Origin of the sequence: Nocardioides anomalus, assembly GCF_011046535.1 — a bacterium.
Classification (GTDB): domain Bacteria; phylum Actinomycetota; class Actinomycetes; order Propionibacteriales; family Nocardioidaceae; genus Nocardioides; species Nocardioides anomalus.
Genome location: NZ_CP049257.1, coordinates 4,408,249 through 4,464,215, shown reverse-complemented (window position 1 = coordinate 4,464,215; position 55,967 = coordinate 4,408,249). Strand labels below are relative to the sequence as shown.

Here is a 55,967-nt window from a genome sequence, read left to right as displayed (position 1 = left end):
AGCCCCTCGGCGTCCTGCCCCCGCTCGCGGCCGAGCCCGCGGTGGTCGAGGTGCGGCCGGGTGCGCTGTCGATGATTTCCGGCTGAGCCAAGGGTCGGATCAGGCATGGGACACGTACTGGCCACCATCACCACCTCCGTCGACGGCTACGTCACCGCGCCGGACGACGGCCCCGAGGCCGGGCTCGGCGTCGGGGGCGAGCGGCTGCACAACTGGGTCTTCGGCGGACCGTGGAGCCAGGACAGCGCGCCCGAGCCCGGCACGGGCATGGACCCGGCGTCGGAGGCGTACATGGCGCAGATCACCGCCGACCTCGGCGCCGGGATCTGCGGCCGCGGGATGTACGAGTCGTCCGGTCACTGGGGCGGGCGCAACCCGTTCGGCGGGCCGCTGTTCGTCCTCACCCACCGGCCCGACGACGAGCGGCCTGACCCGTCCACCGGCTTCTTCTTCGTCGACGGCTTCGACGAGGCGCTGGTCCTGGCGCGCGAGGCGGCCGGCGACCGCGGCGTCTCGGTCAACGGCGGGGCCGACGTGATCCGCCAGGCGTTGCGCGCCGGCGTGGTCGACACCCTCGCGATCTCCACCGCCCCGGTCGTGCTCGGCGCCGGCAAGCGGCTCTTCGACGGCTTCGACGACGACCTGGACCTCACCATCGAGGCCGTGCACACGTCGCCCTGGGCGACCCACGTGATCTACCGGGTGCCGCGCTGACCCGCTAGGAGAACTGCCAGACCAGCAGCTCGCTCGGCACCCCGGCGGTGACCTCGTGCGCGGGCTCGTCGGTGAACAGGAACGCGTCGCCGTCGTGCAGCGGCTCGGCCAGGCTCGAGCGGAGCAGGGCGCCGCGGGCCACGAACGCGTGCACCCGGGGCGCGACCGGCAGCACGACGGTCTCGAGGTCGCCGAGGCGCAGCTCGGTGAAGACCGCGCCCGGCAGCACCTCGGTCTCGACGCCGCCCCCGGCCAGCGACGTGTACGACGACGCGGCCGGCGGCTCCGGGTCGGTCAGCCAGACCTGCACGAAGCGGGTCTGCGGCGCGGCCGCCACCTCGGCGTGGCGCGCCCCCGGCCCGGTCCGGAAGACCGCGCCCTGCCCGGCCGTCAGGGTGGCCTCGCCGTCCGGGCCGGTGTGGGACACGGCGCCGGAGACGACCCAGGTCACGATGGCCAGGTCGGCGTGCTCGTGCTCGGGGAAGCCCTCACCCTGACGGAGGAGGTGGTCGTCGTGGCAGACCATCGGTCCGAACCGGACGTGCGCCTCGTCGTACTGCTCGCCGAAGGAGAAGGCGTGCTTCGTGATCCGGCCCGCCTGCCTTTCGCTGAATCGATCGGTTCCCCGGCGGATGTCGACGGCCACGTGACAGATTGTGCCCGTGGGAGGGACCGAGCCCGACAGCGCGCCCTTGCCCCCGCGGTTCCCGCCGGGGTTCCGCTTCGGCACGTCCACTGCGTCGTACCAGATCGAGGGCGCCGTCAGCAGTGACGGCAAGGGCCCGTCGATCTGGGACACGTTCACCGCCAAGCCGGGCGCCGTGGTCGACGGCTCGTCGGGTGCGCAGGCGTGCGACCACTACCACCGCTACGCCGAGGACGTGCGGCTCATGGGCGAGCTCGGCACCAACGGCTACCGGTTCTCGATCTCCTGGCCGCGGATCCAGCCCTCCGGCAAGGGGCGCCCGAGCCCCAAGGGGCTCGCGTTCTACGACCGGCTCATCGACGAGTGCCTCGAGCACGGCGTGCAGCCCATGGCCACGCTGTACCACTGGGACCTGCCGCAGGCGCTCGAGGACGACGGCGGCTGGCTGAACCGCGCGACCATCGAGCACTTCGCGGAGTACGCCGCCATCGTCGGCGACCGCTTCGGCGACCGGGTCGAGCACTGGGTGCCGATCAACGAGCCGAACGTCATCACGATCATGGGCTACGCCATCGGCATGCACGCCCCCGGCCGCGCCCTGATGTTCGAGGCCATGCCGGTCGCCCACCACCTGCTGCTGGCCCACGGCCGCGCCGCCATCGCGCTGCGCGAGTCGGTGCGCGGCCGCATCCCCAGCATCGGCTGCGCCAACAACCACGCCCCCATGTGGCCGGCCAGCGACGACCCCGCCGACGTCGGCGCCACCAAGCTCTTCGACGGGCTGTGGAACGGGCTCTTCATGGAGCCGCTGCTGCTCGGCCGCTACCCCGAGGACACCCTCCCGCTGGTCGAGGACGCCATCCAGGACGGCGACATGACCACCATCCGCCAACCCCTCGACTTCTACGGCGTCAACTACTACAACCCCATGCGCATCGGCGCCACCGAGGACGACTCCGAGCTGCCCTTCGAGTTCCGCCCCATCGTCGGCTACCCCATGACCGACTTCGGCTGGCCCGTCGTCCCCGAGGCCCTGCGCGAGTGGCTCGTGATGACCCGCGCCCGCTTCCGCGCCGCCCTCCCGCCGCTGATGGTCACCGAGTCCGGCTGCGCCTACGACATCGAGCCCGACGAGCACGGCGTCGTCGACGACCAGGCCCGCATCGACTACCTCGAGGGCCACCTCGAGGCCGTGGCCAAGGCCATCCAGCGCGGCGTCGACGTGCGCGGCTACTACTGCTGGTCGCTGATGGACAACTTCGAGTGGGCCGAGGGCTACACCCAGCGCTTCGGCCTGGTCCACGTCGATTTCGAGACCCAGCAGCGCACCCCCAAGCGGTCCTTCGACTGGTACCGCCAGTTCATCGCCGCCCAGAAGCAGTACGCCGAGTAGGCGCCCAGGCTGGAGGCGTGCCCGAGCTGCGCCCCGCACTACGGATCGGCCACGCCGAGCGTGACCGCACCGCCGAGTCGCTGCGCGAGGCGGCCGGCCTCGGCCGGATGGGGCGCCCGTCGCGCCCGGCCACCGCCGCCGTGATCCGCTCGTCCTGGCCGCCGGGGCGAGCAGGGTCACGGTCGTCGATGTGCGGGTGTCCGCGTCGATGGGCTCGGCGACCGTCGTCGTGCCCGAGGGGTGGGCGGCCAACTGCGACCGGCTCAACCCAGGCACCGGCCGACTGCGGAACCAGCTCCCGGCGACAGCCGCGCCGGGCTGCCCCACCCTCGTCCTGCGCGGGCAGCTCGGCGCCGGGACGCTGACGCTGCGGCACGCGAACCGCTGGGACCGTCGCCGGGGCGGGTGAGCGGCCGGCCCGCCACTAGGCTGCCTCGCATGTCCGAGACCGCCCCGAGCGCCAGCGCGTCGAAGCGCCGCGTGGTCTTCGTGGTCGGCTCGGGCCGCAGCGGCACGTCGACCATGGCCGGGGCGCTCCAGGCGCTGGGGATGCACGTGCCCCAGCCGGAGGTGCGGGCCGACGAGACCAACCCGAAGGGGTTCGCCGAGAGCAAGTGGGTGGTCGACCTGCACCACGAGCTGCTCCAGCGCGAGAACGTCCAGGTCAGCGATGCCCGGCCGGGCGCGTGGTACGCCACGGGCAAGGCCAGCGCGTCGGGGATCACGCGGGCACGGGTGACCGAGTGGCTGGGGCCGCACTTCGCGCCGGCGGTCGGCGAGGAGCCGGCGGTCGAGGAGCTGGTGGTCAAGGACCCGCGGCTGGCGTGGTTCCTGGGGCTGTGGAAGTCGGCGGCGCTGCGGTGCGACGCGCAGGCGTCGTACGTCACGATGCTGCGCCACGTCACCGAGGTGGTGGGCAGCAAGCAGAAGTACTACTCGCAGGCCACCAACGACTTCAGCCAGGTCCAGCGCACGGCGGCGTGGGTCAACATGATGCTGCACACCGAGCGGGCCACGCGGGAGGGCCGGCGGGCCTTCGTGCGGTACGACGACCTGCTCAGCGACTGGACGGTGCCGGTGTTCCGGCTCGGGCAGGACCTGGACCTCGAGGCCGTCAAGGGCGCGAGCGCCAACGACATCCGCAAGGTGCACCAGTTCATCGACCCGGGCCTCAAGCGGGTGGCGACGACGTGGGCCGAGGTCGAGGTGCCCGAGCGGCTCAGGGAGCTGGCCGAGGAGACCTGGTCGGGACTGTCGAAGCTGGCCGAGCCGGGCGGGGACACCCCGGACGTGCACGCGACGCTGGACGAGGTGCGCGCGGCGTACGTCGCGTTCTACGACGAGGCCGAGGCCGTCGCGCAGTCGAGCGTGGTGGCGGCCCGGCGCGAGGGCAGGCAGCAGGCGCGCGAGGAGCAGCCCGCCGCGCCGCGGGCGCTCGCCACGCGCGCGAAGGACAAGCTGCGCAGGACCCTGCAGCGGTGACGGTGTGACGGGGCCGACCGCGGCCGACTTCCCGATCCGCTGGGCGTGGGAGGACGGGCCGCTCACCCCCGGGCTCACCTGCGTGTTCCGGGTCAAGGACGAGGCGCGCAACCTGCCGTGGGTGCTGCCGCCGATGTTCGACGCCGTGCAGCACGTGGTGCTGGTGGACAACGGCTCCACCGACGGCACGCCGGAGGTCGCGCAGCGAGTGGCCGAGGAGCACGGCGCGGCCGACCGGTTCACGCTGCGGCACTACCCGGTCCAGGTCGCGCGCGCCGGGAGCGAGCACCTGCTCACGCCGCCGGACGACCCGCGCTCGCTGACGTACTTCTACAACTGGTCGTTCTCGCACGTGCGCACGGCGTACTCCATGAAGTGGGACGGCGACATGGTCCTCACCGCTGAGGGCGTCGAGCTGCTGCGCGACCTGTCCTGGCAGCTCGAGGACTCCAGCGCGGTGGTCGCGATCCCGCGGCACCCCATGTCGGTGGAGAGCGAGTCGGTGGCGTGGCTCGACCTCGGCTACCGCTTCCTGGAGCCGTGGGTCTACCCGATGGGCCCGGAGTTCACCTTCGTGAAGGCCTTCGAGTGGGAGGTGCGCGAGTTCCCGCCGACCAGCGAGCGGATCGTGGCTCCCGAGGGCATGTGCGTCGAGCTCAAGTGGCTCGACCAGGACGAGTTCGCGCACTGGAGCGAGACGACCTTCGACCCCGTCCGCACGCCGCGCAAGCACCGTGAGCTCGAGGTGATGCGCGCGCTGCACGAGGGCCGCGGCCACGAGATCGAGGGCCTCAAGCGCATCGAGGCGCCCGCGGGCGTGCACGTCGTCGACTACGTGACCACGCAGTGGATGCAGCTCGAGCCGCGGCCGCTGACCCTGCGCCTCGAGCTGCAGGAGACGACCTAGTGGGACCCGGCCAGGCGCTCGACGCCTTCCTCCGCGAGGCGCCGCAGTCCTCGCTCGGCATCGGCCCGGACGGCGAGGCCGAGCCCGGGCGCTACGAGCGCGTGGCCGTCGTGGCCCGCGACCGCGCCGAGCTCCGGGCGCTGCAGGTCACCCGCGGGGTGCGTACGGCGGCGCTGGCCGTCTGGCTCGACGAGGGCACCTCGGCGCTCTCCCTGACCCCGCGGCCCGAGTGGCCGCCGCTGCAGCTGATCCGCTCGCGCGCGGTCGACGGAGGCTGGCTGGTCGTGCTGAGGTTCGCCGCGCCCGTGCCGGTGCACCGGGTCGTGGCCGAGCTGGGCCGGCAGTCGGTGTGGCCGGACCACGCCGGCCAGCGCGGGGTCGTCCTCGACTCCGAGGCCACCGACAAGGTCGCGGCCGATCCCGTCGAGGTCACCGACCCCGACCCGGTCCTCGAGCTGGGCCCGCTCGACGAGCGCGTGCTCAACCCGATCGGCTTCCGGCGCGACGTGACGCTGCCGGTGCTCGACCTGTCCGAGCTCGACTGGGGCCGCGGCCCGACCGAGGCCCTGGTCCGCGGGGTCCGCGGCGCCGCCGGGGTGCTCGCCGACCTGCCGCAGGCCTCGCCGCTGCGGGCCGCCCGGCTCGTCGCCGGGCTGGCCATGGCCGGCGTACCCCTCACCGCGACGTCGTTCCGCGACCGGGTCGCCGCCCACCTCGGGCCCGAGGTCACCGCGGCCATCACCGCCCCGGTCGACCTCACCGACGCCCAGGCCCGCGAGGAGCACAGCGTCGTGGTGCGCCGGGCCGCGCTCTCGGCCTACTCCTCGCGCGCCTGGCGCACCCGTCTCGCCGCCGCCACCGGCGTCCGCGTCGCACCACAGCCGTCGGTCTCGGTGGTGATGGCCACCCGCCGCCCCGACCTGCTCGAGCACGCGCTCGGCCAGGTCGCCCGCCAGCGCGGCGTGGAGCGGCTCGAGCTGGTCCTGGCCCCGCACGGCTTCACCCCCGACCCGGCCGTGCTCGAGGCCGTCGACCTCGACGTCGTCGTCTGGCCGATGCCCGAGGACGCGCTGTTCGGCGATGTGCTGCACGTCGCCGCCGCCGTCGCGTCGGGCGACGTGGTGATGAAGATGGACGACGACGACTGGTACGCCCCCGACGCCGTCGCCGACCTGCTCCTCGCCCGCGCCTACAGCGGCGCCGAGCTCGTCGGCATGCCCGACGACCTCTACCACCTCGAGCCCACCGACGAGACCCTGCGGCTCGGCCAGCCGAGCGAGGTCTACCGCCAGTTCGTCGCCGGCGGCACGCTCATGCTCGACCGGGCGCTCCTGCACGACGTCGGAGGCTTCCGCTCCGTGCGCCGCCACGTGGACGCCGAGCTCATCGCCGCCGTCCGCGCCGCCGGCGGCGCGACGTACCGGACCCACGGGCTGGGCTACGTGCTGCGCCGCACCGACGGCGGCCACACCTGGCAGGCCGACCTGGACGACCTCCGCTCGCGGGCGGCCGAGATCCGTCCGGGGTTCGCGCCCGGGCGGCTGCTCGAGCTCTGAGCGCTCTACGCTTTTCCCATGCGTCTGCGCACCGGTCTCGCGGTCCTGCCCCTCGTCCTGGTCCCGCTGGCCTGCGCGCCGGCCGACGACAGCAGCGGCTCGTCCGCCGGCGACGACGAGACGACGGCGGACGCGTCCCCCACGCTGGCCGACAGCGAGACGCTCTCGGTCAGCCCCGCTCCGACCGAGGCGGGCGGCATCTCGCCGGAGTGCGCGCCGGACCAGCTGAACCTCAAGGAGGCCGGCACCCTGACCGTCGGCACCGACAAGCCGGCGTACGAGCCGTGGTTCTCCGACAACGACCCGAGCAACGGCAAGGGCTACGAGTCCGCGGTGGCGTACGCCGTCGCGGACGCGCTCGGCGTCGGCGTGACGTGGACGGTGGTCCCGTTCAACACCTCCTACAAGCCGGGCGACAAGGACTTCGACTTCGACATCAACCAGATCTCGATCACGCCGGAGCGCGAGCAGGTCGTGGACTTCTCCGACGGCTACTACGCCGCGGCGCAGGCGGTCATCGCGCTCAAGGACAGCGATATCGCCTCGGCGACGAGCGTCGCCGACCTGGCGTCGTACAAGCTCGGCGCGCAGACCGGCACCACGTCGCTCACCGCGATCCGCGAGACGATCAAGGCCGACGACGAGCCGCTGGTCTTCGAGGACACCAACGCCGCCAAGCAGGCGCTGGTCAACGGGCAGGTCGACGGGATCGTGGCGGACCTGCCGACGGCGTTCTACATCACCGCCGCCGAGATCAAGAACAGCGTGATCGTCGGGCAGTTCCAGCCGATCAGCGGTGAGCAGGAGGAGTTCGGGATGCTCTTCCAGAAGGGCAACCCGCTCGTCAGCTGCGTCAACGAGGCGCTCGCCCAGCTGAAGGCCGACGGGACCCTCGACCAGCTGCAGCAGGAGTGGCTGTCCAACCAGGTGGACGTGCCCGTCCTCCAGTGAGCGACACCTGGTCACCCAGCCCCCGGGAGCTCGACCGCCGGGCGGTCCGCCGCCGCCTCCGCACCCGGTCGGTGCTCACCGCGACCGGGCTGACGGTCGTGGTCTTCGTGGCCCTCGGTGTCGTCGCGGCGCGGTCGCCGGGCTGGCCGAGCGTGCACGAGCTGTTCTTCAACGGCTACCACGCCCGCGAGTCCTTCGACGAGATCCTGCACGGCTTCTGGATCAACGTGCAGCTGTTCCTCATCTGCGAGCCGGTCATCCTGGCCGCCGGCCTGCTCATCGCCCTGGCCCGCAGCGCCCGCTCGCCGTGGCTGGCGCCGCTGCGGGTGGTGGCGGTGCTCTACACCGACGTCGTCCGGGGCATCCCGACGCTGCTGCTCGTGGTCCTGTTCGGCTTCGGGTTCCCCGCGCTGCAGCTGCAGGGGCTGCCCAACAGCCTGTTCTTCTGGGCGGCCGTCGCGCTGATCGTGAGCTACAGCGCGTACGTCGCCGAGGTCTTCCGCTCCGGCATCGACTCCATCCACCCCTCGCAGGTCAACAGCGCCTCCGCGCTCGGGCTGACCCGCGGCCAGACCATGCGGCACGTCGTGGTCCCGCAGGCCACGCGGCGCGTCGTACCGCCCCTGCTGAACGACTTCGTCTCGCTGCAGAAGGACACCGCGCTGGTCTCCTCTCTCGGGCTCTTCGACGCGCTCTACAGCGCGCGCGACTACGGCAACTACAACTTCAACTACACCCCGCTCTTCGTGGTCGCCTGCTTCTTCATCGTCTGCACCGTCCCGCTCGCGCGGCTGTGCGACTGGCTGCAGCGGCGCTGGCTCGAGCGCGAACGGGCGGGCGCGCTGTGAGCACGACCCCGCTGCTCGAGGTCGAGGGCCTGCGCAAGACCTACGCCGACCGCGTGGTCCTCGACGGCATCGGCCTCACCGTCCAGCGCCACGACGTGGTCTGCCTCATCGGCTCCTCGGGCTCCGGCAAGTCCACGCTGCTGCGCTGCCTCAACCTGCTCGAGGAGATCGACGACGGCGTCATCCGCCTCGACGGCCGCGAGGTCTCCGACCCCCGCGTCGACCCCCGCGAGGTGCGCAAGCGGGTCGGCATGGTCTTCCAGGCCTACAACCTGTTCCCGCACCTCTCGGTCCTCGACAACTGCACGCTCGCGCCGGTCCGCGTGCACGGCGTACGACGGGCCGAGGCCGAGGACCGCGCCCGCTCGCTGCTCGCCCGCTTCGGCCTCGAGGAGCACGTCGAGAAGCACCCCGACCGCCTCTCCGGCGGCCAGCAGCAGCGCGTGGCCCTCGTCCGCGCGCTCTGCACCGAGCCCGAGCTGCTCCTCCTCGACGAGATCACCGCCGCCCTCGACCCCGAGCTCGTCGGCGACGTCCTCACCATCGTCCGCGACCTCGCCGAGGCCGGCACCACGATGATCCTGGCCACCCACGAGATGAGCTTCGCCCGCGACGTGGCCACCACCGTCTGCTTCCTCGACGGCGGCCGGGTGCTCGAGCACGGCCCGCCCGCGCAGCTCCTGGTCGCGCCCCAGGAGGAGCGCACCCGCCAGTTCCTGCGGCGCATCCTCCCCGCCTCTGACTAGACCAGCCCGTATGGTCGTGGAGGTGAGCCCTCGTCTCGGCGCGCTCGCCGCCGTCCTCGTCGTCCCTGTCCTCCCGCTCGTGGTCAGCGCCCCAGCGCACGCCGCCACGGCCGAGATCTGCGTCAACATGCCGGCCGCCACCGGCAACTGCGACGTCCGCTTCGACACCTCGACCGCTACGCCCAACCCGCTCCAGACCGCCCTCGGCGTCGCGAACAGCGACGGTGTCGCCAACCGGATCAGGCTGGGCGCGGGCGACTACCCCGGCGGCCCCTACGTGCTGAACGGCAACGGTCAGGGGCTCGACGTGGTCGGCAACAACAACGGCTCCGGCAACCAGGCCACGATCGTGGTCGGACCCGACGCGGCCGACCCCGCGGTGAGCGTGGACAGCGCGACGATCCGCAACCTGCGGATCGAGATGCACGGCTCTGGAGGCACCGGGCTGCTGCTCCAGAACGGTGCGATCGCGTCCGAGGTCTTCGTCGCCAACACGACCGGCGCCACCGGCTCGACCGGCATCCGCGCCAACGGCTCGAGGGTGTCCGGCAGCACGGTGAACCTGCGCGAGGGCACGGGCAACACCGCCTACGTCCAGGTCGGCACCGCCCCCGGGACGATCACCACGTCGACCTTCCGTGCGGTCGGCACGGCGGTCCTCGCTCAAGCCGGCGCGCTCAGCATCGACAACTCGCTCATCGACCTCGAGGCCGTCGGCCAGCTGGGGCTGAGCGCCACTCCCGCGGGCGGCGCCACGAGCGTCACCGTCAACGCCCGGCACCTCACCGTCGTGGGCGGCGCCGCAGGTGCGGACGGCGTCCAGGCCGAGGCCGCCGGTTCCGGCGTGACCAGCGCCGTGAACCTGTTCAACTCCATCGTGAGGGTCCCCGACCGGTCGCTCGTCGCGAGCGGCAACGGCACCGTTGCCGTGAACCACTCGGACTACCCGGCGGGCTCCACCACCGGCACGATCACCGCCGGCGCGGGCAACATCACCGCCGACCCGCTCTTCCTCAACCCGGCCACCGGCGACTACTCGCTCAAGGCCGGATCGCCGGCCGTCGACGTCGCCGACCCCGCCACGCCGACAGCCACCGACCGCGACGGCAACCCGCGCGTGGTCGACGGCGACCAGAACGGCACGGCGGTCCCCGACATGGGCGCCTACGAGCTCCAGGTCGCCAAGGCCTCCTTCACCACGACCCCGCCGGCGCTGAGCAACAACCGGCAGCCGGTGTTCCAGTTCACCGGCGGCGCCGCGACCGCGCGGCTGGAGTGCAGCCTCGACGGCGGCGGCTGGCAGACGTGCACCAGCCCGGCCACCACGCCGCCCCTGGCCGACGGGGCGCACAGCTTCGCGGTCCGCGCGGTCACCGCGGCCGGCGTCGTGCAGGCGACCCCGGCCTCGACCAGCTTCAGCGTCGACGCCACGGCGCCGGACACGCTCTTCACCAAGAAGCCGCAGAAGCGCTTCTTCAAGCAGAAGGTGAAGTTCAAGTTCGCCTCGACCGAGCCTGGGTCCAAGTTCCAGTGCCAGCTCGACAACAAGGGCTGGAAGAACTGCAGCGCGACCTGGAAGTTCAACACCAAGGTCGGCAAGCACGTGCTGCTCGTCCGGGCCCAGGACAGCGCCGGCAACCTCGACGCGTCGCCCGCGCGCTACAAGTTCAAGCGGATCAAGCGCGGTCGGTGAGCGCCGCACCCATTCGGCGCACGATTTCCGTGAGTCGGTCGGGTGAGGTGGCGATGTTGAGCCGCACGTGGCCGGTGAGCCCGGGCCAGTAGGACTCACCGGGGGAGACGCGGACGCCGCCGCGGCGGATGACGGCGGCGGGGTCGTCGTGGCCGTAGGCGCGCAGGTCCAGCCAGGCCATGTACGTCGCCTCGAGCGGCCGCATCCGGGCGTCGGGGAGGTGCTCGGCCACGAGAGAGGCCAGCAGCGTGCGCTGCTGGTCGAGCCGTTCGATCAGCTCGGCGAGCCAGGCGTCGCCGTGGTCGTACGCCGCGAGGGCGGCGGCGACGCCGAGGGAGCCCCAGGAGTCGTTCTGGGCCCAGGGGATGGTGAGCAGCCGGTCACGGGTGGCGGCGTCGGTGGTGAGGATCTGGGCGCACTTGAGGCCGGGCACGTTGAAGGCCTTGGAGGCGGCGGTGACGGCGACGGCGTGGTCGGCGGTGCCGTCGATCGACAGGTACGGCACGTGCTCGGCGCCGGGGAGCACGAGCGGCCCGTGGATCTCGTCGCTGACCACGCGGGCGCCGTGCCGGGTCACGACGTCGCGGATGCCCTCGAGCTCGCCTCGGGTGAACACGTGGCCGCCGGGGTTGTGGGGCTGGGTGAGCAGCAGGGTGCGGGCGCCGCGGGCGAACAGCGCGTCGAGGGCGTCGAGGTCGAGCGCGTAGCCGTCGCCGTCGGGGTCGACGGGCAGGCCCCACTGCTCGAGGCCGGTGATCGCGCCCAGCCCGTGCTGGGGGTCGTACGCCGGAAGCGGGAGCACGAAGGGCGCGCGCTCGCTGAGCACCTCGAGGGCGATGCGGACGCCGACGGTCACGTCGGCGGTGACCTGGACGTGGTCGGGGTCGACGTCCTGGTTGAAGTGGCGCGCGGCCCAGCGGGAGTACGCCGCGCCGAGCTCGCCACCGGCGCGGTCGTCGCGGGGGTAGCCGAGCTCGCCCCGCTCGACCGCCGCGCGCACGGCGTCGAGGACGGGCGGGGCGACGGCGTAGTCCATCTCGGCCACCCAGGCCGGGATGGTGCCGGGCTCGGTCTGGCCCCACTTGAGCACCAGGGCGGCGCGGGCCTCGTCGTCGGTCAGGTCGCGGAGGAGGGGCACGGCCTCAGGCTACGAGTCAGGCCGCGAGCCCGTGCTGGTGGGCGAAGACCACGATCTGCACCCGGTCGCGCAGCGCCAGCTTGCGCAGGATCGCGCCGACGTGGGTCTTGACCGTCGACTCGCTGGCGAAGACCTGCGCGGCGATCTCGGTGTTGGACAGCCCGCGCGCGACGGCGGCGAACACCTCGCGCTCCTTCTCGCTCAGGGTGAGGTACGCCGCGGGGACGGGCACCGGCTCGCGGAACTGCGCGTCCAGCAGCGTGGACAGGTCGGTGGGAGCCAGCACGGCGTTGCCGGCGTGCACGGTGCGGATCGCGTCGCGCAGCATGGCCGGGGTCGTGTCCTTGAGCAGGAACCCGCTGGCGCCGTACCGGATCGCCGTGGCGGCCCGGTCGTCGAGGTTGAACGTCGTGAGCACGACGACGCGCACCGGCTTCGCGCGCCGGGCGACCCGCTCGGGCAGGAAGATCTGCCGGGTCGCCTCGACGCCGTCCATCTCCGGCATCCGGATGTCCATGAGCACCACGTCGGGCTGCAGCTCCTCGACCAGCTGCACGGCCTCGAGCCCGTCGCCCGCGGCGCCGACCACGGCCATGCCGTCCTGGGCGTCGACGATGACCCGGACGCCCTCGCGGAACAGCTCCTGGTCGTCGACCAGCAGGACCCCGATCGGCTCGGTCACCGCCCGCTCACCGGCACCCACGCGGTGGCGGTGAAGGTCGGCTCGCCGTCCTCGTCGCGGCGACGCACGTCGAGCCGGCCGCCGACCGCCTCGAGCCGGCGGCGCATGCCGTCCAGCCCCTGGCCCGGGGGCACGCTCGCGGCGCGCAGGGGCTGGGTCTCGTCGTCGGCGTGCTGAGCGATGTTGCGCACCTCGATCCGCAGGTCCCGGTCCCAGGACCCCTCGGGCCAGTGTCGCTCCACGTGGACGGGCCGGTCGCGGCGGCCGTGCTTGAGGGCGTTGGTCAGCATCTCCTGCACGACGCGGTGCGCGACCACCTCGAGCTCGGGCGGCAGCGGCTGGGGCCGGCCGACCTCGCTGGCCTCGACCGCGGTGCCGCCCGCGCGCACGCCGTCGAGCAGCTCCTCGTAGGCGTCGGTGCCGGGCTCGGCCTCGGGCGCGCCGGACAGGACCTGCCGCACGTCCTGCAGCGAGGAGCGCGCCGAGGTCGCGATGGTGGCGAGGGTCTTCTTGAGCGCGGCCGGGTCGTCGTCGGGGAGGTACTGACCCGACTCGGCCTGGGCCAGGATCACCGCCAGGGAGTGGCCGACCACGTCGTGCACGTCGCGGGCCAGCGTGGCCTGCTGCTCGCGCAGCCGCGCGATCTCCTGGGCCTGCTCGGTGGCGCGCTCGGCCTCGACCTGGCGGACCTCCGAGCGCTGGGCCCGCGCGGTGGCGCGCAGGACCAGCCCGGCCAGCCACGGGACGGCCAGCAAGAACAGCCCGAGCACGGTCGCGCCGACCAGCAGGGTGTCGCTGAACTTCCGGGAGGTGTCGAGCAGCTCGCGGAAGACCGCGATGTCCCGGAACACCCCGAGCGAGGCTCGGCTGACGATGAGGTAGCCGATCCCGGCCGCCGCCGGGATGGACAGCCCGCTCACCACCACCGTCGCGGTCCGGCCCCAGCGAGCGCACCCGAAGGCCACCACGGCCACCGCGAACTCCACCGTCAGCACCGTGACCCCGGCCATCAGCTGGAGCCCGCACGTGACCCAGACCAGGACCAGCGCGGCGAACGGCTCCTTGCGGGAGAGCGCGCAGGCCAGGGCGAAGCCGAGGACCACCGGGAGGTAGCCCTGGCGGTCGACCTCGTAGGACCGCGACCACACCTCGAGGGCGCCGGCGACCACCACGACGAACCCGACGACCAGCTCCGGCGCCCAGTCGCGCAGCCGATCGGTCACCCGGACATCCTCACGCGGCGAGGGTGTCACGGATGAGCAGGTCGAGCAGGTCGGCGTACGACGTGCCGGCGGCGGCGAACATCTTCGGCACCTGCGACTGCTCGGTGAAGCCCGGCATGGTGTTGACCTCGTTGAGGACGGGGCCCGCGTCGGTGAGGAAGAAGTCGACCCGCGCCACGCCGGCGCAGCCCAGCGCGTCGTAGACCGCGACCGCAGCGGCCTCGAGCGCCTCCCGCTCGGGGTCGGCCAGCGGGGCGGGGACGCGGAACTCCGCGCTGCCGTCGTACTTCGTGCCGGTGTCGAAGATCCCGTCGGCCACGACCTCGAGCGCCGGCGCCACCACGCGGCTGCCGTCGGGCCGGCCCAGCACGGCCAGGTCCACCTCGCGCCCGACGACCACGTCCTCGACCAGCACCCGGTCGTCGAGCGCGAACGCCGCGGCCAGCGCGGCGGGCAAGGCGTCGGCCGAGCCGACGAGCGCGACGCCGTGGCTCGACCCCGAGGCGACCGGCTTGACGACGACGGGGTGCGTCCACGCGTACGCCGTGCCGGGCGTGAGCAGCGCGTCGGGCGCGACGCCGATCCCCAGGCTGCGCGCCACCAGCTTGGTGGCCCACTTGTCCATGGCCAGCGCACCGGCGCCGACCCCCGACCCGACGTAGGGCACCCCAGCCAGCTCGCACAGCGCGGCCACCGTGCCGTCCTCGCCGCGCGGCCCGTGCAGCGCCGGCACCACCACGTCGCAGCCGCGCAGCAGCTCGACCGCGCCGGCCAGCCCGCCCGGCGACCACGTCCCGTCGCGGCCGACGGTCACCCGCACCACGTCGTACGCCGCGGGGTCCAGCGCGTCGGCGATCGCGGCCGCCGAGGCCAGCGAGACCTCGTGCTCGCAGCTCTGACCCCCACCGACGACGGCGACGCGGACCCGGGACGCGCTCACCGGCCCGTCCGCGGCGTGCGCAGCCCGAGCCCGGTGACGACCTCGTGCTCGAGGGTGTCCGACCAGGCGGCCCACTCGGCGGCGGTCGGCTCGCCGTGGCGACCGGGCCCGAGGACCGTGACCTCGTCACCGGCCTCGGCGCCCTCGGCGCCCAGGTCGACGACGGCCATGTCCATCGAGATCCGTCCGACCAGCGGCCGGCGGCGACCGCGCACGAGCACCTCGGCCCGGCCGGACGCGGCGCGGGGCAGCCCGTCGGCGTACCCGAGCGGGACCAGCCCCAGCTCGGTCGGGTGCGGGGCGACCCAGGTGTGGCCGTAGCCGACCGGCGTTCCGGCGTGCACCCGCCGCACGCTGACCAGCGGCGCGGTGAGGGTGAGCGCGGGGTGCAGCCGCGTGGTGCCGGACGGGTCGATGCCCACGAGCCCGGCGCCGACGCGCGACATCGTGTGGTGGCTGAGCGGGTCGGTCAGGGTGGCCGCGGTCGCGGCCAGGTGCCGGTGCACCGGTCGCAGCCCGCAGGCGCGCGCGGTCTCCAGCCCCCACGCGAACCGGGCGCGGCCCATCGCGTTGCCCGGGTCGCCCGGCACGTCGGCGCAGGCCAGGTGGCCCATCAGGCCGACCACGCGGATCCGCCCGCGCCGCTCGGCCAGTCGTGCCGCGCGGCACAGGTCGGCCCACTCGGCGGGCGCGGCCCCGTCGCGGGCCAGCCCGGTGTCCAGGTGCAGGTGCACGGCGGTGCCCGGCGCGAGCGCGTCGAGGTGCGCGCGGCTCGGCACGGCGATCTCGACGTCGTGGACGACGGCCGAGGCCAAGTCCGCGTCCACGGGGTTGAGCCAGCTCAGCACCGGCGCGGTGAGGCCGTCGGCCCGCAGCGCGAGTGCCTCGGCCAGGCTGGTCACGCCGAGCCGGGTGGCGCCGTGGGACAGCGCGGTCCGGGCCACCGCGGCCGCACCGTGACCGAAGCCGTCGGCCTTGACCACGGCCATCAGCTCTCCGGTGGCTCGACGGGCCAGCAGCGCGGTGTTGGCCGCAACCGCGTCGAGGTCGACGTCCAGCCGCGGACCGGTGGCGGCGAGCCGGGGGAGCGCGAGCACGGTCACGCCGCGACCCCCGCCGCCGGGAGGTCGACCGGGCCGTACAGCGCCGTCGAGGCGCCGGTGACCAGCGCCCAGTACCGGTCGCCGTAGGACCAGTGCCACCACTCGGTCGGGTAGTTCACCAGCCCGGACCAGCCGAGCACGGTCCCCATCAGCCGGCGGTGCGAGCGCGCGAACGGGCTCAGGTGCGGCGCGGCGGTCCAGCACTTGCCGTCCGACTGCTCGGGCGTCGCGTCGATCGGCGTCCCCATGTCGACCTCCTCGCCGTGGGCGTCGACCAGGGTGAGGTCGACCGCCGCACCGGCGACGTGCGGCGCCACGGCGACCGGGGAGACGAAGCGCGACACCAGCCGCTCGTGCTCGGCCGGCGAGGCGCCCGGGTGGGCGGCCACCACCTCGGCGGAGTAGCGCTCGATGATCGCCTGCTGGTCGGCCACCGAGCGGTGCCCCTCGACCACGCGCAGTCGCAGGCCGCCGGAGAGCAGGGTCTGGGCCGTGGCCAGCCGGACGGCCACGCTGCGGCGGACCAGCGCCCGGGCTGGGCCGAAGGAGGGGTCGAGCGCCACCAGGGGCTCGCGGCTGTCGAGGACCGGCACCGCGGCCACGCGGGGGTCGGAGAGGAGGATGGTCACACCACCACCGTGCTCCGCCGCGGAGCCCGGCGGATCGGCCTCAGGTGCCGACCGGCTGGCCCGAAGTACCGTCTCGGTCCCGGGGTGCTGAGATGGAGGCGTGGACTCCACGTGGCGCACCGCGATCACCGCCACCCGGCACTGCCTGACCGGCTGCGCGATCGGCGAGGTGCTCGGCATGGTCATCGCGACCCTCGCCGGCTGGGGCACCCTGGCCAGCGTCGTGGTCTCGGTGGTGCTGGCCTTCTTCTTCGGCTACCTGCTGACGTTCTCCGGCGTACGCCGCTCCGGGCTCGGCCTCGGCGCCGCGGTGCGCACGGCCCTGGCCGCCGACACCGTGTCCATCGCGGTGATGGAGATCGTCGACAACGGCACGCTCGTGGTCTGGCCGGCGGCGATGGACGCCGGCCTCGGCGACGCGCTGTTCTGGGGCTCGCTCGTGGTGTCCCTGGCCATCGCGTTCGTCGTCACCGTCCCGGTCAACCGGGCGATGATCGCGCGCGGCCTCGGCCACGCGAAGGTGCACGCACACCACGAGGGGCACGCGGCCGGCTAGCGGGCGAAGGCCTCCAGCGGCTTGCCCACGGACGCGCTGACTGCAGATGGTTTGACCGGCTGCCCCTGAACAGGCCGCAGCGGCCTCTGCCCCCCGAGAATCATGGTCGAAAACTACCCGACCTCCTCGGGGTGAAACCAGCCTCACGAAGACGTGTCTCGTCACTCTGGAAGACTCCCGTCCCGTGAGCCTCGAGCTGGGTCAGGGCACCGGTCCGCTGCGTGGCGTGAAGGTCGTCGAGATCGCCGGCATCGGCCCCGGGCCGCACGCCTGCATGATCCTGGCCGACCTCGGCGCCGACGTGATCCGCGTCGAGCGACCCGGTGGCCAGTTCCTGGCCGGCGGCGCGACCATGGTGCTCAACCGCGGTCGCCCGAGCGTCGCGCTGGACCTCAAGCAGCCCGAGGCCGCGGCCGTGGTCCTCGAGCTGGTCCGCGACGCCGACCTGCTCGTCGAGGGCATGCGACCCGGCGTCACCGAGCGGCTCGGCATCGGCCCCGAGCAGTGCCGGGCGGCCAACCCGCGGCTGGTCTACGGCCGGATGACCGGCTGGGGCCAGGACGGTCCGCTCGCCACCGCGGCCGGGCACGACATCAACTACATCTCCGTGGCCGGCGCGCTGTTCGGCCTCGGCCAGACCGCGGACCGGCCGCAGTTCCCGACCAACCTCGTGGGCGACTTCGGCGGCGGCTCGACGTACCTCGTCATCGGCCTGCTCGCCGCCCTCCTCGAGGCGCGGGTCTCGGGCCAGGGCCAGGTCGTCGACGCCGCCATCGTGGACGGCACCGCCCACCTCAACGCGATGACGTCGGCCTTCGCCGCCGGCGGCGGCTACCAGGAGCGGCGCGGCGCCAACCTGCTCGACGGCGGGGTGCCGTTCTACGACGTCTACGAGACCTCCGACGGGCGGCACGTGTCCGTCGGCGCACTCGAGCCGCAGTTCTACGCCGCGCTCATCCGCACCCTCGGGCTCGAGGGCACCGCGCCCGGCCAGCACGAGACCGAGCGGTACGACGAGCTGCGCGCGCTGCTCACCGAGACCTTCCGCTCCCGCACCCAGGCGGCCTGGGTCGAGCTCTTCGAGGGCACCGACGCCTGCGTGGCCGGCATCATCCCGATCAGCGAGGCGCCGAGCCACCCGCACCTCGTGGCCCGGCAGACCTTCGTCGAGCACGAGGGGATCGTCCAGCCGCAGCCGGCCCCGCGCTTCTCGCGCACCGCGGCCGCGCTCGGCCTCCCGCCGTCCCCGGCGGCCGGCACCCACACCCGGGATGCCCTCACCGCGTGGGGTGTGCCCGACGTCGACGGGCTCATCGAGCGGGGCGTCGCGGTCCAGGTGTGAGCCGGTGAAGCCGTTCCTCTTCCTCGGGATCCGGGCCCAGGACGTCCCCGCCGACGACGAGTACGCCGCCGTGCTGCGCTGCACCGGACTCGGCGAGCGCGACGTGCGCCGCGTCCGGCTCGAGCGCGACGTGCTCGGCCCCCTCGACCTGGACGACTGGTCGGGGATCGTCGTCGGCGGCGGTCCGTGGAACGTCTCGGACCCTCCGGACGCCAAGGCGCCCGAGCAACGGCGCGGTGAGGCGCGCCTGCGGGACCTGGCCCTACAGGTCCTCGACGCGGACTTCCCGTTCCTCGGCGCCTGCTACGGCGTGGGCACTCTCGGCGTCCTGCGCGGTGGCGTGGTCGACCGGCAGTTCCCCGAGCCCATCGGTCCGATGACCATCGAGCTCACCGACGCCGGCCGCGCGGACCCGCTGCTCGGTGTCCTGCCCGCGTCGTTCAGCGCCCTGCTCGGGCACAAGGAGGCGGTCTCGCGCCTGCCCGACGGCGCGGTCCACCTGGCCTCGTCGAGCACCTGCCCGGTGCAGGCCTTCCGCATGGGCGAGCACGTCTACGCCACGCAGTTCCACCCCGAGCTCGACCTCGCCGGGATCATCGCTCGCACCGAGGCCTACAAGCACTTCGGCTACTTCGAGCCCGACCAGGCCGACGCCGTGGTCGAGCGCTCGAGGGCGGTCGCGGTGACGGAGCCGCCCAAGGTGCTGGCCCGCTTCGTCGAGCTGTACGCCCGCAGCTGAGCCGTCCCCACCACCGCCCACGCCGCCACCAGCCCGGCGTACAGCGAGACGGCCAGCGCCGTCAGCCCCAACGCCGACGAGCCGGTCACCAGCGTGCCGAGCGGGAAGGTGAAGGACCACCAGGCCGGTGAGAACGCCGGGCGCCTCACGAGGGTGCGCACCGCCACCAGCGCCAGCCAGGCCAGCCCCAGGGCGAGCACCGGCGGTCCCCAGAGCGGGACCCCGAGGTGGGCCGCGGCGGTGACCGACTGGCCCAGGATCCCCAGCGGGATCCACAGCAGGGGGACCTCGGGCTCGGCCCGCCAGCCCCGGGCCACGGCGAGCAGCACCGGCGCCGCGCGGACCAGAGCCAGCCCGAACAGCCCCAGGCCCACCGGCGCCAGCCGCGGGGACACGACGGTGCCGGTGGCCGCGGCCACCATGGGGGGCACGACCGGCAGCAGCCAGACCGCGCTCAGCCGCTCCGGCCGCGGCACGCTCACCGCGCTGACCACGCCGAGCACCGCACCGGTCAGCCACAGCGCGACGCCGACCGGCCGCAGCGGCACCTCGAGCAGGACCGCGCCGGTCCCGACGGTCATGAGGGCCATGGCCGGGGCGCCGAGGAACGGCGTGCGCTCCCACCGCACCGGACGCACCAGGAGGGCCACGAGCAGGAGGGCGGCCAGGGCCCAGACCACGCGCGCCGCGTCGAGCAGCAGCGGCGGGTGGACCGGCAGGCTCGCCGCGGCGTTCGCGACGATGCCGGTGCCCATGACCATGGTGAAGCGGCGCACGCCTCGAGCCTCGCGCCGGCCGGGCCCAGCCAGTAGTGGTCGCGTGACTGTGCATCCACAAGGCAGACTTGTGACTGTGGCCCTGCCCGACCTCGACGCCCTCGCGCTGCTCGTCGGGGTGGCGCGCACCGGGTCCATCGGCGCGGCCGCCCGAGCCGCCGGCGTGAGCCAGCAGGCCGGGTCGGAGCGGATCCGCGCGGTGGAGGCACAGGTCGGCCTGCAGCTGGTCCGCCGTGGCGCCCGCGGCTCCGAGCTGACCTCGGCCGGGGTCGTGGTGGTCGAGTCCGCGGCGCGGCTGCTGGACGTGGCCGCCGAGCTCGAGCACGCCCTCGGCGGGCTGCGCACCGACCGGGACCGCGACCTCGCCGTGTGGTCGAGCATGACGGTGGCCGAGACCGTCCTGCCGGGGTGGCTCGTCCGCCTGGGCCAGCGCCAGGCGGCCGAGGGACGCACCCCCACCACGGTCAGCCTGACCGCGACCAACACCCACCAGGTCGTGACCGCGGTGCAGGACGGTCGCGCCGACCTCGGCTTCGTCGAGGGGCTGCGCGCGCCGCCCGGCGTCCGCTCGCGGGGCCTGACCACCGACGAGCTGGTCCTCGTCACCGCGCCGGGCTCGGCGCTGGCCCGGCGGCGCACCCCGCTGACGCCGGCCGAGGTCGCGGCGCTGCCGACCGTCGCGCGCGAGCGCGGCTCGGGCACCCGCGAGGTCGTGGAGCAGGCCCTGGCCGCGCACGGGCTGGTCGCCGCGCCACCGGTCGCCGAGCTCACCACCGCCACCGCGGTGCGCCAGGCGGTCCTGGCCGGGGGTGCGCCGGCGTTCGTGAGCCGCCGGCTGGTCGCCCGCGAGCTCGAGGCGCGCGCCCTGGCCGAGGTCCGCACCGGCCTGTCCCTGACCCGGACCTTCCGGGCCGTCTGGAGCGGCGGGCGCGAGCCGGCCGCAGGGCCCGCCCGGGACCTGGTCGCCCTGGCCCGAGCGGCCGGCTGAGGGCATCTCCTCCCAGGGGTGGAGGTCGCGGACACCGCGTCACGGGTACTTTCGTGCCGTGGCGACTCCCGAGCACGTCGACGTCCTCATCGTCGGAGCCGGTCTGTCCGGCATCGGCGCGGCCTGCCAGCTGCGCGAGCACCACCCGACGCGGACGGTGGCGCTGCTCGAGGCCCGCGAGGCCAGCGGCGGCACCTGGGACCTGTTCCGCTACCCCGGGATCCGCTCGGACTCCGACATGTTCACCTTCGGGTTCAGCTGGCGCGCCTGGCCCGGCGACCGCGCGCTGGCCGACGGCGGCTCGATCCTCGACTACCTGCGCACCGTCGCCACGGAGTACGGCGTGGACCAGCTCATCCGCTACCGGCACCGGGTCGTCCGGGCGAGCTGGGACTCCGAGACCGCGCGCTGGACCGTCGAGGCCGATCGCGACGGCGAGCGGGTCACGCTGACCTGCTCGGTGCTGTGGTGCGCGAGCGGCTACTACCACTACGAGGAGCCCTTCGCCCCCGACTTCGCCGGCGCCGAGGAGTTCCAGGGCCGGATCGTGCACCCGCAGCACTGGCCGGCCGACCTCGACTACGAGGGCAAGCGGGTCGTGGTCATCGGCAGCGGCGCCACCGCGGTGACCCTGGTGCCGGCCATGGCGCCGACCGCCGGCCACGTCACGATGCTGCAGCGCTCGCCGTCGTACGTCCTGTCCCGGCCGGGCAACGACCGGCTGGCCACGCTGCTCCAGCCGCTGCCGACCGCGGTGTCGTACCCGGTGGTGCGCTGGGCCAACATCCTCATGACCATCGGCTCCTACCAGGTCTCGCGGCGCTGGCCGGACAAGGTGAAGGCGTTCATCCGCAAGGAGACCGCGGCGCAGCTGCCGGCCGGCGTGGACGTCGACACCCACTTCAAGCCGCGCTACGACCCCTGGGACCAGCGGCTCTGCTTCGTGCCCGACGGCGACCTCTTCAAGGCCCTGCGCCACGGCGAGGCGTCCGTCGTCACCGACACCATCGAGCGCTTCGACGCCACCGGCATCCGGCTGGCCTCGGGCGAGCACCTCGACGCCGACGTGATCATCACCGCGACCGGGCTCCAGGTGCTCGCCTTCGGCGGCATCGAGCTGGTCGTCGACGGCGAGCCCGTCGACCTGGCCGACACCATGGCCTACAAGGCGCTGATGCTGAGCGGCGTGCCCAACTTCGTCTACACGATCGGCTACACCAACGCGTCCTGGACGCTCAAGGCCGACCTGGTCTCGGCGTACGTCGTGCGGCTGCTCGCGCACATGGACCGCGTCGGCGCCCGCGCCGTCGTGCCGGTGCGCGATCCGGACGTCGAGGAGCGGCCGTTCATGGACCTGATGTCGGGCTACGTGCTGCGCGCGCTGGACCGGATGCCGCGCCAGGGCGACCGGGCGCCGTGGCGGCTCAAGCAGAACTACCTCACCGACCTGCGGATGATCCGGCACGGGCGCATCGACGACGGCGTGCTGGCCTTCGACACCGCGGCCGACCGCAGCCGTGACGGCGCTCTCAGCGGAGTTTGAGCGGGGCCCCGTTCGGCAACCGCAGGAGTACGACGACGCACCGGAGGTGCAGCATGGGTACGGACGACAAGATGGAGAACAAGGGCCAGGACCTCAAGGGCCGGGCCAAGGAGGCCGCCGGCTCCGTCACCGGCGACGACGACCTCAAGAACGAGGGCCGCGCCGACCAGGCCGAGTCCTCGGTCAAGCAGGCCGGCGAGAAGGCCAAGGACGCCATCGGCGACATCAAGGACGCGTTCAAGAAGTAAGCAACCTCACCCGCCGTCGATGCGGGTGCGTGCGGGCCGCTCTGCCACACTGGCAGGAGCGGCCCGTTGTCGTCTCGCCCCGGACCGCGCCCCGCTCGACTGAGCGCTGAGGCATCCGCTGGCGAGACACCGCCACCGAGAGTGACTCCTGTGCCTTCCTTCGCCGAGCTCGGCGTCCCCGCCGACCTCGCCGCCGTCCTGCAGACGCGCGGCATCACCACCCCCACCCCGATCCAGGCCGCCACGCTGCCCGACTCGCTCGCCGCGCGCGACGTGCTCGGCCGCGGCCGCACCGGCTCGGGCAAGACCTACGCCTTCCTGCTGCCCCTCGTCGCCCGGCTCGCCGCCTCGCGCTCCCCGCGCCGCCCCGGCCGCCCCCGCGCCCTGGTCCTGGCCCCGACCCGTGAGCTGGTCGGCCAGATCGAGGAGGCGCTCGCGCCCCTCGCCGCGGCGTACGGCCTGACCACGCGCACCGTCTTCGGTGGCGTCGGCCAGGGTCCGCAGGTCAACGCCCTGCGCAAGGGCGTCGACATCGTGCTCGCCTGCCCCGGCCGGCTCGAGGACCTCATCCAGCAGCGCCACTGCGACCTCGGCGCCGTCGAGATCACCGTGCTCGACGAGGCCGACCACATGGCCGACCTCGGGTTCCTGCCCGCCGTGCGCCGGCTGCTCGCGGCCACGCCCAAGGACGGTCAGCGGCTTCTGTTCTCGGCCACGCTCGACAAGGGCGTGGACGTGCTGGTGCGCCAGTTCCTGCGTCAGCCGGTCACCCACGAGGCCGACTCGGCGCAGTCGCCGGTCGCCAAGATGGACCACCACGTGCTGCACCTCTCGCGCGAGCAGCGGGTGCCGGTGCTGGTCGACCTGACCAGCGCGCCGGGCCGCACGGTCGTCTTCACCCGCACCAAGCACGGCGCCAAGGCCTTGGCCCGCCAGCTCAACCGGTCCGGCGTACCGGCCGTCGAGCTGCACGGCAACCTCGGCCAGGGCGCGCGCACCCGCAACATGGAGGCCTTCCACTCCGGGCGCGCCACCACCCTGGTCGCCACCGACATCGCCGCCCGCGGCATCCACGTCGACGACGTCGCGCTGGTCGTGCACGCCGACCCGCCGGCCGAGCACAAGGCCTACCTGCACCGCTCCGGTCGTACGGCGCGCGCCGGCGCGGCCGGCACGGTGATCACGCTGATGACGCCCGAGCAGGTCGGCGACGTCCGCGCGCTGACCCGGGCCGCCGGCATCAAGCCGACCGTCACCCGCATCGACGGCCCGCGCCACCCGGTGCTGGCCACGCTCGCCCCGGGCGAGCGGGTCCTGGTGGCCGGTGGCCTGGCCCCGGCCGAGCCCGCCGCGGCCCCGGCCGAGCCCCGCCGATCCGGCGGTGGCCGTCCGCGCGGACAGGCCCGCCCGGCGGGTACCGCGACCACCGGGCGTCCCCGCCGTCGGGGTCGTCGCCGCCAGCCCGCCGCTCCGAGCACCGGGCGCCACTGACCCCAGCCTGTCGAGGAACGAGCCGATGCCGACCGCCGTGCAGACCTGGTTGCGCCGGGCGCTGTGGGAGCAGGTCCCGCGCGACCACCGCCAGGAGCCGCGCGAGCTGCGCCGCCGCCAGCTGGTGGTGGTCGGCTTCGTCGTGCTCGGCGGGGTGGCCCTCGGACTCTCGCTGCGGCTGGAGCCGGGCAGCAGCTGGTTCTACCCCGCGACGATCCTGCTGGCCTCGATCTGGACGGTGGGCGCGTTCGTCTCCGGGCCCCTGCACCTGGGACGGATCGCCTTCCGCGACCGGCACGCCCGGCCGATCGTCACGCCCCTGCTGCTCGGCTTCGGCCTGGCCGCGGTCTTCGTGGCCGGCGCCCTGCTGGTCCGCTCGATCTCCTGGCTGTCCTTCCTCGAGGACCAGGTCGTCAAGGTCGTCGACTACGCCGACCAGGGCTCGCTGCCGATCCTCGTCGTGATCACCGCGATCAACGGCATCGCCGAGGAGCTGTTCTTCCGCGGGGCGGCCTACGCCGCGATCACCCGCGGCCCGGTCCTGTGGACCACGCTGCTCTACTTCGTGGCCACCCTCGCGACCGGCAACGTGATGCTGGCCTTCGCCGCGGTCCTGCTGGGCGCGGTGGTCGGGCTGGAGCGGCGCGCCAGCGGCGGGATCCTCGGGCCGATCCTCACCCACTGCGCGTGGTCGCTGACCATGCTGGTCGCGCTCCCGCTGGTGTTCTTCTAGGCGCTGGGCCCTAGGCCGAGCGGTCGGCGTTCACCGCGCGCTCCACGGCCTCGCGGTAGGTCAGCGGCTCGCCGGGCACGACGTCCTGGATGGTGTAGTCGGTCTGCAGCACCTCGGTCGACATCGAGTCGATGAGGTTGGACGCGGTCGTGGCGTCGACATTGGTGACCAGGCCGATCCAGTGCGAGGACAGCCGCGGCGTGAGCAGGGGGACGGTGACGATCTTGACCCGCCGGCCGTTGATCACCTCACCGGCCTGCTGGAGCATCTCGATGTAGGTGAGCCGGTCCGCGCCGCCGATCTCGTAGACCCGCCCGAAGGTCTCCTCGTTGCCGATCACGCCGGCGAGGTAGCGGATCACGTCGTCGATGGCGATCGGCTGGGTGCGCGTGTCGGCCCACTTGGGCACGACCATCGCCGGGAGGTTCTTGACCAGCTGTCGGGTCATCTCCCACGAGATGCCACCCGCGCCCACGACGATCGCCGCGCGCAGCACGGTGACCGGCACCCCGGACTCACCGAGCAGCTTCTCCACCTCACGGCGCGAGCGCAGGTGCGGCGACAGGTCGTCGCCGTCCTTGCCCAGCCCGCCCATGTAGACGATCTGGCGCACACCGCTCGCCGCCGCGGCCAGGCCGAAGGCCTGGGCGGCCTCGGCGTCCTTGCGCTCGAAGTCGTTGTCGTCGAGGGAGTGCACGAGGTAGACGGCCACGTCCACGCCGTCCATCGGCTCGGCCAGCGAACCCGGGTCGGACACGTCGCCGCCCACCGGGTGGCCCGGCCCGTCGTACTCCTCGGGCCGGCGGGTCATGGCCTTGACCTCGTGACCCTCGTCGACCAGGGCCTGCACCAGGCGCGCGCCGATGAAGCCGGTGGCACCGGTCACCAGGACGCACAGCGGCTCGTCGCTCATCGGCCAGATCCTAGGGACACACGCTGAGGTACCCGATCAGCGGCTGCGCCGGGCGATGCCCTCCCGCTTGGTCTCGTCCATCGCGGCCTCGTACGCCGAGACCAGACTGGCGATCGACAACGGCTTGATCTTCTCCACCACCTGGCGCACGGTCTCGGCCGACGCGCCCTGGTCGCGGTAGACCGGCCAGACCATGGTGCGGAACAGGTCGTAGAGCTCCCTGGCGATCTCGCGACCGTGCCGCGCGTACATGTCGGCGGCGGCGAGCGCGGCCTCGGTGGGGAAGCCGAGGTCGAGCATGCCCAGGCCGACGGTGAGCTGGGAGACCGCGACCTGGTACTGCCCGCGCTTGAGCGGGAACACCACGCCCAGCGCGGCCAGCGTGCGCAGGTCGTCGTCGGACAGCTCGCGACCGGCGCGGGTGCACAGCTCCGCGCGCGACATCTCGATCGGGCGCTCGACGTCCCACGGCGCCAGCATGGTGCGGGCCAGGGCCAGGTCCTCCGGCGTGGCGTCCGCAGGGATGCCGGCGACGTACTTCTCGATCGCGCTGAGCGTGAAGCCGTGGCTCTGCAGCTCCTGGACCAGCTCGAGCCGGCCGAGGTGGTCGGGCGTGTAGTAGCCCGACCGGCCCTTGCGGATCGGCGGCGGGACCAGCCCGCGCGAGGTGTAGAAGCGGACGTTGCGCACGCTCATGCCGACCCGCTCGCACAGCTCGTCGAGGGTCAGGAGGTCCTCGGGCTCGGCCTCGGGCATGTCGATGACAGTAACGCTGTCACCGTCGTACGGCGACCAGCCGCTTCGTCACGAGCCGCTTGCCGCTCACCTTGACCTTCACCGCCGCCGACTTCTTGGGCTTGGCCGGGAGGCGCACGGTGCCTGTGACCCGGCAGCCCTGGTCCACCGGGCGGGCCTTGAGCTCCTTGCGCACGCTGATGCGGCCGTGCTTGCCCTTCGTCACCACCCGCACGTCGGCGCGCTTCGGGCACGAGCCGCGCGAGCCCTGGCGTGCGAGCACCGTGTCGAGCCGCACCTTCCGCTTGGTGAGCACGGCCTCGGGCGGGGCCGGGCACCCGGTGGGTCCCACGCCCGCGCTGGTCGGGCAGGCGTCGACGGAGTCGCGGACGCCGTCGCCGTCGGCGTCGCGGCCGACCCGCTGACCGCCCAGCTGGACCGGCGGCAGGTTCGCCGGGACCTCGCCCGGCCCGTCGCCGTAGGAGACAGAGGTGCCCTGGCCGAGCTGCCCGCGGTCGTCGTGGCCCCAGCAGCGCAGCTCGCCGCCGGTGGTGACGGCGCAGGTGTGGTCGTGACCGGCCGCGACCGCCAGCACGGTCCGGCCGGGGCCGAGGTCGACCGGGACCGTCGTCTCGCCCGGCTCGTCCCCGACGTACTGGGAGCTGCCCTGGCCCAGCTGACCGCCGCCGCCGAGACCCCAGCACCGGAGCTGACCGGTGTCGAGCACTGCGCACGCGTGGCCGAAGCCGCCACTCAGCGCCACCGCCCTGCGCCCCCCGAGATCGACGGCCGCCGTGGTCTCACCTGGGCTGTCCCCGACCGGGGAGGTGTTGCCCTGGGCGAGCTCGCCGTAGGCGCCGTCGCCCCAGCACCGGACCTGACCCGTGTCGAGGACCACGCAGGTGGCGTTGCCCAGAGCGCTGATGGCGGTCGCGGTGCGCCCGGCGCCGAGGTCGACGCCGACCGTGGTCTCGCCCGGGTCGTCGCCGACGGTGGTGGTGTTGCCCTGGCCGAGCTGCCCGGCGAAGGCGGAGCCCCAGCACCGGACCTGACCGGTGTCGACCACGGCGCACGTGTGGGAGTTCCCGGCCGCGACCGCGACGGCTGTGCGTCCCGGGCCGAGGTCGACGGGCACGGTGGTCTCACCGGGGTCGTCGCCGATGTCCACCGTGTTGCCCTGGCCCAGCTGACCACTGCCGCTGGCGCCCCAGCAGCGCAGCTGCCCGGTGTCGACGATCGCGCACGTGTGCAGGGCGCCGGCGCTGACCGCCACGGCGGTGCGCCCAGGGCCCAGGTCGACGGCGACCGTCGTCTCGCCCGGGCCGTCCCCGACGTCGGCCTTGGTGCCCTGCCCGAGCTGCCCGTGGTCGTTGCGACCCCAGCAGCGCAGCTGCCCGGTGTCGAGCACGGCACAGGTGTGGTCGGCGCCGGCCGCGATCGAGACGGCGCGTCCCGTGCCGACCGCGACCGGGACCGTCGACTCGCCGGGGTCGTCCCCGACGTCCGCGGTGCTGCCCTGGCCGAGCTGACCCCGGTTGCCGGCCCCCCAGCAGCGCACCTCGCCAGTTCCGACGATGGCGCACGAGTGGTCCGCGCCGGCCGTGAGGGCCGCGGCGTCGAGCCGCGGGACGCCGGGTGCGCCTTCGCTGGTGTCGGCCGGGGCCGGGGCGGCCCCGGGGAGGACGAGGCCGGCCGCCAGCAGAGCGGCGACGGCAAGACGGCGTACCAACACCCGAGCAGTGTCCGGGTGGCGCGTCGCCGCGGCAAGGGCCCCGTGCGACTACGTCACACCAGTCACCCCTTGACCGTGACAGTAGTGGTGTCACAATCAACGGCATGGCAGAAGCTTTCGTGTACGACCACCTACGCACCCCGCGCGGCAAGGGCAAGGCCGCGGGGTCCCTCCACGAGGTGAAGCCGGTCGACCTGGTGGTCGGCCTGATCGACGAGCTGCGCGAGCGCAACCCGAACCTCGACACCCAGCGCGTGGACGACGTCGTCCTCGGGGTCGTGTCCCCGATCGGAGACCAGGGCGGCGACATCGCCAAGACCGCGGCGCTGGCCGCCGGTCTGCCCGAGACCACCGCGGGCGTGCAGCTCAACCGCTTCTGCGCGTCGGGGCTGGAGGCCGTGAACCAGGCCGCCTCGCGGGTGCGCGGCGGCTTCGAGGACCTCATCCTGGCCGGCGGCGTCGAGTCGATGTCGCGCGTGCCGATGGGCTCCGACGGCGGTGCCTGGGCCTCCGACCCGGCCACCGCGCTGACCACCGGCTTCGTGCCCCAGGGCATCGGCGCCGACCTCATCGCCACCATCGAGGGCTGGACCCGCGACGACGTCGACGCCTACGCCGCCGAGTCCAACCACCGCGCCGCGAAGGCGTGGGCCAACGGCTACTTCGACAAGTCGGTCGTCCCGGTCAAGGACCGCAACGGCGTGACCGTGCTCGACCACGACGAGCTGATCCGCCCCGACACCACGCCCGAGGGCCTGGCCGGGCTCAAGCCGTCGTTCGCCCAGATCGGCCAGGACGCCGGCTTCGACGACGTCGCGCTGGAGAAGTACCACTGGGTGGAGAAGATCGACCACGTCCACCACGCCGGCAACAGCTCGGGCATCGTGGACGGCTCGGCGCTGGTGCTCATCGGCAGCGAGCAGGTCGGCACCGACCTCGGTCTCACGCCGCGCGCGCGGATCATCTCCGCCGCCGTCTCCGGCGCCGACCCGACGATCATGCTCACCGGCCCCGCGCCCGCCGCCCGCAAGGCGCTGGCCAAGGCCGGGCTGGAGACCCAGGACATCGACCTGTTCGAGATCAACGAGGCCTTTGCCGCTGTCGCCATGCGGTTCATGCGCGACATGGGCATCACCTCGGAGATCACCAACGTCAACGGCGGCGCCATCGCCATGGGCCACCCCCTCGGCGCCACTGGCGCGATGATCCTCGGCACGCTCGTCGACGAGCTCGAGCGCCGCGACCTCAAGCGCGGCCTGGCCACGCTGTGCGTCGGCGGCGGCATGGGCATCGCCACCATCGTCGAGCTCGTCTGAGCGCCCCCGCACCTGACACAGGAGTCACGCCAAGCATGAGCACCACCCAGACCGAGACGTCCGCCGTGCGCTACGACCGGGACGGCGACGGCATCGTCACGCTGACCCTCGACGACCCGACGGCCGGCGCCAACACCATGAACGACCTGTACGTCGCCTCGATGGCCGCGGCCGTCGAGCGGCTGTACGCCGAGGCCGAGGCCGTGACCGGCGTGGTCGTCACGAGCGCCAAGAAGACCTTCTTCGCCGGCGCCAACCTCAACGAGATGGTCAAGGCGACCAAGGACGACGCCCCGGCCGTCTTCGAGCTGGCCGAGAAGGTCAAGGCCGCGCTGCGCCGGCTCGAGACCTTCCCCAAGCCGGTGGTGGCGGCGATCAACGGCGCCGCGCTCGGTGGCGGGTTCGAGATCGCGCTGGCCTGCAACCACCGCATCGCGGTCGACGGCGGCTACACCGTGGGCCTGCCCGAGGCCAGCCTCGGGCTGCTGCCCGGCGGCGGCGGCGTGACCCGCATCGTGCGGCTCCTCGGCCTGCAGAGCGGGCTGATGGACGTGCTGCTCCAGGGCGCGACGTTCAAGCCGGCCCAGGCCCAGCAGAAGGGCCTGGTCGACGAGCTCGTCGACAGCCAGGACGAGCTGCTCCCGGCGGCCAAGGCCTGGATCCAGGCCAACCCCGAGGCCGCCCAGAACCCGTGGGACGCCCCGGGCTACAAGATGCCGGGTGGTACGCCGAAGAGCCCGGCCCTGGCCGGCTTCCTCCCGGCGTTCCCCGCCCTGCTGCGCAAGCAGCTCAAGGGCGCGGACTACCCCGCGCAGAAGGCGATCCTCTCGGCCGCGGTCGAGGGCGCCCAGGTCGACTTCGACACCGCGAGCCGGATCGAGTCGCGCTACCTGACCAACCTGGTCGTGGGCCAGAACGCCAAGAACATGATCCAGGCGTTCTTCTTCGACCTCCAGGCCATCAACTCCGGCAAGCTGCGCCCGCAGGGCATCGAGCCGTGGAAGGCGACCAAGGTCGGCGTCCTCGGCGCCGGGATGATGGGCGCCGGCATCGCCTACGTCTGCGCCCGCGCGGGCATGGAGGTCGTCCTCAAGGACGTCGCGGTCGAGAACGCCGAGAAGGGCAAGGCCTACTCCGAGAAGCTCCTCGACAAGGCCGTCTCCCGCGGCCGCTCGACGGAGGAGAAGAAGGCCGAGCTGCTCGGCCGGATCAAGGCCACCGCCGACCCGGCCGACCTGGCCGGCTGCGACCTGGTCATCGAGGCCGTCTTCGAGGACCCCAGCCTCAAGCACCGGGTGTTCGCCGAGATCGCGCCGTACGTCGACGACGACGCGCTGCTCTGCTCCAACACCAGCACCCTGCCGATCACCGAGCTGGCCACCGGCGTGGACCGGCCGCAGGACTTCATCGGGCTGCACTTCTTCTCGCCCGTGGACAAGATGCCGCTGGTCGAGATCATCAAGGGCGCCGAGACCTCGGAGGTCACGCTGGCCAAGGCCTACGACGTGGTCCAGCAGATCAAGAAGACCCCGATCGTCGTCAACGACAGCCGCGGCTTCTACACCTCGCGCGTCATCGGCTTCATGGTCAACGAGGGCATGGCGATGCTGGCCGAGGGCGTGCACCCCTGGACCATCGAGCGGGCCACGACCCAGGCCGGCTACCCGGCCCCGGTCCTCCAGCTCTCCGACGAGCTCAACCTCGAGCTGATGGCCAAGATCGCCAAGGCCACCCGCGAGGCCTCCGGCCCGGAGTACGTCGAGCACCCGGGCTCCGCCGTCGTCGACCGCATGCTCGAGGCCGGCCGCGCCGGGCGCCTGCGCGGGCGCCGGCTTCTACGACTACGACGAGAGCGGCAAGCGCCTCTCGCTGTGGTCCGGGCTGGCCGACCTGTTCCCGGTGGCCGAGCAGCAGCCCCCGCTCCAGGACGTCAAGGACCGGATGCTGTTCGCCGAGGCTCTCGAGACCGCCAAGTGCTTCGAGGAGGGCGTCATCGAGACCTCCGCCGCGGCCAACATCGGCTCCATCATGGGCATCGGCTTCCCCGCCAACACCGGCGGCGCCGCCCAGTTCATGACCGGCTACCAGCGCCCGGGCCAGCCCGACGCGCCGGTCGGTCTGAAGGCGTTCCTCGAGCGCGCCGACGAGCTGGCCGAGCAGTACGGCGACCGCTTCCGCGCCACCGCGTGGTTGCGCGACCTGGCCGAGAGCGGCGGCTCCCTGCCCGCCTGACCCGCACGCCCCGACGACCCGTCCGCGCCCGGCGCGGGCGGGTCGTCACTGCGTGACGGTCCAGCCCCCGTCCACGGTGAGCACCTCGCCGTTGACGTACGCCGCCGCCGGCGAGAGCAGGAACAGCAGGGCGTGGGCGATGTCGGCGGGGGTGGCCAGACGGCGCAGCGGGTTGCGGGCGAGGGTCCGCTGCCCGGCAGCGCTGGCGGCCCAGCCCTCGAGGCGGGGCGTGTCCACCATCCCGGGGGCGACGGCGTTGCTGCGGAACCGGTCGGCGCGGTGCGCGGCGAGGTGGCGCACGTAGCCGGCGAGACCGGCCTTGGCGGTCGAGTACCACGCGGACTCGGTGCCGACCTTGGTGCCGGCGACGGAGGCGGTGACGACCATCGCGGCGCCGTCGGCGCCCGCGAGCGCGGCCCACGCCTCGGTCATGGTGTGCACGCTCCCCAGCGCGGCCACGATCCCGGCCTCGAAGGCGAGGTCACCGGCGGAGGACGGCCCGGCGTTGTTGGCGAGGTACCGAGGGGCCGCCCAGGTCGACGCGACGTCCTCCAGCACGGCCCTGACCGCCGGAGCGTCGGCGACGTCGCCGGCCTCGGCGCGCACCCGGCCGGGCTCGGCCAGGGCGGCGGTCTCCGCGGCGGCCGGCCCGACCAGGTCCCAGGCGACCACGCGCAGTCCCTGCCGGGCGGCCTCGAGGGTGGTCGCGCGACCGATGCCGCTGCCGGCCCCGGTCACCACGAGCACGTCGTCGAGCGCGAACCCGAAGGACAGCGGGCTCACGCGCCGAGCCCCGTGCGGATCGGCTCCGGGACGGGCACGGCCTGACCCTGCGGGTCCACGGTCACGATGACGAGGCGTCCCCGGGCGACGAGCACGCCGTCGGCGTCCCGGACGAAGTCGTGCTGGGTGGTGAAGGAGGTGCGGCCCACCTCGGCGATCGTGGTGGTGACCGTGATCGGGTCGTAGAGGGCGGTCGCGGCGAGGTAGTCGCACTCGGCCCGCCGGGTCACCGTGCCGAACCCCTGCTCGGCCAGCATCGTGTCCTGGCGCAGACCGTGGGCGTGGAACCACGCGCTCTGGCACCGCTCCATCCACGGGAACCAGGCGGCGAAGTAGACCAGTCCGGACGGATCGGTGTCGGCGTAGCTGAGGTCGAAGGAGAGACTGTGGTGCACCGGACGGGCTCCCTCCGCGGAGATCGGGGCTGTCAACCTAACACTTGCTTGGTCTAGGCTCTGGTGTGACGCGCGCCACGAAGGAGGCACGACGACGTCGGACGGGGAGGTGAGGATGACCGCGGAGCCGAGCCCTGACGTGCGCCCGTCGGAGAGCAGCGAGCCCGCCGGACGCCGTCAGCTCATCCTGGCCGCCGCGGGGCGCCTGTTCGCGACCAAGGGGTACGGCGGGACCACCATCCGCGACATCGCCCACGCCGCGGGTCTCACCTCCGGCAGCCTCTACCACCACTTCGACTCCAAGGAGGCGATGCTGGTCGAGGTCCTGCACGAGTTCCTCGACGGTCTCGTCGCCCGTTTCGAGCGGGTGGAACGCCAGGCGCGGGGACCGGACGAGACCCTCCGTCTGCTCGTCCACGACGTGTTCCGGACCGTGCACGAGACCCCGGACGCCGTGGCGCTCTACCAGCACGAGGCGCCGGGGCTGCGGCACCAGCCCCAGTTCGTCTTCGTCGAGCAGGCGACCGGCCGGGTCGAGGGCGTGCTGCGCCGCGCGGTCGCGGCCGGCCAGGAGCGCGGCCGGTTCCGCCCGGACCTCGACCAGTCCCTCACCTACCGCTTCATCCGCGACACGGTGTGGAACGCCGTGCACTGGTACCACCCCGACGGCGCGCTGGGCCACGAGGAGCTGGCCGACCGCTACCTGCGGATGGTGCTCAGCGGCATCAGCGCCCGGCCCGCCCCGGATCGCGCTCAGCCATGACGTTCTGGGCCATCGACGGGGTCGTCCCGGTCGTGGACCCCACGGCCTTCGTCCATCCCCAGGCCAGCGTCATCGGTGACGTCCGGATCGGTGCTGACTGCTACGTCGGGCCCGGCGCGAGCCTGCGCGGGGACTTCGGGCTGATCGAGGTCGGCGCCGGGTCGAACGTGCAGGACGGCTGTGTGGTGCACGCCTACCCCGGGGCGGCGGCCGTCTTGTCGGAGGGGTCGCACGTGGGCCACGCCGCGGTGCTGCACGGCTGTCACCTCGAGCCCCGGGTGCTCGTCGGGATCGGCGCCGTGGTCCTGGACGGCGCGCGCATCGGCGCCGGCTCGCTCGTGGGGGCAGGCAGCGTCGTCCGCGCGGGTGAGCACTTCCCGGAGCGCTCGCTGCTGGTCGGCAACCCGGCCCGACGCGTCCGCGACGTCGACGACGAGATGGCGGCCTGGAAGGACAACGGTCTGCGGGTCTACGGCGAGCTGACCCGACGCAGTCGCGCCGGCCTCGTCGAGGTCGATCCGCTCCAGGAGCCGGAGGCGGGTCGGCCCGTCCTCCCGGTGGACGCCTCGACCGCCACGCCGCTGCACACCCACCCGGGGCGGCGCGGGACCCGGTCCTGACCTGAGACGCCGACCGGGTCTGAGCAGGTGTCTTGACCACGTGTGACCGACGCCATACCCTCACCCAACCAAGCAATTGATTGGTTGGCTGTCCGAGACGGCCCGACCGGAGGGAGACGACGTGCGACGGATGCGCGCAGTCGCGGCGGCAGTGGCCGCGTTCACGCTGGTGGTCGCCGGCTGCGGCGACGACTCCGATTCGGGCAGCGACAAGCCCGAGGCGAACAAAGAGCTCAAGGGCGACCCGATCGTCATCGGGCTGGACGAGGACAGCACCGGTCCCGGGGCGTCGTACAGCACCATCGCCGGGAAGACGATCCGGGACGCGGTCGACGAGCTCAACGCCGGGGACGGGATCCTGGGCCGCCCGGTCAAGCTGATCGTCGAGAACGACGAGAGCGACCCGACCAAGGCGCCGTCGGTGATCCGCAAGCTCCTGGACGACGGCGCCCAAGCCCTGCTGCTCGTGACCGCGAGCGCGGCGGTGAACCAGTCCAAGCCGGTGATCCAGCAGGCCCAGGTGCCCTCGATCGCGCCGATCGCGATCTCGCAGACCTTCGCCACGCCGCCCGACAGCGACTACGCCTTCTCCCTGGCCAACCTGCTCGACAACTTCGTCGAGGTCTACTGCGGCGCCGCGAAGGAGCTCGGCTACTCCAAGCTCGCGATCATCAGCGACAACACCCCGACGATCGAGGGCGTGAACGGGCTGCTCAAGCCCGGGCTCGAGGGCTGCATGGACCTCGTCGCCGACGAGACGGCCGCCGTGGACGCCGCGGACGTCAACGCTCAGGTGGCCAAGGTCAAGGACGCCGACCCGGACCTGGTCCTCGTCTCGAGCGTGGGTGGCAACTTCGAGGTGCTCGTCCAGAACACGCTCAAGCAGCAGCTCCCGGACGTCCAGCGCTTCTCCCTGGCCTCGATCGGCAACCAGCCGGACATCTGGAAGCTGGCCAACGCCGGCGCCCTGGAGGACCTGGTCTTCATGGGTTCGATCGACCAGGACAACCCGCGGACCGAGGAGCTGCAGGACAAGCTGCGCGGGTGGCGCGGGGACGACGACTACAACCTCACGGCCTACGACGCCCAGGCCTACGACTCGGTCCAGATCCTCAAGCAGGCCATCGAGGCGGCTGGGTCGACCGAGGGACCGGCCGTGCTCGACGCGCTGCAGGCCATCAACGGCTACGAGGCGTCCTTCGGAGCCGACGGCTTCTCGATCTCCTTCAGTCCGGAGAAGCACACCGGAGCCGACGGCCTGTGCGGCCTGGTCCTCACCCACTTCGGTGCGGACAACAAGCCCGACGGCGCGTGGGACGAGTACCAGCCGCCGTGCTGATCCGACGGTGCTGAGCGCCGGGGAGGCGACCCGCCGGGTCGCCTCCCCGTCGCGCCGTCCCCAGTCCAGACCCGGGAGGACCTCTTGACCGACCTTCAGCTGTGGCTCTCGGCCGCCGAGATCGGCTGCTTCTTCTCGCTGATCGCGCTGTCGTACCTGTTGATCGTCGTCGGCGCGGGGTTCTTCAACTTCGCGCTCGGCCCCTACGCGATGGTCGGCGGTCTCGCCACCTCGTGGTTCGTGGTGATCAAGGAGATGTCGCTGTGGCCCTCGATCGTCCTCGCCCTCCTCATCGTGGTCGCGCTGTCCGCGGTCACCGAGCTGGTGGTCGTCCGTCCGGTGCAGCGCCGCGCCGGCCGCGGTGACCTGCCGGCCCTCGTGGCGGTGGCCGCCGTGCTGTTCGCGGTGCAGCAGGCCGCGGGGCTGGTCTTCGGTCGCACGTCGCTGCCCGGCCAGCAGATCGTCACCTTCGACCCGATCGAGATCGGCGACGCGTTCCTGCTCCCGAACGCGCTGCTGCTGATGGCGACCACCGTCGTGGTCTTCGTCGTGGTGGCCCTCTGGGTCCGGCTGAGCCGCACCGGACGGCTGCTGAGGGCGGTCGGCGACAACCTGGACGCGGCCAGGGTGCTCGGGCTGCCGGTCGGGCGGATCCGGCTCATCGCCTTCCTCGTGGGCGGGCTGATCGCCGGCATCGCCGGCATCCTGTTCGCCACCAAGTCCGGTGTCGCGTCCACCAGCGGGCTCAGCTGGACCCTGACCGGCTTCCTCGCACTCGTGATCGGTGGCACCGGCCGGATCTGGGCCCCGCTGGTCGGCGGGCTGGTGCTCGGCTGCGTGCAGGTCTTCACGCCGTACTACTCCTCCGACATCACCCCCCAGACCGTGATCCTGGTGCTGGCCCTGCTCTTCTTCGCGCTCAAGCCCGAGGGGCTCTTCGTGCGGCGGGTGCGCGCATGACCACGACCGAGGACCCCGCGACGCGGCGAACCGCCGCCGGTCCCTCGCGCGCCACGGACCGCTGGCCGCCCCTCGCCGCGGCCGCCGGGATCGTGCTGCTCCTGCTCTGGATGCGTGGCAGCGACTACCGCGCGGACCTGCTGGTGCTGGCGTGCACCTACGCCCTGGTCGCGCTGGGCATGTACCTCCCCTTCGTCATGGCGGGTTCGCTGTCGATGGCCTACAGCGCGTACGCCGCGATCGGTGCCTACAGCGTCGGCCTGGTCTCCCAGGAGACCTCCCTGCCGATCTGGCTGGGCTGGCTGGTCGGCGCGCTCGTCTCGGCCGTCATCGCCGTGCTGCTCAGCCTGTCGACCCGCCGCCTGTCGGGGTTCTACCTGGCCGCCGTGACGCTCCTGTTCGGCACGGCGTTCGAGGGCTGGCTCGGCATCTTCGACGTCTTCGGGGGCGCTGGCGGCATCGGTCAGATCCGCGCGCCGAGCTTCGCCGGGTGGGAGCCCGACCGCACCGCGCAGGTGGTGCTGGCCATGCTCCTGGTGCTGGTCCTGGCGACGCTGCTGGACCGGGTGCGCCGCAGCTCCTGGGGTGCGCTGGTGCGGGCCATGCGCGAGCACCCGCTCCCCGTCGAGGCCTCGGGCGTGCGCACCGCGGACCTGACGTCGGTCTGCCTGGCCGTCGGTGCGGCGATCGCGAGCTTCGGTGGGGCGCTGTTCGCGAGCTTCGTGCGCGGGGTGACACCGGAGACGTTCACGCTGAACGTCGTCTTCCTCGCCATCTTCATGCCGCTCATCGGCGGCCGGAACACGGCGTGGGGCGCCGTGGTCGGAGCCCTGCTCGTCGTCGAGCTGAGCCTCAACCTCGACGTCCTCGAGACCAGCGGGCAGCTGGTGCTGGCCGTCGCCGTGCTCCTCATCCTGCTGATCGCGCCGGCGGGAGTGCTGGGCTACCTCGGCCAGGGTCTGCGAGCGGTGACCGGGCGGGGCTCCCCGCCGACCGCCCGCCGGACGGCGGAGGAGCAGGCATGAGCGAGCGCGGTGAGCCGATCCTCGTCGGGAGCGGACTGGGCAAGCGGTACGGCGGCGTGGTGGCCGTCGACGACGTCTCGTTCTCGGTGGGCGCCGGGGAGATCCTCGGGCTGGTGGGTCCGAACGGCGCCGGCAAGACCACGCTGGTCGACCTCATCACCGGTGCGCAGAGCTCCGACACCGGCCAGCTGCGGCTCGACGACCGGCCGGTGAGCGGGTCGGCGGCCCGGCGGGCTCGGCTCGGACTCGCCCGGACCTTCCAGCACCCCCTGCTGGCCCCCGAGGTCACGGTCCTGGAGGCGCTGGTCTGCGGACTCGTGGCGGGCCGGATGCGCAACCCCTGGCAGCAGCTCGTGGAGCTGGCGCGCGGTGCGGTCGGCAGCGTGCGCGCCGACTACCCGCGCGCCGCCGAGCTCGCCGCCGAGCTGGGGGTCGGCGACCTCGACCGCCACTGCGGTGAGCTGAGCCTCGGCGAGCAGCGCCTCGTCGAGGTGGTGCGCGCGCTGGCCCAGGACCCGGTCGTCATGCTGCTCGACGAGCCCTTCGCCGGGGCCGACCACGCTGGTGTCGCCGGCACGGTCGAGGCGATCCGGACGGTGCAGAGCCGCGGCCACGCCGTCGTGCTGGTCGACCACAACGTGGACCTGATCGCCGGTCTGGCCGACCGGCTGCTGCTGCTCGACCGGGGCCGGGTGGTCTTCGACGGTGACCCGGAGGCGTGCCTGGCAAGCGAGGAGATGCGGGCGGTCTACTTCGGAGGTGGTGCAGGTGGCTGACCCGTCCACGGGGACCGGGTCGGACCTGGTCGTCGAGGGGCTCACCGTGACCTACGGCGCGGCCTCCGCCGTCCGGGACGTCTCGTTCACCGCGCCGGCCGGCGTCGTCACGGCGGTCGTGGGTCCGAACGGCGCCGGCAAGAGCAGCCTGCTGCTCGGGGTCTACGGCTCGGTCCACGCCCGCGGCTCGGTGCGGGTCGGCGACCGCGACATGAGCCGGCTCTCGGCGATGTCGCGCGCCCGTCAGGGGATCGCCATCGTGCCGCAGGGGCGACAGCTGTTCCCGAAGATGTCGGTGCGCGAGAACCTCCAGGTCGCGGCCGAGGTGCAGCGGCTGGGCCGCGACCGCGTCGAGGCGGCCCTGGACCGCTTCCCCATCCTGCGCGAACGCTCCGGCCACATGGCCGGCGTCCTGAGCGGTGGTGAGCAGCAGATGCTCGCCGTCTCGCGGGCGCTCATGGGTGACCCGTCGGTGCTGCTGCTCGACGAGATGGCGACGGGGCTCGCCCCGAAGATCGTGGCCGACCTGGTGCGGGTCGTGCGGGAGCTGGCCGACCAGGGCGTCGCGGTCGTGCTGGCCGATCCCTCGCTCAACGCGACCGGTGCCGCAGTGGAGCGGGGCTACGTGCTGGTCCGCGGCGAGGTGGTCGCACAGGAGGACGGCGTGGAGCGGTTGGACCGGGCCTACCAGGGCGCCATGGGGCTCATCCAGAAGGAGCTCGACGAGGTGGACGGCGAGGTCACCGGGTGAGCGCGACCTTCCCGCCGCTGGTCGAGCAGGACGGCGTGCTCAGCGTCGCGCCCGGCGTCGTGGCGGAGTACCGCGCCGAGGGGTGGTGGGACGAGGAGTCGGTCTCGACCCTGGTGCGCTCCCACGCGGCACGCGACCCCGGGGGCGTGGCGGTGGTGGCCGGTGGCCGGAGCTGGACCTGGGCGACCTACGACGAGCGCGCGGATGCCGTGGCGGCGGCCCTGGCCGGTCTCGGGCTCGACCGCGGCGACCGCGTGGCCGTGCTGCTGCCCGACGGGCTGGCCATCCACGCGGTGCTCGTCGGCTGCGCCCGCGCGGGGCTGGTCGCCGTGGGCATCGGGCACCGCGCCGGCGACGCGGAGGTGCGGCACCTGATCGCGCGCACCGGCGCGCGGGTCCTGGTCACCCACGAGGTGCACCGGGGCGAGCCGACCCGCGACCTGGTCGCCCGGGTGGGCGACGCCGTCGACGGGCTGCGGCACTGGGTGCTGGCCGAGGACGGCCCGCCGACCCAGGCCGCGCCGCCTCGCGCCGGTGAGCTCACCGGCACCGACGTGTCGATGCTGAACTCCACCTCCGGGACCACCGGGCTGCCCAAGTGCGTCACGCAGTTCGACCAGCGGTGGCTGCACTTCTCGGCTCTCGCGGTCGACGCCGGCCGGCTCACCCCCGACGACGTGGTCCTGGCGGTGGTGCCGACGCCGTTCGGCTTCGGGCTGTGGACCTCGCACTTCGTCGGGACCCTCCTGGGGGCGCGCACCGTGGTGATGCCGCGCTTCAGCGCGGACGAGATGGTGGCGCTCATCGAGCGGGAGCGGGCGACGGTGCTGTGCTGCGTGAGCACCCAGTTCCGGATGCTGCTGAACTCGCCGGCCGTCGAGCAGCACGACCTGAGCTCGCTGCGGGTGATGTTCACCGGTGGCGAGGCCGTGCCCTACGACCGCGCGCTGGAGTTCGAGCGGCGCACGGGCGCGACGGTGCTGCAGTTCTTCGGCTCCAACGAGACCGGTGCGCTGAGCTGCACGACGCTCGAGGACGACGCGGAGGTCCGGCTGCGGACCGCGGGACGGGTGCTGCCGCACATGCAGGTCCGGCTGTACGACGAGCACGGCCGGCCGGTCCCCGGGGAGGTCGCCGAGGGGCAGCCCGCCGGCCGCGGACCGCTCACGTGCGCGGGCTACTACCGCGACGACGCGGCGAACGCGCAGCTCTACGCCGCGGACGGCTGGATGCTGATGGGTGACGTGGTCCGCCGGGACGCCTCCGGCTGCCTGAGCGTCGTCGGGCGGCAGAGCGACTTCGTCATCCGAGGGGGCAAGAACATCTCGTCGGTCGAGGTCGAGGCGGCCGTGGACCGGCACCCGGCGGTGGCGCTCGTCGCCGTGGTGCCCGTGCCGGACGACGTCTTCGGCGAGCGCGTCTGCGCGGTGGTGACCCTGCACCCGGGTGCGAGCCTGACCCTGGAGCAGCTGGGGGAGCACCTGACGGCCCTCGGCGTCTCCCGCGAGTGGCACCCCGAGCGGCTGGTGGTCGTCGAGGAGATGCCGCGCAGCTCCGGCGGCAAGATCGCCAAGGCTCAGGTGCGCGAGCTCGCCGTGGCTCAGGTCGCCGCGGGCTGAGCCTCGACCAGCTCTCGGCCCAGCCGGGTGCGCTGGACCTGACCGGTGGCGGCGGTCCGCGGGATCGCGTCGACCAGCACGAGCCGACGAGGGTGCTTGTACGACGCGAGCCGGTCGCGGACGTGCCCACGCAGCCCGTCGAGGGTCGGGACCGTCCCGGGTGCGGCGACGACGACCGCGCAGACCACCTCGCCCCACCGGGGGTCCGGCACCCCGACCACCGCGAGGTCGGCGACGCCGGGCGCGACGCGGAGCGCGGCCTCGACCTCGGCCGGCGCGACGTACTCGCCGCCGCTGCGGATCAGCTCGCTGGTGCGCCCGGTCAGGTGCAGGTAGCCGTCGTCGTCGAGCCGGCCCGTGTCGCCGCTGGCGTACGCGCCGTCCACCAGGCCGCTGCCGGCGGCGCCCAGGTAGCCGTTCATCGCCGCGGGCGTGCGGACCCAGACCTGGCCCTCGGCGTCGGTCCACAGGGTGCAGGGGAAGGCGGGCTGGCCCACGCTCCCGGCCTTGCGCTCGAGGTCGTGGTCCTGCAGCGCCGCCATCCGGCCGGCCTCCGTCGAGCCGTACAGGATCGTGGTGGTGGTGCCCGGCAGGCGGCGCTTGATCCGCTCCACGAGCTCGCCGGCGACCGGTGAGGTCCCCGTGTCCGCGTGCCGCAGGGAGCTCAGGTCGGCGGCGCCGAAGAGCGGGTCGACCACCCGCTCCCACACCGCCGGGATGCAGTAGAGCGCAGCGGGCCGGCGTCGCTCCACCGCGGCCACCACGTGCTCGGCGTCGGCGCGGGCCACCAGGTGGACCGCGGTCATGTTCTGCCACGCCTCCATGACGTAGTGCCAGCCGCCGTAGTGGAAGAGCGGGAACGTGCACACCACGCCCTCGCCGCGCAGCGGGGCGGCGAAGGTCCCGCCCCCGGGGCCGGCGCGCAGCCAGCTGGCCCGGTGACTGACCAGCACCGCCTTGGGGCGACCCGTGCTGCCGCTGGTCAGGTAGGCGATGTGGGCGCTGTGCTCGTCGACGTCCGGCAGCGGCACGGACGTCGCCTCGGGCGCGGCGCGGTCGACGGCGCCGAGCTCGGCGACGCGCACCGGTCGGTCCGCGGCCGCCGCGCGGGCGGCGTCGAGGTGTGCACGGTCGGTCACGAGGTGGGTCGGGTCGAGCAGGTCGAGGGTCGCGGCGACCTCGGGCACCGAGAACGTCGGGTTGAGCGGCGCGAAGACCGCGCCGAGCCGGGCGCTGGCCACGAACACGTCGAGCGCGCGCAGCGACGGGGCAGCCCACCAGGCCACGACCTGGCCGGGCCCCACGCCCAGCGCCCGCAGCCCCGCCGTGGTGCGCTGGGCCCGGGCGTCGAGGTCGGCGAAGCTCACCGTGTCGTCGCCCAGCGTGGCGGCGGCCGTGTGCGGTCGGGCGACCAGCCCCCGCTGGAGCAGGTCCCCGATCAGCAGTCCCGTCACCCGACCTCCTCGATCCGCTGCGACCCGGCCATCATCACCTGGGGTGGGTTCACCGCACCGTGCGCCGCCTTGTCCAGGGTCATGGCCACCGCCCGCGGCAGCTCGTCCACCCCGGCGAGCGTGTGCGTGACCAGCTCGTCGACCAGGACGTCGCCGCGGGCCAGGAGCCGCAGGGCGTGCTCGAACTGGTCGCCCCCGCGGTGGTGACGTCGCCCCGACTCCGGGTGGACCAGGGTGAGGGCCTTCTCCCGCAGCGTGGCCAGGGGGAGCCGGGCGTCGTCGGGCAGGACCGAGACGAGCGCGATCCGGCCCGAGCGGCGGGCGGCCCTCGCGGCCGTGCGCAGCGTGCTCGCACCGGCCAGCCCGGCCTCGGGTGCACCACCCGCGGTCTCGACGACCACGTCGAACCCCTGACCGCCGGTCAGCTCGGACACGACGTCCGGGTCGTCGGCCTGGTCCGGGGTCAGGGCGACGTCGGCGCCGAGCCGGGTCGCGAGGCCGCGCTTGGCCGCACTGCGGCTCGTGGCCGCCACCAGCCCCGCGTTGCCGCGGCGGGCCAGCTGGACGGCGTGCAGCCCCATTACCCCCGAGCCGAGCACGAGGACCGACTCGCCCGGGGCGACGGCGAGCGCCGCGTGCGCGTGGAGCGCACCCACCAGGGGCTGGGTGGCCACCGCGGCGGCCGTGCTGACCTCCGGCGGGACGACGACGAGGTTGCGCGCGGGCACCGCGAGCAGCTCGGCGAAGGCGCCGGGCCGCGTGAAGCCGACGTACTCCGGCCGCGCGCACCCCGCGCCGGTGCGACACCCACCGCAGGTGGTGCACTCGACGGTCTCCGCCGCGATGACGCGCGTGCCGACGGGCGGACTCGGCACGGACGGGTCGGCCGGGGGCTCGAGCACGACGGCACAGAACTCGTGGCCCGCGAAGGCCACCGGACCCGCGGCGAGCCGGCGGGTCAGGTGCTCGTGGAGGGCGATCGGTGCCCCGCTCACCAGCATGGCCTCGGTGATGCTCGGCTGCACCCCGAGCACGGCGAGCACCGCCTCGTCCGCCGCCGGCACGGGGTCGGCCCACGGCTCGACCCGGAGGTCGCCGAAGGCGTGGAGTACCGCTGCTCTCATGGCTCCTGCATTCTGCATCTTGAATTCATTGACGCGATGACCTGGGAGGATATTCAATAGCCACGATGTTGAACAGAGCCGCGCCGCACGCCGAGCGCACCGTCACGCTGACCGGGATCGGCGGCCAGGGCATCCAGCTCGTCGCCAAGACCCTGGCCGAGGCGTTCACCCGTCAGGGCCGCTACGCCATGCTCGGCGCGTCGTACGGCGGCGAGATGCGCGGGGGTCCCTCGGCGGCCTCGGTCGTGGTCGGCGACGCCCCGTTGCGCTCCCTGCCCGTGGTGGTCCGCAGTCACGCGGTGCTCCTCTTCCACGACCGGTTCAGTGAGGCGTCGCTGGCCCGTCTGGTCCCCGGCGGGCTCTGCCTGGTGAACAGCTCGGTCGTCGGCGACGACGTCGTCGCCGAGCTCCCCGGGCGACGGGCGGTCCCGGCCACGCAGACGGCCAAGGAGCTCGGGGCGGCCCAGGCGGCCGGCTTCGTCATGCTCGGTGCCTACTGCGCCCTGGTCGAGCCGGTGCCGACCGCGCTGCTGGAGGCGGCGCTGACCGACCTGCTCCCGCCCTACCGCAAGCAGCACGCCCCCACCAACGCCCGGGCGGTCGAGGCGGGCCACGCGCTCGGGCGTGCGCTGGCCCCCCTCGAGGTCGCGGGGGTGCCGGCATGAGCCTGGAGCTGCTGTCGGGCAGCGTCGCGATCACGCGCGCGGCCATCACCGCCGGGTGCCGCTTCTTCGCCGGCTACCCGATGTCGCCGTTCACCGGGCTGCTCGAAGCCATGTCCCGCGAGCTCGGCCCGGCCGGCGGCACGTGCATCAACGCCGAGAGCGAGATCGAGGGCGTCAACATGACCATCGGCGCGGCCGCGGCGGGGGCGCGCGCCGCGACCGGCTCGTGCGGTCAGGGGATCGCCCTCATGCAGGAGGCGATCGCCGAGGGCGCCCTCAACGAGACGCCGTTCGTCGTGTTCAACATGGCGCGCAACCAGCAGGACTACTTCCAGTGCACCCGCGGCGGCGGCTGGGGCGACTACCGCACGATCACCCTCGCCCCCAAGGACATCCACGAGGCGGTCGAGCACACCCAGCTGCTGTTCCACCTCGCCGACCTGCACCGCGCCCCGACGATCCTGTACGGCGACCCGCTGCTCGCCCAGACCCTGGTCGGCGTGGACGTCCAGCCGCTGGAGCTCGACCCGCTGCCGGCCAAGGACTGGGCCCTCGACGGCTCGCTGAGCGGCACCGGCCGGTCCCGGCAGGTCTGGACCTGGGCGATGGGCAAGGCCACCGATCCCGGCCTCGGTCCGGACGGGCACTGGCGAGCGGTCGCCGAGAAGTTCGACCGGATCGCCGAGCAGGAGCAGCGCCACGAGGCGATCGCGGTCGAGGACGCCGACACGGTGGTCGTCGCCTTCGGGTCGGCGGCGAAGTTCGCCGAGCACGTCGTCGAGGAGCTGCGCGCCGAGGGCCACCGCATCGGCCTGTTCCGCCCCATCACGCTGTGGCCGTTCCCCGGGGCGGCGCTGGCCGAGGCCACACGCCGGGCCCGACGGGTGCTGGTCTTCGAGCTGAACGCCGGCCAGATGCTCGACGACGTCCGCCAGTGGGCGCACGACCGGGACACGGTGCGCTTCGTGGGCGGTGTGAGCATCGGCGAGTCGGGGCTCGACTACGGCCCCCTGCTCGACGTACCCGTCATCAAGCAGCGGGTGCTGGCCGCCCTCGACCTCGAACCGGCCAGGAGCTGACATGACCCAGCGCACGACCCTCGACCTCGTCGACACCTCCGGCCCGCCCACGGCGCCGAGCACCGAGGTGGCGTCGGCCCACCCGTCGCTGATCCTGGGCGAGCACTCGCTCTGCCCGGGCTGCGGCGAGCCGGTGGCGCTGCGCCTCATCCTCGAGACGCTGCAGGAGCTCGGGGTGGTGCAGCGCTCGATCGGCGTGGTGGGTCACGGCTGCTACGGCAGCTTCGTGCGGATCATGGACATCGACGTGCTGCAGTGCCTGCACGGCCGCGCCCCGTCCTGCGCCACGGGCATCAAGCGGGTCCGGCCCGACTCGGTGGTCTTCACGATGCAGGGCGACGGGGACATGGTCAACGAGGGGCTGCAGGAGGTCCTGCACACCGCGGCCCGCGGCGAGAACGTGACCTGCATCCTGCTCAACAACGGGGTCTTCGGCGACACGGGCGGCCAGCAGACCGCGACCACGGTGCTCGGCCAACGGACCAAGACCAGCCTCGAGGGCCGGGCCGCGGCGGAGCACGGCTACCCGATCCCGATCAGCGACCTGGTCGCCTCGCTGCAGGGCGTCGGGTACGTCGCCCGCGGCGCGGTCTCGACCCCGGGCGGCGTCGCCCAGACCAAGCGGATGCTGCGCCGGGCGTTCGAGAGCCAGCTGGCCGGTGAGGGGCTCAGCCTGGTGGAGATCCTCACGATGTGCCCGACCGGCTGGTTCGTGCCGGCGTCCGAGGGGCCCGGCTACCAGTCGGAGTCGATGGAGACCGTCTACGGCATCGGCGAGCTCGTCTCGCGCAGGGGGGAGCAGTCATGATCTCGCGGCACAAGACCAGTGATGCGATCGCCGACGTCCTCGTCGGCCGGATCGTCCGCGGGGAGCTGCGGCCGGGTGACCGGATCGACCTGGCCGCGGTGGCCGCCGAGCTGGACGTGAGCCGCGCACCGCTGCGGGAGGCCCTGATCCTGCTCGAGCGGGACGGCCTCGTCGACATGCCCCTGCACCGCGGCGCCTACGTCGCCCAGCTCGGCGTGGACGCCGTGCGGGAGGGGTTCACGCTCTACGCCCTGCTGAGCGCGCTCACCGTGCGGACCGTCGTCGGTCGCCTCGACGCCTCGACGCTCGACCGGCTCGAGGCCGCGCACGACCGGGCCCTGGCCAGCACCGGCGCGGTGGACTTCGAACGGCACGCCCGTGAGTTCCGCCGGATCATCAACGTGCACGCCGCCGGCCCGCACCTGCGCTCGCTGCTGCGCACCTTCAACGGGCTGGTCCGGTCGGTCTCCCTGCTGGCCATCGAGGACGACGTGGAACGCGAGCGCGAGTACCTCAGCGAGGAGCTCGCCGCCCTGCGCTTCGGCGACCTGGCCAGCGCCCTCGACGCCACCGTGCGCCACGTCCTCGGGACGGGGGAGCAGGCGATCCGGTCCCTGCGGGCCCGCGGGGTGTTCGACGGTCAGGAGGGCGAGCTGGTCGGGCTGGAGAACCTCGACCTCGCCTCGCTCGTGGAGGCCGTCCTCGGCGGCACGGTCGGCGCCGCCCACTTCACCGATCCCGAGCTCCTCGCGTGAGCGACCAGCGCGGCTCGCGCGGCACCCTCGTCATCGACACCGAGCGGTGCAAGGGCTGCGAGCTCTGCATCGCGGCCTGCCCGCCCGGGGTGCTCGAGATGAGCAGCGAGGTCAACGAGCTCGGCTACCGCTTCCCGCTGCTGCACGAGGGCTGCACCGGCTGCACGGCGTGCCAGATGGTCTGTCCCGACTACGTCTTCGACGTCTACCGCTTCCAGCGCGGGTGAGCGACACGACCGGCCCGGGCCTGCCCGGGCTCGACAGCCTGCGCGACAAGGTCGCGGTGGTCACCGGTGCGGCCAAGGGGCAGGGCGCCGCCGAGGTGGAGCTGCTGCACTCGCTCGGGGCGACCGTGGTCGCCGCAGACGTGCTGCCCACCCAGCACCTCGTCGACCGGCTGGGTCCCGGAGTCGTGAGCCATGCGCTGGACGTGGCCGACGCGTCCTCGTGGGCCGACCTCGCGGCCCGGCTCGACGCCGAGCACGGCCGCGTCGACGTGCTCGTCAACAACGCCGGCGTCTTCGAGGCCAAGCCGCTCGAGGAGTGGAGCCCGGCCGACACCCGCCGCGTCCTCGACGTCAACCTGGTCGGCGCGATCCTGGGCATCCAGGTCCTCGTGCCGCTGATGCCGGAGGGCTCGTCCATCGTCAACATCTCCTCCACCGCCGGGCTGCGGGGCTACGGCGCCGCCCTGCCGTACTCGGCCTCGAAGTTCGGGCTCCGCGGCGTGAGCCGCTCGGCCGCCCAGGCGCTCGCCCGACGCGGCATCCGCGTCAACTGCGTGTGCCCGGGCTCCGTCGACACCGACATGCACGACCCGACCCGCCTCGACCCGGCGCGGATCCCGATCCCTCGCCCCGGCCGGCCGCTGGAGGTCGCCACGGTCGTGGCGTTCCTGGCCTCGGACGCCTCGTCGTACTGCACCGGCGCGGACTTCGTCGTCGACGGCGGCCTCAACGCGTGACCCGGATCGGGATCGTCGGGCTCGGCGCGATGGGCGCGCCGATGGCCCGTCGGCTGCTCGCGACCCGCGCGCCCGGTGACGAGGTGGTGGTCCACGACGTGCGCCGCGACGCCGTCGCTGCACTGGTCGGGGCGGGCGCCGTCGCGGCGGGCTCCCTCGCGGCGCTGGCCGCAGCAGCCGATGCGGTGTGCGTCGTCGTGCGCGACGACGCGGAGGTGCGTGCGGTCGCCACGGAGCTCGCGGACCACGACCCGCTGGTCCTGGTGCACGCCACCGTGCACCCCGACACCCCGGCCACGCTCCCGGGCCGGGTCGTCGACGCTCCGGTCAGCGGAGGCGTGGGGGCGGCCGCCACGGGCGAGCTCGCCGTCATGGTCGGTGCGGCCCCGGAGGACTTCGCGGAGGCCCGACCGGTGCTGGAGAGGCTGGGCACGCTGGTGCTCCACGTCGGCGGGCCCGGGGCGGGGACCCGGCTCAAGCTGGCGCGCAACCTGGTCCAGTACGTCGCCTTCGGCGCCGCCGCCGAGGCCCGGCGTCTCGTCACCTCGGCCGGCCTGGCCCCGGACGACCTGGCCGCGGTCATGCGCCACACCGACCGCCTCATCGGCGGCCCGGGCGTCCTCGTCGGACGCGAGGCGGGCGCCCTGGACCCGGCCCACCTGACCGCGCTGGGCCACAAGGACCTCGACCTGGCCCTGTCCGCCGGGGCCGCCTCCGGCCTCGAGCTGCCGCTGACCCAGGTGGCCCGCGACCGGCTCGCCGACGACCTCGCCACCCTTCTGGGTCAGGCGCCCTGACCGACCGGCTCCCGGCGTCGCCAACTTCGCCATTCCCCGGCGCTGGGCGCCTCGCACCGGGAGGATTGGCGCGTGAGCAGCCGCGGTCCCGTCGTCGACGTACGCAGCCTGCACGTGCGCTTCGGCGAGGTGGAGGCCGTGGCGGGCGTGGACCTGCAGGCCGAGGCCGGGCAGGCCACGGCCCTGCTGGGCCGCAACGGCGCGGGCAAGTCCACGACGATGCGCGTCCTGGCCGGGGTGGTGCCGCCGACGGCGGGCAGCGCCGTGGTGGCCGGGTACGACGTGCGCACGCACGCGCTCGAGGTCAAGCGGCGGGTCGGCTACTGCCCGGACGTGGGCGGCCTGGTCCCGCGGGCCACGCCGTGGGAGCACCTCCAGCTGTCGGCGCGGCTGCGCCGGCTGGCGGGCTGGGAGGAGCGCGGCCGCGACCTGCTGGAGCGCTTCGAGCTCGGCGACGTCGCCCACCGGGTGACCACAGGGTTCAGCCACGGCATGGGGCGTCGGCTGAGCGTGGTCCTGGCGGCGTTGCACGAGCCCGAGGTGCTGCTGCTCGACGAGCCCTTCGACGGCGTGGACCCGATCGGGGTCGAGGCGACGTTCGAGGTCATCAACGACGCGCGCGCCCGCGGCGCGTGCGTGCTCGTCTCCACCCACCTGCGTGAGCTGGCCGTCGAGGCGTGCACGGCGGTGCTCGTGCTCCGTGGCGGCGCGCAGGTGGCCACCGCGAGCGCGGGCGACATGGCCGGCGAGGAGGGGGCCCGTGCCTACCGCAGCCTCCTGGACTGAGGTCCGGCGCTCGGTCCGCGACGTCGGCCACCTGGTCGCCTTCCGCGCCGGGACAGTACGCCGCCCGCGCGCGTTCGCCCTCGCCGCGTCGGTCTTCGCCGGTCTGACCGCGGCCGCGGTGGCCGTGCCGGCGCTGATGGACGGCGCCGGCGACTACACCTCGGGCTACGCCCTCGACGCGCTGAGCCTGATGCCGTCGGCCATGGCCGGGTTCCTGCTGCTGTCCATCGCCTCGGCGGTGGCGTCGGGCGGCGGCCGCGAGCTGCTGCACCGCGAGCACGCCACGGTCTTCCCGGTCAGCCCGACGACCGACCACCTCGGCGCGCTGCTCCTGGCGCCGCTCAACATCGCGTGGCTGCTCCAGGCCTGGGTCCTGCTGGGCGCCACGGCGTACGGCATCCGCACCGCGCTGCTGCCCTACGCCCTGGTAGGCATCCTGCTCTGGATCCTGGCGGCCACCGCGTGCGGCCAGGTCGTGGCCTGGACCATCGAGGCGCTGCGCCGCCGCGAGCACGGCATCGCGATCGTGCGGACGCTGGGCGTCACGGTCGCGGCGCTCGCCGTCGCCCTCCAGCTGGCCGGCCAGCTCGGCACCATCCTCGACCGGTTCCCCACGACCCGGCTGGCCGCGCAGCTCTTCAACGGCTTCAGCACCGGCTGGCTCGAGGCGATCGCCATCGAGGCCGCCCTGCTCCTGAGTGCGGTGGCGCTCGGCGCGGTGCCCGCCCACCTGGCCGCGCGGCGGCTGCCGCGCGACGAGAGCCGCGTCGAGACCGAGAACTTCCCCGCCCGGCGCCTGCCCCGCTCGCCGCTGGCCGGCCTGGTCCGCACCGATCGCGGCTCGGTCTGGCGGGCCGTGCCGATGCGCCGCGGCCTGGCCGTGCTCGCCGTCGGACCGGGCGTCGTCGCCCTCGCGGGCAACCTGGACTGGGCGCAGATGACGATCCTGCCGGGCCTGGTCGCCTCCGGCGGCGCGCTGCTCTTCGGCGTGAACGCGTGGTGCCTGGACGGCCGCGGCGGCCTGTGGCGCGAGAGCCTGCCGGTCGGTGCCTGGGCGGTCTTCGCGGCGCGCGCGTGGGTGCTGACCGAGTTCCTGCTCGCGGCGTCCTTCGTGACCATGGTGCTGGCCGGGCTGCGCGCCGGGCTGCCCACCGGCTCCGAGCTCAGCGCGCTGCTCTGCACGTGGGTGGTCGTGGTCCTGCAGGTGGTCTCGTCGGCCATGCGCTGGTCCTCGCGGCGCCCCTTCGCCGTCGACCTGCGCTCGGCCCGCGCGACGCCGGCGCCGCCGCTGGTCATGGTCGGCTACTCCACCAAGCTCGCCGTCACCACGACGCTGACCAGCCTGGTGTTCTCCGGGCTCGCGCGCACGCCGTACGCCGGACTCTCGGTCCTCGTCGCCGCGCCGTTCGTGGTCTGGTCCCTGGTCCGGCTGCTCCACGCGAGAGACTCGTGGACCGACCCGGTGCAGCGTGCCCGGGTCACGACGACGGTCGCCGGGTGACCGCAGCAGAAGGGAGGGGCACAGCGCCATGGGAGTCGTGATGCTCGTGCGGCACGGGCAGGCCTCGTTCGGGACCGACGACTACGACGTGCTCTCGGGGCTCGGCGTGCGGCAGAGCCGTCGGGTCGCGGAGATCCTCGCGGGGTACGGCATCGTGCCCACCTCGATGATCCACGGCGGGATGCGCCGCCAGCGCGAGACCGCCGAGGCGATGGTCACCGCCGCCGCCTCGTGGGAGCTGCCCCTGGAGGTCGACGAGCGCTGGGCCGAGCTCGACCACCTCGGGATCATGCACCGCTACCCGACCATCACCGAGGAGCAGCGCGACCTGCTCAACTCCGGTGGCATGGACCTGCGCGCCTTCCACGAGCTCTACACCGCGGCCACCGCGCGCTGGGCCTCGGGCGCCTACGACTCCGACTACAACGAGTCCTTCAGCGCCTTCGTCGCCCGGGTCCGCGACGGCATCGGCTACGCGGCCCGCGCCGCGGGCGAGCGGCGCACCGCGCTCGTCGTCACCTCCGGCGGCCCGATCGCCGCGGCCTGCGCGATGCTGACCATGGTCGGAGCCGACACGGCCCAGCTGGCCTCGGCCTGGACCCGCTTCAACGCGGTCGTCGTCAACGGCTCGGTCACCCGCATCGTCGTCGGCTCGACCGGCGCCCGGCTGCTGACCTTCAACGAGCACGCGGCCCTCGACCGCGAGCTCGTGACCTACCGCTAGGGCCGCTAGGGCACCAGGACCAGGCGCCCGCTGGTCAGCCCGGCGGCCTGGCGCCGCCAGGCCTCGGGTGCGCCCGCGAGCGGTACGACCTCGTGCGCCACGGCCAGCTCGCCGGCCGCGGCGTGCCCCGCCACGGTGGCCACCGCCTGCGCGCGCTGTTCGAGCGTCAGCTCGTTGTTGGTGTAGCCGAGCAGCCGCAGCGACCGGCTCCGCAGGGTCGAGGAGTCGATGGGCGCGTGCTCGGCGGCCGAGCCGCCCAGGTTGACCAGCCGCCCGCCGGATCGCAGGCAGCGCGCGGCGGCCGCAGCGGGTACGCCGTACAGCGGGTCGAGCACCAGGTCGGCCGGTCCGTCCAGGGCGCGGCCCAGCCGCCCGGCCAGCTCCTCCAGGTCCTCGCCGCCGAGCTCGACCACCGCGTCGGCCCCGGCGGCCAGCGCTCGCTGCTGGCCCTCGTGGGACCGGGCCGCCGCGACGACCCGCGCCGCGCCGTAGCGCCGGGCCAGCTGGACCGCGGCCTGGCCGACGACCCCGCCGCCGCCGAGCACCAGCACGGTCTCGCCCTCGGCCAGCTCGCCGCGCCAGGTCAGCGCCATCAGGGCGGCGACCGCGGACAGCCCGAGCGCGGCCACCTCGGTCGGGTCCGCCCCGGCGGGCAGCGGCACCGCAGCCCCCGCGGGCACCGCGACCCGCTCGGCCATCGACCCGTCACCCGGCGCCATGCCGGCGCTGGTCGGGAACCACACCGGCTGTCCGTCGAGGGTGCCGACACCCTGCACGCCCGGGACGTACGGCGTCCGCGGGACCCCGAAGTACGACGCCCCGCTGGCGCAGAGGAGGTCCAGCGGCGTGATCGGCGCGGCCAGCAGGGCGACCGTGGCCCCGTCGGGCTCCGCCCGCTCGACGACGCGCGGCGGCTCGCCGGGGGTGTGGACCTCGACGGCCCGCATCAGGCCGGTTGCAGCACGAAGTCGTAGGTGGCCGACACCCACGGCTCGGTGAGGGTCGTCCCGTCGGGGGCCGGACCCGGCTCGTGGTGCTCGTAGCGCACCACGAGCTCCTGCTTGGTCCCGAAGACCACGTCGCTGTCGAGGTACTCCGCGCCGTCCTCGAACAGGTGGGTGATGAGCGGTCGGTGGCCGGGCACGTTGAGCAGGAAGTGCACGTGGGCGGGGCGGAAGTGGCTGATCTCGGTGCGCCGGATCAGGTCGCCGACCGGGCCGTCCATGGGGATCGAGTAGCCCTTGGGCGCGATGGTGCGCAGGCAGTACGTGCCGTCCTCGCGGGTCGCGTACTTCGCCCGCAGCCGCGCCTCCTCGACCGGCAGCTGCGCCTCGTACGCGCCCTCCTCGTCGGCCTGCCAGACGTCGAGGACCGCACCACCGATCGGGGTGCCGTCCAGGGCGCGGACCGTGCCGCTGACGAACAGGGGTACGCCGGGGAGCCCCTCCGACATGTCCTCGGCGTACCCCCGCTCGGGCGACCCGTCGATGTGGAACGGGCCGAGCACCGTGGCCGGCGTCGCGGCCGGGTCGAAGCGGTGGTTCATCTGCACCACGAGCATGGACAGGCCGAGCACGTCGGAGGCGAGGATGAACTCCTCGCGCTTCTCGTCGCTGATCTGCCCGGTCCGGGTCAGCCACTGGACGGCGGCCATCCACTCGGCCTCGGTGAGCCGGACCTCGCGCGCGAAGTCGTGCAGGTGCTGCACCAGCCCGGTGAGCAGCTCGCGGATGCGCTCGTCGTGCGCGGTGGCCCACCGCTGCTTGGCGAGCTCGGTGATGTTCTGCTCGGTGACCAGCTGCATGGTCCTGCCTTTCGTCAGCGCTGACGGGGGAGCGGGTCGGGGTCGACCGGCCGGTTGTGGAGGTCCACGGAGAGGAAGACGTCGTTGGCCACCGGGTGCCGCAGCTCCTCGGCGAGCTGGCCGACCAGGCCGGCGGTGCGGGCCAGGAGGGCGAAGCCGCGCAGCAGCTCCAGCGGCAGCCCGAGGTCGGCCAGGGCCGCGCCGCACACGCCGGCGCCGTTGAGCGGCAGCGTCTTGCCCAGCACCTCGGGGTGCACCCGGCCGATGGCCTCGAAGAGCGCGAGGTGCGGGCCGAACTGGCCCTCCTCGCGGGCGATCTCGAACAGCCGCGGCGTGCGCGGGTCGCCGTCCTTGTGCACGTGGTGGCCGAGGCCCGGCACGAAGCGGCCGGCCTCGCGCTGGCGGCGTACGACGTCCAGGGCGACCGCGTCCCAGCCCGCCTCGTCGTCGGGCAGCGCGTCGAGCCCGTCCAGCACCGCGTGCAGGAACTGGCCCGCGTCCTCGGTCACGCCCAGGAACCGGGAGCCGCCGCCGAGCAGTCCGGCGGCCAGCGCGCCCTGCACGGAGTCGGGCGCGGAGAGCCAGGTCAGCCGGGTGACGATCGCGGTCGGGGTGAAGCCGTGGTCGGCCAGGGCCGCGAGCACGGCCTCGAACACGCGGGTCTCGCCGGGGGTCGGGCGGCGCTGGGTGGCCAGCCAGAAGGACAGCTCGCCGAAGCCGACGTGGCCCATCACGTCGCGGGCCAGGTCCTGGCCGAGCAGCGTGATCGTCTCGCGCGACGACGCGCCGAGGGCGGTCTCGTAGGTCGGTTGCTCAGTCACTCGTGAGCCACTTCCTCAGCTCCGTGCCGTGCTCGTCCAGCTCCGGCGGTGGCAGCGCGTAGTCGACCGGGGTGCCGGAGAAGCGGATCGGGTGGCGGGTGGTGGGCAGGGCCCGGTCCCCCTCGCCGACGGTGACGACCGGGTCGAGGCCGAACCGCTCGGCCGCGGCGAAGCCCCCGTCGATGGAGTTGATCGGACCGCACGGGACGCCGGCCTCGGTCAGCAGCTCGAACCACTCCTGCGCCCCGCGCTCGGCCAGCCGCTCCTCGAGCAGCGGACGCAGCGCGTCGCGGTTCGCGGTCCGGTCGCCGTTGTGGAGGAACCGCTCGTCCTGGGCCAGCTCCGGCGCACCGAGCGCGGCACAGAGCCGCTGGAACTGGCGGTCGTTGGCCGCGATGACGATCAGGTCGGCGTCGGCGGTCGGGAACGGCTCGTAGGGGAAGACGCTCGGGTGGGCGTTGCCCATCCGGTGCGGGACCACGCCGCCGGCGACCCAGGCCGAGCTGTGGTTGACCAGACCGGTGAGGGCCGAGGACAGCAGGTTGACCTCGACGTGCTGGCCCTCGCCGCCCGCGTCCCGGGAGCGCAGCGCGGCCAGGATGCCGATCACCGCGTGGTTGCCGGCCATCACGTCGAAGACCGAGATGCCCGCCCGGTAGCCGGGTCGGTCCGGGGCGCCGGTCAGGTCCATCAGCCCGGACATGGCCTGGACCAGGAGGTCGTAGCCCGGCATGTCCTTGCCGTCGGTGGACCCGAAGCCGCTGATGGAGGCGTAGACCACCGCCGGGTTGTGCTCGCGCACCGAGGCGTAGTCGAGGCCGAACTTGGCCATGCCGCCGGGCCGGAAGTTCTCGATGAGCACGTCGGCGCGGCGGGCCAGCTCCCGGGCCAGCGCGACGTCGTCCGGGTCGCGGAGGTCGAGGACGACCGAGCGCTTGCCGCGGTTGACGCCCAGGTAGTAGGTCGAGACGCCCTCACGCTCCGGCGGCGTCCACGAGCGGGTCTCGTCGCCGGTCGGCGGCCCCTCGACCTTGACCACCTCGGCGCCCATGTCGGCCAGCAGCATCGTGGCGTAGGGGCCGGCGAGGACGCGGGAGAAGTCCGCGACGAGCACGCCGTCGAGCGGACCGGGCATCGGGCGTCTCCTCGGGTGGGGCGGGTGTTGACCGTCCTGCGGACAACTGTCCGCTCAGATCATGACACCACCTGGGGCAGGGAGCGCAAGCGCGCCAGGTCCGCGCCGATGTCGCCGGCGGTGCGCAGCAGCAGCGGCAGGTGCTGCTCGACCAGCACCTCGAGGCTGGTCTCGGCGGCGTGGGTGTTGACGTTCACCGCGGCGACCACGCGCTCGCCGTCGCGCACCGGCGCGGCCACCGAGCGGATCCCCAGGGCCAGCTGCTGGTCGGTCAGCGCCCAACCGCGCGCGTGCACCTCGCGCAGCTCGGCGTCGCGCTCCGCCTCGGTCGGGTGCCACAGGGTGGTGAGCCCGGACCGGGTGGGCTCGGCCAGCACCGCGTCGAGCTCGGCGCGGGGCAGCTCGGCCAGCAGCACCTTGCCCAGCGAGGTCTGCAGGGCGGGGAAGCGGGTGCCGATCTGCACCGACAGCCCCACGATCTTGGGCACGGCGGCGCGCGCGACGTAGACGATGTCCGAGCCGTC

The 55,967-nt window shown here is 73.8% G+C and carries 59 protein-coding genes (2 of these 59 only partly in view); 39 read left to right on the top strand and 20 right to left on the bottom strand.

The features are described 5' to 3' along the window. Together G5V58_RS22240 and G5V58_RS22235 are read left to right on the top strand one after the other, a co-directional pair. Positions 1–86, top strand: the 3' portion of a protein-coding gene (locus G5V58_RS22240) for a diacylglycerol/lipid kinase family protein (RefSeq protein WP_165237365.1). It extends 826 nt beyond the left edge of the window; 86 of the gene's 912 nt are visible here — the last part of the coding sequence; its start codon lies off the left edge, out of view; it ends in the stop codon at positions 84–86. Between the two features lie 19 nt (positions 87–105). Continuing rightward, complete coding sequence (locus tag G5V58_RS22235; protein ID WP_165237363.1) at positions 106–714, top strand: dihydrofolate reductase family protein; 609 nt, start codon at positions 106–108, stop codon at positions 712–714. 4 nt (positions 715–718) lie between these two features. On the opposite strand, the gene G5V58_RS22230 is transcribed toward G5V58_RS22235, so the two are convergent. Beyond that, positions 719–1,360, bottom strand: a complete 642-nt coding sequence (locus tag G5V58_RS22230) for a pirin family protein (RefSeq protein ID WP_165237361.1) — start codon at positions 1,358–1,360, stop codon at positions 719–721. A gap of 16 nt (positions 1,361–1,376) precedes the next feature. Between G5V58_RS22230 and G5V58_RS22225 the strand changes: the two genes are divergently transcribed. The 9 genes from G5V58_RS22225 (at position 1,377) to G5V58_RS22185 (ending at position 10,936) form a co-directional block, all read left to right on the top strand. Further along, positions 1,377–2,753, top strand: coding sequence for a GH1 family beta-glucosidase (locus tag G5V58_RS22225; RefSeq protein WP_230486853.1), 1,377 nt, complete (start codon positions 1,377–1,379; stop codon positions 2,751–2,753). A gap of 196 nt (positions 2,754–2,949) precedes the next feature. Beyond that, positions 2,950–3,162, top strand: coding sequence for a hypothetical protein (locus G5V58_RS22220; protein WP_165237359.1), 213 nt, complete (start codon positions 2,950–2,952; stop codon positions 3,160–3,162). Between the two features lie 29 nt (positions 3,163–3,191). Next, the gene (locus G5V58_RS22215) at positions 3,192–4,235 is read left to right on the top strand and encodes a sulfotransferase family protein (protein ID WP_230486852.1); all 1,044 of its coding nucleotides are present in this window, start codon (positions 3,192–3,194) and stop codon (positions 4,233–4,235) included. A 4-nt stretch (positions 4,236–4,239) separates the two neighbouring features. Next, on the top strand, positions 4,240–5,142 hold the full coding sequence (locus G5V58_RS22210) for a glycosyltransferase family 2 protein (RefSeq protein WP_230486851.1): 903 nt from the start codon (positions 4,240–4,242) through the stop codon (positions 5,140–5,142). Beyond that, entirely contained in the window at positions 5,142–6,698 is a 1,557-nt protein-coding gene (locus G5V58_RS22205) for a glycosyltransferase (protein ID WP_165237355.1), read from the top strand. Before G5V58_RS22210 ends, G5V58_RS22205 begins: the two co-directional genes overlap by 1 nt. 18 nt (positions 6,699–6,716) lie before the next feature. Then, complete coding sequence (locus tag G5V58_RS22200) at positions 6,717–7,649, top strand: ABC transporter substrate-binding protein (protein WP_165237353.1); 933 nt, start codon at positions 6,717–6,719, stop codon at positions 7,647–7,649. Beyond that, positions 7,646–8,497 (top strand): amino acid ABC transporter permease, encoded by an 852-nt coding sequence (locus G5V58_RS22195; protein ID WP_165237351.1) that lies wholly within the window; start codon positions 7,646–7,648, stop codon positions 8,495–8,497. The genes G5V58_RS22200 and G5V58_RS22195 overlap by 4 nt, the downstream gene beginning before the upstream one ends. After that, complete coding sequence (locus G5V58_RS22190) at positions 8,494–9,243, top strand: amino acid ABC transporter ATP-binding protein (RefSeq protein ID WP_165237349.1); 750 nt, start codon at positions 8,494–8,496, stop codon at positions 9,241–9,243. Before G5V58_RS22195 ends, G5V58_RS22190 begins: the two co-directional genes overlap by 4 nt. A gap of 22 nt (positions 9,244–9,265) precedes the next feature. Next, positions 9,266–10,936: a choice-of-anchor Q domain-containing protein gene (locus G5V58_RS22185; protein WP_165237347.1), complete on the top strand. Its 1,671-nt coding sequence runs from the start codon at positions 9,266–9,268 to the stop codon at positions 10,934–10,936. Here the strand turns inward: G5V58_RS22185 and G5V58_RS22180 are convergent. Genes G5V58_RS22180 through G5V58_RS22155 form a run of 6 tightly spaced genes read right to left on the bottom strand, consistent with a single transcriptional unit; the run spans position 10,920 to position 16,651 of the window. Next, on the bottom strand, positions 10,920–12,074 hold the full coding sequence (locus G5V58_RS22180) for a MalY/PatB family protein (RefSeq protein WP_165237345.1): 1,155 nt from the start codon (positions 12,072–12,074) through the stop codon (positions 10,920–10,922). The genes G5V58_RS22185 and G5V58_RS22180 overlap by 17 nt on opposite strands. 16 nt (positions 12,075–12,090) lie before the next feature. Further along, positions 12,091–12,756, bottom strand: coding sequence for a response regulator (locus tag G5V58_RS22175; protein WP_165237343.1), 666 nt, complete (start codon positions 12,754–12,756; stop codon positions 12,091–12,093). After that, the gene (locus G5V58_RS22170) at positions 12,753–13,979 is read right to left on the bottom strand and encodes a sensor histidine kinase (protein WP_165237341.1); all 1,227 of its coding nucleotides are present in this window, start codon (positions 13,977–13,979) and stop codon (positions 12,753–12,755) included. The genes G5V58_RS22175 and G5V58_RS22170 overlap by 4 nt, the downstream gene beginning before the upstream one ends. Before the next feature lie 10 nt (positions 13,980–13,989). Further along, positions 13,990–14,919 carry a D-alanine--D-alanine ligase family protein gene (locus G5V58_RS22165; protein WP_165237339.1) on the bottom strand — a complete coding sequence of 310 codons (930 nt, stop codon included), beginning with the start codon at positions 14,917–14,919 and terminating at the stop codon, positions 13,990–13,992. Next, positions 14,916–16,022 (bottom strand): alanine racemase, encoded by a 1,107-nt coding sequence (gene alr, locus G5V58_RS22160; protein WP_165237337.1) that lies wholly within the window; start codon positions 16,020–16,022, stop codon positions 14,916–14,918. The genes G5V58_RS22165 and alr overlap by 4 nt, the downstream gene beginning before the upstream one ends. Next, on the bottom strand, positions 16,019–16,651 hold the full coding sequence (locus tag G5V58_RS22155; protein ID WP_165237335.1) for a M15 family metallopeptidase: 633 nt from the start codon (positions 16,649–16,651) through the stop codon (positions 16,019–16,021). The genes alr and G5V58_RS22155 overlap by 4 nt, the downstream gene beginning before the upstream one ends. A gap of 100 nt (positions 16,652–16,751) precedes the next feature. Here G5V58_RS22155 and G5V58_RS22150 point away from each other — a divergent pair, with 100 nt between their 5' ends. The 3 genes from G5V58_RS22150 to G5V58_RS22140 all read left to right on the top strand — a co-directional run bounded on the left by G5V58_RS22150 (position 16,752) and on the right by G5V58_RS22140 (position 19,288). Continuing rightward, entirely contained in the window at positions 16,752–17,207 is a 456-nt protein-coding gene (locus G5V58_RS22150) for a DUF4396 domain-containing protein (protein WP_165237333.1), read from the top strand. 184 nt (positions 17,208–17,391) lie between these two features. After that, positions 17,392–18,549, top strand: coding sequence for a CaiB/BaiF CoA transferase family protein (locus G5V58_RS22145; RefSeq protein WP_230486850.1), 1,158 nt, complete (start codon positions 17,392–17,394; stop codon positions 18,547–18,549). A 4-nt stretch (positions 18,550–18,553) separates the two neighbouring features. After that, a complete protein-coding gene (locus G5V58_RS22140; RefSeq protein WP_165237331.1) occupies positions 18,554–19,288 on the top strand; it encodes a glutamine amidotransferase in 735 nt (244 codons plus the stop codon). Here the strand turns inward: G5V58_RS22140 and G5V58_RS22135 are convergent. Further along, positions 19,177–20,064: an SLAC1 family transporter gene (locus G5V58_RS22135; RefSeq protein ID WP_165237329.1), complete on the bottom strand. Its 888-nt coding sequence runs from the start codon at positions 20,062–20,064 to the stop codon at positions 19,177–19,179. The two genes, G5V58_RS22140 and G5V58_RS22135, sit on opposite strands and share 112 nt — an antisense overlap. Before the next feature lie 76 nt (positions 20,065–20,140). On the opposite strand from G5V58_RS22135, the gene G5V58_RS22130 reads away from it, so the two are divergent. From G5V58_RS22130 to G5V58_RS22110, 5 genes are all read left to right on the top strand, one after another. Further along, positions 20,141–21,052: a LysR family transcriptional regulator gene (locus G5V58_RS22130; protein WP_230486849.1), complete on the top strand. Its 912-nt coding sequence runs from the start codon at positions 20,141–20,143 to the stop codon at positions 21,050–21,052. 58 nt (positions 21,053–21,110) lie between these two features. Next, on the top strand, positions 21,111–22,595 hold the full coding sequence (locus G5V58_RS22125) for a flavin-containing monooxygenase (RefSeq protein ID WP_165237327.1): 1,485 nt from the start codon (positions 21,111–21,113) through the stop codon (positions 22,593–22,595). A gap of 53 nt (positions 22,596–22,648) precedes the next feature. Further along, the gene (locus G5V58_RS22120) at positions 22,649–22,843 is read left to right on the top strand and encodes a CsbD family protein (RefSeq protein WP_165237325.1); all 195 of its coding nucleotides are present in this window, start codon (positions 22,649–22,651) and stop codon (positions 22,841–22,843) included. A gap of 150 nt (positions 22,844–22,993) precedes the next feature. Beyond that, positions 22,994–24,334: a DEAD/DEAH box helicase gene (locus G5V58_RS22115; RefSeq protein WP_230486848.1), complete on the top strand. Its 1,341-nt coding sequence runs from the start codon at positions 22,994–22,996 to the stop codon at positions 24,332–24,334. A 25-nt stretch (positions 24,335–24,359) separates the two neighbouring features. Then, positions 24,360–25,067 (top strand): type II CAAX endopeptidase family protein, encoded by a 708-nt coding sequence (locus tag G5V58_RS22110; protein ID WP_230486847.1) that lies wholly within the window; start codon positions 24,360–24,362, stop codon positions 25,065–25,067. A gap of 10 nt (positions 25,068–25,077) precedes the next feature. Here the strand turns inward: G5V58_RS22110 and G5V58_RS22105 are convergent, their stop codons facing one another. Genes G5V58_RS22105 through G5V58_RS22095 form a run of 3 tightly spaced genes read right to left on the bottom strand, consistent with a single transcriptional unit; the run spans position 25,078 to position 28,447 of the window. Continuing rightward, on the bottom strand, positions 25,078–25,980 hold the full coding sequence (locus G5V58_RS22105; protein ID WP_165237321.1) for an NAD(P)H-binding protein: 903 nt from the start codon (positions 25,978–25,980) through the stop codon (positions 25,078–25,080). 36 nt (positions 25,981–26,016) lie between these two features. Further along, positions 26,017–26,736, bottom strand: a complete 720-nt coding sequence (locus G5V58_RS22100) for a MerR family transcriptional regulator (RefSeq protein ID WP_165237319.1) — start codon at positions 26,734–26,736, stop codon at positions 26,017–26,019. A 19-nt stretch (positions 26,737–26,755) separates the two neighbouring features. Beyond that, positions 26,756–28,447 (bottom strand): RCC1 domain-containing protein, encoded by a 1,692-nt coding sequence (locus tag G5V58_RS22095; RefSeq protein WP_165237317.1) that lies wholly within the window; start codon positions 28,445–28,447, stop codon positions 26,756–26,758. Between the two features lie 104 nt (positions 28,448–28,551). Between G5V58_RS22095 and G5V58_RS22090 the strand changes: the two genes are divergently transcribed. Both G5V58_RS22090 and G5V58_RS22085 read left to right on the top strand, forming a co-directional pair. Further along, complete coding sequence (locus G5V58_RS22090) at positions 28,552–29,763, top strand: acetyl-CoA C-acetyltransferase (protein WP_165237315.1); 1,212 nt, start codon at positions 28,552–28,554, stop codon at positions 29,761–29,763. A gap of 35 nt (positions 29,764–29,798) precedes the next feature. Beyond that, positions 29,799–32,051: a 3-hydroxyacyl-CoA dehydrogenase NAD-binding domain-containing protein gene (locus tag G5V58_RS22085; protein ID WP_329957542.1), complete on the top strand. Its 2,253-nt coding sequence runs from the start codon at positions 29,799–29,801 to the stop codon at positions 32,049–32,051. Here G5V58_RS22085 and G5V58_RS22080 read toward each other — a convergent pair. Both G5V58_RS22080 and G5V58_RS22075 read right to left on the bottom strand, forming a co-directional pair. Then, entirely contained in the window at positions 32,041–32,778 is a 738-nt protein-coding gene (locus G5V58_RS22080) for an SDR family NAD(P)-dependent oxidoreductase (RefSeq protein WP_165237313.1), read from the bottom strand. The two genes, G5V58_RS22085 and G5V58_RS22080, sit on opposite strands and share 11 nt — an antisense overlap. After that, the gene (locus G5V58_RS22075; protein ID WP_165237311.1) at positions 32,775–33,173 is read right to left on the bottom strand and encodes an acyl-CoA thioesterase; all 399 of its coding nucleotides are present in this window, start codon (positions 33,171–33,173) and stop codon (positions 32,775–32,777) included. The genes G5V58_RS22080 and G5V58_RS22075 overlap by 4 nt, the downstream gene beginning before the upstream one ends. A 115-nt stretch (positions 33,174–33,288) precedes the next feature. Here G5V58_RS22075 and G5V58_RS22070 point away from each other — a divergent pair, with 115 nt between their 5' ends. The 8 genes from G5V58_RS22070 (at position 33,289) to G5V58_RS22035 (ending at position 41,026) form a co-directional block, all read left to right on the top strand. Beyond that, positions 33,289–33,936 carry a TetR/AcrR family transcriptional regulator gene (locus G5V58_RS22070; RefSeq protein WP_165237309.1) on the top strand — a complete coding sequence of 216 codons (648 nt, stop codon included), beginning with the start codon at positions 33,289–33,291 and terminating at the stop codon, positions 33,934–33,936. Beyond that, positions 33,933–34,556, top strand: a complete 624-nt coding sequence (locus tag G5V58_RS22065; RefSeq protein WP_165237307.1) for a gamma carbonic anhydrase family protein — start codon at positions 33,933–33,935, stop codon at positions 34,554–34,556. The genes G5V58_RS22070 and G5V58_RS22065 overlap by 4 nt, the downstream gene beginning before the upstream one ends. Positions 34,557–34,686: 130 nt before the next feature. Next, a complete protein-coding gene (locus tag G5V58_RS22060) occupies positions 34,687–35,895 on the top strand; it encodes an ABC transporter substrate-binding protein (RefSeq protein ID WP_165237305.1) in 1,209 nt (402 codons plus the stop codon). A gap of 84 nt (positions 35,896–35,979) precedes the next feature. Next, positions 35,980–36,855, top strand: a complete 876-nt coding sequence (locus tag G5V58_RS22055) for a branched-chain amino acid ABC transporter permease (RefSeq protein ID WP_165237303.1) — start codon at positions 35,980–35,982, stop codon at positions 36,853–36,855. Beyond that, the gene (locus G5V58_RS22050; RefSeq protein ID WP_165237301.1) at positions 36,852–37,880 is read left to right on the top strand and encodes a branched-chain amino acid ABC transporter permease; all 1,029 of its coding nucleotides are present in this window, start codon (positions 36,852–36,854) and stop codon (positions 37,878–37,880) included. The genes G5V58_RS22055 and G5V58_RS22050 overlap by 4 nt, the downstream gene beginning before the upstream one ends. Beyond that, the gene (locus G5V58_RS22045) at positions 37,877–38,656 is read left to right on the top strand and encodes an ABC transporter ATP-binding protein (RefSeq protein ID WP_165237298.1); all 780 of its coding nucleotides are present in this window, start codon (positions 37,877–37,879) and stop codon (positions 38,654–38,656) included. The genes G5V58_RS22050 and G5V58_RS22045 overlap by 4 nt, the downstream gene beginning before the upstream one ends. Then, a complete protein-coding gene (locus G5V58_RS22040) occupies positions 38,649–39,407 on the top strand; it encodes an ABC transporter ATP-binding protein (protein WP_230486846.1) in 759 nt (252 codons plus the stop codon). The genes G5V58_RS22045 and G5V58_RS22040 overlap by 8 nt, the downstream gene beginning before the upstream one ends. Continuing rightward, positions 39,404–41,026, top strand: coding sequence for a class I adenylate-forming enzyme family protein (locus tag G5V58_RS22035; protein WP_230486845.1), 1,623 nt, complete (start codon positions 39,404–39,406; stop codon positions 41,024–41,026). The genes G5V58_RS22040 and G5V58_RS22035 overlap by 4 nt, the downstream gene beginning before the upstream one ends. Here the strand turns inward: G5V58_RS22035 and G5V58_RS22030 are convergent. Further along, complete coding sequence (locus tag G5V58_RS22030; protein ID WP_165237296.1) at positions 41,008–42,480, bottom strand: class I adenylate-forming enzyme family protein; 1,473 nt, start codon at positions 42,478–42,480, stop codon at positions 41,008–41,010. The two genes, G5V58_RS22035 and G5V58_RS22030, sit on opposite strands and share 19 nt — an antisense overlap. Further along, a complete protein-coding gene (locus G5V58_RS22025; RefSeq protein ID WP_165237294.1) occupies positions 42,477–43,604 on the bottom strand; it encodes a zinc-dependent alcohol dehydrogenase in 1,128 nt (375 codons plus the stop codon). The genes G5V58_RS22030 and G5V58_RS22025 overlap by 4 nt, the downstream gene beginning before the upstream one ends. A gap of 65 nt (positions 43,605–43,669) precedes the next feature. Here G5V58_RS22025 and G5V58_RS22020 point away from each other — a divergent pair, with 65 nt between their 5' ends. The 10 genes from G5V58_RS22020 (at position 43,670) to G5V58_RS21975 (ending at position 51,683) form a co-directional block, all read left to right on the top strand. Further along, positions 43,670–44,269 carry a 2-oxoacid:acceptor oxidoreductase family protein gene (locus G5V58_RS22020; RefSeq protein WP_165237292.1) on the top strand — a complete coding sequence of 200 codons (600 nt, stop codon included), beginning with the start codon at positions 43,670–43,672 and terminating at the stop codon, positions 44,267–44,269. Continuing rightward, positions 44,266–45,348 carry a transketolase C-terminal domain-containing protein gene (locus tag G5V58_RS22015; protein ID WP_165237290.1) on the top strand — a complete coding sequence of 361 codons (1,083 nt, stop codon included), beginning with the start codon at positions 44,266–44,268 and terminating at the stop codon, positions 45,346–45,348. The genes G5V58_RS22020 and G5V58_RS22015 overlap by 4 nt, the downstream gene beginning before the upstream one ends. Before the next feature lies 1 nt (position 45,349). After that, positions 45,350–46,156, top strand: coding sequence for a thiamine pyrophosphate-dependent enzyme (locus G5V58_RS22010; protein WP_165237288.1), 807 nt, complete (start codon positions 45,350–45,352; stop codon positions 46,154–46,156). Beyond that, entirely contained in the window at positions 46,153–46,911 is a 759-nt protein-coding gene (locus G5V58_RS22005; protein WP_165237286.1) for a GntR family transcriptional regulator, read from the top strand. The genes G5V58_RS22010 and G5V58_RS22005 overlap by 4 nt, the downstream gene beginning before the upstream one ends. After that, entirely contained in the window at positions 46,908–47,138 is a 231-nt protein-coding gene (locus tag G5V58_RS22000) for a 4Fe-4S dicluster domain-containing protein (protein ID WP_165237284.1), read from the top strand. The genes G5V58_RS22005 and G5V58_RS22000 overlap by 4 nt, the downstream gene beginning before the upstream one ends. Then, a complete protein-coding gene (locus G5V58_RS21995) occupies positions 47,135–47,875 on the top strand; it encodes an SDR family NAD(P)-dependent oxidoreductase (RefSeq protein ID WP_230486844.1) in 741 nt (246 codons plus the stop codon). Before G5V58_RS22000 ends, G5V58_RS21995 begins: the two co-directional genes overlap by 4 nt. Beyond that, complete coding sequence (locus G5V58_RS21990; RefSeq protein WP_230486843.1) at positions 47,872–48,672, top strand: NAD(P)-dependent oxidoreductase; 801 nt, start codon at positions 47,872–47,874, stop codon at positions 48,670–48,672. Before G5V58_RS21995 ends, G5V58_RS21990 begins: the two co-directional genes overlap by 4 nt. A 72-nt stretch (positions 48,673–48,744) precedes the next feature. Further along, positions 48,745–49,458, top strand: coding sequence for an ABC transporter ATP-binding protein (locus G5V58_RS21985; protein ID WP_165237282.1), 714 nt, complete (start codon positions 48,745–48,747; stop codon positions 49,456–49,458). Next, a complete protein-coding gene (locus G5V58_RS21980; RefSeq protein WP_165237280.1) occupies positions 49,433–50,959 on the top strand; it encodes a hypothetical protein in 1,527 nt (508 codons plus the stop codon). Before G5V58_RS21985 ends, G5V58_RS21980 begins: the two co-directional genes overlap by 26 nt. A 28-nt stretch (positions 50,960–50,987) precedes the next feature. Then, positions 50,988–51,683, top strand: coding sequence for a histidine phosphatase family protein (locus G5V58_RS21975; RefSeq protein WP_165237278.1), 696 nt, complete (start codon positions 50,988–50,990; stop codon positions 51,681–51,683). A gap of 5 nt (positions 51,684–51,688) precedes the next feature. On the opposite strand, the gene G5V58_RS21970 is transcribed toward G5V58_RS21975, so the two are convergent. The 5 genes in view from G5V58_RS21970 to G5V58_RS21950 are tightly spaced (at most 59 nt apart) and all read right to left on the bottom strand, a layout consistent with a single transcriptional unit that may run on beyond the window. After that, the gene (locus tag G5V58_RS21970; protein WP_165237276.1) at positions 51,689–52,630 is read right to left on the bottom strand and encodes a quinone oxidoreductase family protein; all 942 of its coding nucleotides are present in this window, start codon (positions 52,628–52,630) and stop codon (positions 51,689–51,691) included. Next, positions 52,630–53,487, bottom strand: coding sequence for a dioxygenase family protein (locus G5V58_RS21965; RefSeq protein ID WP_165237274.1), 858 nt, complete (start codon positions 53,485–53,487; stop codon positions 52,630–52,632). The genes G5V58_RS21970 and G5V58_RS21965 overlap by 1 nt, the downstream gene beginning before the upstream one ends. A gap of 14 nt (positions 53,488–53,501) precedes the next feature. Continuing rightward, the gene (locus G5V58_RS21960) at positions 53,502–54,308 is read right to left on the bottom strand and encodes a citryl-CoA lyase (protein WP_165237272.1); all 807 of its coding nucleotides are present in this window, start codon (positions 54,306–54,308) and stop codon (positions 53,502–53,504) included. Beyond that, a complete protein-coding gene (locus G5V58_RS21955; RefSeq protein WP_165237270.1) occupies positions 54,301–55,443 on the bottom strand; it encodes a CaiB/BaiF CoA transferase family protein in 1,143 nt (380 codons plus the stop codon). The genes G5V58_RS21960 and G5V58_RS21955 overlap by 8 nt, the downstream gene beginning before the upstream one ends. Positions 55,444–55,502: 59 nt before the next feature. Next, a protein-coding gene (locus G5V58_RS21950; RefSeq protein WP_165237268.1) for an IclR family transcriptional regulator domain-containing protein crosses the window boundary here: on the bottom strand, positions 55,503–55,967 show its 3' portion. 330 nt of this gene lie beyond the right edge of the window; only the last 465 of its 795 coding nucleotides appear in the window; its start codon lies off the right edge, out of view — the gene reads right to left on this strand; it ends in the stop codon at positions 55,503–55,505.

What these genes read in the sequence shown, in the direction of transcription:
- G5V58_RS22200 (WP_165237353.1), top strand. Translation starts at nt 6,717, where the DNA reads ATGCGTCTGCGCACCGGTCTCGCGGTCCTGCCCCTCGTCCTGGTCCCG.
- G5V58_RS22060 (WP_165237305.1), top strand. Translation starts at nt 34,687, where the DNA reads ATGCGCGCAGTCGCGGCGGCAGTGGCCGCGTTCACGCTGGTGGTCGCC.
- G5V58_RS22235 (WP_165237363.1), top strand. Translation starts at nt 106, where the DNA reads ATGGGACACGTACTGGCCACCATCACCACCTCCGTCGACGGCTACGTC.
- G5V58_RS22015 (WP_165237290.1), top strand. Translation starts at nt 44,266, where the DNA reads ATGAGCCTGGAGCTGCTGTCGGGCAGCGTCGCGATCACGCGCGCGGCC.
- G5V58_RS22065 (WP_165237307.1), top strand. Translation starts at nt 33,933, where the DNA reads ATGACGTTCTGGGCCATCGACGGGGTCGTCCCGGTCGTGGACCCCACG.
- G5V58_RS22020 (WP_165237292.1), top strand. Translation starts at nt 43,670, where the DNA reads ATGTTGAACAGAGCCGCGCCGCACGCCGAGCGCACCGTCACGCTGACC.
- G5V58_RS22110 (WP_230486847.1), top strand. Translation starts at nt 24,360, where the DNA reads ATGCCGACCGCCGTGCAGACCTGGTTGCGCCGGGCGCTGTGGGAGCAG.
- G5V58_RS22025 (WP_165237294.1), bottom strand. Translation starts at nt 43,604, where the DNA reads ATGAGAGCAGCGGTACTCCACGCCTTCGGCGACCTCCGGGTCGAGCCG.
- G5V58_RS22105 (WP_165237321.1), bottom strand. Translation starts at nt 25,980, where the DNA reads ATGAGCGACGAGCCGCTGTGCGTCCTGGTGACCGGTGCCACCGGCTTC.
- G5V58_RS22100 (WP_165237319.1), bottom strand. Translation starts at nt 26,736, where the DNA reads ATGCCCGAGGCCGAGCCCGAGGACCTCCTGACCCTCGACGAGCTGTGC.
- G5V58_RS22010 (WP_165237288.1), top strand. Translation starts at nt 45,350, where the DNA reads ATGACCCAGCGCACGACCCTCGACCTCGTCGACACCTCCGGCCCGCCC.
- G5V58_RS22045 (WP_165237298.1), top strand. Translation starts at nt 37,877, where the DNA reads ATGAGCGAGCGCGGTGAGCCGATCCTCGTCGGGAGCGGACTGGGCAAG.
- G5V58_RS21965 (WP_165237274.1), bottom strand. Translation starts at nt 53,487, where the DNA reads ATGCAGCTGGTCACCGAGCAGAACATCACCGAGCTCGCCAAGCAGCGG.
- G5V58_RS22050 (WP_165237301.1), top strand. Translation starts at nt 36,852, where the DNA reads ATGACCACGACCGAGGACCCCGCGACGCGGCGAACCGCCGCCGGTCCC.
- G5V58_RS21975 (WP_165237278.1), top strand. Translation starts at nt 50,988, where the DNA reads ATGGGAGTCGTGATGCTCGTGCGGCACGGGCAGGCCTCGTTCGGGACC.
- G5V58_RS21970 (WP_165237276.1), bottom strand. Translation starts at nt 52,630, where the DNA reads ATGCGGGCCGTCGAGGTCCACACCCCCGGCGAGCCGCCGCGCGTCGTC.
- G5V58_RS22085 (WP_329957542.1), top strand. Translation starts at nt 29,799, where the DNA reads ATGAGCACCACCCAGACCGAGACGTCCGCCGTGCGCTACGACCGGGAC.
- G5V58_RS21955 (WP_165237270.1), bottom strand. Translation starts at nt 55,443, where the DNA reads ATGCCCGGTCCGCTCGACGGCGTGCTCGTCGCGGACTTCTCCCGCGTC.
- G5V58_RS22005 (WP_165237286.1), top strand. Translation starts at nt 46,153, where the DNA reads ATGATCTCGCGGCACAAGACCAGTGATGCGATCGCCGACGTCCTCGTC.
- G5V58_RS22070 (WP_165237309.1), top strand. Translation starts at nt 33,289, where the DNA reads ATGACCGCGGAGCCGAGCCCTGACGTGCGCCCGTCGGAGAGCAGCGAG.
- G5V58_RS22120 (WP_165237325.1), top strand. Translation starts at nt 22,649, where the DNA reads ATGGGTACGGACGACAAGATGGAGAACAAGGGCCAGGACCTCAAGGGC.
- G5V58_RS22215 (WP_230486852.1), top strand. Translation starts at nt 3,192, where the DNA reads ATGTCCGAGACCGCCCCGAGCGCCAGCGCGTCGAAGCGCCGCGTGGTC.
- G5V58_RS22090 (WP_165237315.1), top strand. Translation starts at nt 28,552, where the DNA reads ATGGCAGAAGCTTTCGTGTACGACCACCTACGCACCCCGCGCGGCAAG.